At 38.8% G+C, this 57,671-nt stretch carries 50 protein-coding genes and 1 riboswitch (1 of these 51 running past the window's edge); of the genes, 32 read left to right on the top strand and 18 right to left on the bottom strand.

Annotation, left to right across the window (positions count from 1 at the left end; all coding sequences use genetic code 11):
• The first annotated feature begins 113 nt into the window (after window positions 1-113).
• The 3 genes from QUE09_RS16910 to QUE09_RS16900 all read left to right on the top strand — a co-directional run bounded on the left by QUE09_RS16910 (window position 114) and on the right by QUE09_RS16900 (window position 2,701).
• Window positions 114-365 (top strand): DUF4212 domain-containing protein, encoded by a 252-nt coding sequence (locus QUE09_RS16910; RefSeq protein WP_074499571.1) that lies wholly within the window; start codon window positions 114-116, stop codon window positions 363-365.
• Window positions 365-2,101: a sodium:solute symporter family protein gene (locus QUE09_RS16905; protein ID WP_286234049.1), complete on the top strand. Its 1,737-nt coding sequence runs from the start codon at window positions 365-367 to the stop codon at window positions 2,099-2,101. Before QUE09_RS16910 ends, QUE09_RS16905 begins: the two co-directional genes overlap by 1 nt.
• A gap of 159 nt (window positions 2,102-2,260) precedes the next feature.
• Complete coding sequence (locus tag QUE09_RS16900) at window positions 2,261-2,701, top strand: hypothetical protein (protein ID WP_286234048.1); 441 nt, start codon at window positions 2,261-2,263, stop codon at window positions 2,699-2,701.
• Window positions 2,702-2,769: 68 nt separating this feature from the next.
• Here QUE09_RS16900 and QUE09_RS16895 read toward each other — a convergent pair whose 3' ends face one another.
• Complete coding sequence (locus QUE09_RS16895) at window positions 2,770-3,489, bottom strand: PEP-CTERM sorting domain-containing protein (protein ID WP_286234047.1); 720 nt, start codon at window positions 3,487-3,489, stop codon at window positions 2,770-2,772.
• A 207-nt stretch (window positions 3,490-3,696) separates the two neighbouring features.
• On the opposite strand from QUE09_RS16895, the gene prsT reads away from it, so the two are divergent.
• Window positions 3,697-6,495 (top strand): XrtA/PEP-CTERM system TPR-repeat protein PrsT, encoded by a 2,799-nt coding sequence (gene prsT, locus QUE09_RS16890; protein WP_286234046.1) that lies wholly within the window; start codon window positions 3,697-3,699, stop codon window positions 6,493-6,495.
• Window positions 6,496-6,523: 28 nt separating this feature from the next.
• On the opposite strand, the gene soxR is transcribed toward prsT, so the two are convergent.
• Window positions 6,524-6,973, bottom strand: coding sequence for a redox-sensitive transcriptional activator SoxR (gene soxR / locus QUE09_RS16885; protein WP_286234045.1), 450 nt, complete (start codon window positions 6,971-6,973; stop codon window positions 6,524-6,526).
• 235 nt (window positions 6,974-7,208) lie between these two features.
• Between soxR and QUE09_RS16880 the strand changes: the two genes are divergently transcribed.
• The 3 genes from QUE09_RS16880 (at window position 7,209) to QUE09_RS16870 (ending at window position 11,788) form a co-directional block, all read left to right on the top strand.
• On the top strand, window positions 7,209-7,664 hold the full coding sequence (locus tag QUE09_RS16880) for a VOC family protein (RefSeq protein WP_286234044.1): 456 nt from the start codon (window positions 7,209-7,211) through the stop codon (window positions 7,662-7,664).
• A gap of 8 nt (window positions 7,665-7,672) precedes the next feature.
• Entirely contained in the window at window positions 7,673-8,203 is a 531-nt protein-coding gene (locus QUE09_RS16875; RefSeq protein WP_286234043.1) for a flavodoxin family protein, read from the top strand.
• Between the two features lie 144 nt (window positions 8,204-8,347).
• Window positions 8,348-11,788 carry a hybrid sensor histidine kinase/response regulator gene (locus QUE09_RS16870; protein ID WP_286234042.1) on the top strand — a complete coding sequence of 1,147 codons (3,441 nt, stop codon included), beginning with the start codon at window positions 8,348-8,350 and terminating at the stop codon, window positions 11,786-11,788.
• 28 nt (window positions 11,789-11,816) lie between these two features.
• Here QUE09_RS16870 and QUE09_RS16865 read toward each other — a convergent pair whose 3' ends face one another.
• The 4 genes from QUE09_RS16865 to coaBC all read right to left on the bottom strand — a co-directional run bounded on the left by QUE09_RS16865 (window position 11,817) and on the right by coaBC (window position 15,990).
• Window positions 11,817-12,476 (bottom strand): response regulator transcription factor, encoded by a 660-nt coding sequence (locus QUE09_RS16865; protein ID WP_286234041.1) that lies wholly within the window; start codon window positions 12,474-12,476, stop codon window positions 11,817-11,819.
• Between the two features lie 89 nt (window positions 12,477-12,565).
• A complete protein-coding gene (locus tag QUE09_RS16860) occupies window positions 12,566-14,032 on the bottom strand; it encodes an aminoacyl-histidine dipeptidase (RefSeq protein WP_286234040.1) in 1,467 nt (488 codons plus the stop codon).
• A gap of 101 nt (window positions 14,033-14,133) precedes the next feature.
• A complete protein-coding gene (gene slmA, locus QUE09_RS16855) occupies window positions 14,134-14,718 on the bottom strand; it encodes a nucleoid occlusion factor SlmA (protein WP_286234039.1) in 585 nt (194 codons plus the stop codon).
• A gap of 63 nt (window positions 14,719-14,781) precedes the next feature.
• Entirely contained in the window at window positions 14,782-15,990 is a 1,209-nt protein-coding gene (gene coaBC, locus QUE09_RS16850) for a bifunctional phosphopantothenoylcysteine decarboxylase/phosphopantothenate--cysteine ligase CoaBC (protein WP_286234038.1), read from the bottom strand.
• Between the two features lie 89 nt (window positions 15,991-16,079).
• Between coaBC and radC the strand changes: the two genes are divergently transcribed.
• From radC to rpmG, 6 genes are all read left to right on the top strand, one after another.
• Window positions 16,080-16,751 (top strand): RadC family protein, encoded by a 672-nt coding sequence (radC, locus tag QUE09_RS16845; RefSeq protein WP_286234037.1) that lies wholly within the window; start codon window positions 16,080-16,082, stop codon window positions 16,749-16,751.
• 95 nt (window positions 16,752-16,846) lie between these two features.
• Window positions 16,847-17,152: a PilZ domain-containing protein gene (locus QUE09_RS16840; protein ID WP_286234036.1), complete on the top strand. Its 306-nt coding sequence runs from the start codon at window positions 16,847-16,849 to the stop codon at window positions 17,150-17,152.
• 73 nt (window positions 17,153-17,225) lie between these two features.
• Window positions 17,226-17,894, top strand: a complete 669-nt coding sequence (locus tag QUE09_RS16835) for an AAA family ATPase (protein WP_286234035.1) — start codon at window positions 17,226-17,228, stop codon at window positions 17,892-17,894.
• The gene (locus QUE09_RS16830) at window positions 17,881-18,264 is read left to right on the top strand and encodes a hypothetical protein (protein WP_286234034.1); all 384 of its coding nucleotides are present in this window, start codon (window positions 17,881-17,883) and stop codon (window positions 18,262-18,264) included. Before QUE09_RS16835 ends, QUE09_RS16830 begins: the two co-directional genes overlap by 14 nt.
• 251 nt (window positions 18,265-18,515) lie before the next feature.
• Complete coding sequence (gene rpmB, locus QUE09_RS16825; RefSeq protein WP_286234033.1) at window positions 18,516-18,752, top strand: 50S ribosomal protein L28; 237 nt, start codon at window positions 18,516-18,518, stop codon at window positions 18,750-18,752.
• A gap of 10 nt (window positions 18,753-18,762) precedes the next feature.
• Window positions 18,763-18,918 carry a 50S ribosomal protein L33 gene (gene rpmG / locus QUE09_RS16820; RefSeq protein WP_044834320.1) on the top strand — a complete coding sequence of 52 codons (156 nt, stop codon included), beginning with the start codon at window positions 18,763-18,765 and terminating at the stop codon, window positions 18,916-18,918.
• A gap of 66 nt (window positions 18,919-18,984) precedes the next feature.
• Here rpmG and QUE09_RS16815 read toward each other — a convergent pair whose 3' ends face one another.
• Window positions 18,985-19,368, bottom strand: a complete 384-nt coding sequence (locus QUE09_RS16815; protein ID WP_286234032.1) for a response regulator — start codon at window positions 19,366-19,368, stop codon at window positions 18,985-18,987.
• A 274-nt stretch (window positions 19,369-19,642) separates the two neighbouring features.
• On the opposite strand from QUE09_RS16815, the gene QUE09_RS16810 reads away from it, so the two are divergent.
• Together QUE09_RS16810 and QUE09_RS16805 are read left to right on the top strand one after the other, a co-directional pair.
• A complete protein-coding gene (locus QUE09_RS16810) occupies window positions 19,643-20,815 on the top strand; it encodes a trypsin-like serine protease (RefSeq protein WP_286234031.1) in 1,173 nt (390 codons plus the stop codon).
• 63 nt (window positions 20,816-20,878) lie between these two features.
• Window positions 20,879-21,217, top strand: a complete 339-nt coding sequence (locus QUE09_RS16805; RefSeq protein WP_286234030.1) for a hypothetical protein — start codon at window positions 20,879-20,881, stop codon at window positions 21,215-21,217.
• A gap of 48 nt (window positions 21,218-21,265) precedes the next feature.
• On the opposite strand, the gene QUE09_RS16800 is transcribed toward QUE09_RS16805, so the two are convergent.
• Both QUE09_RS16800 and QUE09_RS16795 read right to left on the bottom strand, forming a co-directional pair.
• On the bottom strand, window positions 21,266-22,213 hold the full coding sequence (locus QUE09_RS16800) for a tetratricopeptide repeat protein (protein ID WP_286234029.1): 948 nt from the start codon (window positions 22,211-22,213) through the stop codon (window positions 21,266-21,268).
• 27 nt (window positions 22,214-22,240) lie between these two features.
• Window positions 22,241-23,914, bottom strand: coding sequence for a M1 family metallopeptidase (locus tag QUE09_RS16795; protein WP_286234028.1), 1,674 nt, complete (start codon window positions 23,912-23,914; stop codon window positions 22,241-22,243).
• A 157-nt stretch (window positions 23,915-24,071) separates the two neighbouring features.
• Window positions 24,072-24,170: riboswitch (TPP riboswitch) on the top strand.
• Between the two features lie 100 nt (window positions 24,171-24,270).
• Here QUE09_RS16795 and thiC point away from each other — a divergent pair.
• Genes thiC through thiE form a run of 5 tightly spaced genes read left to right on the top strand, consistent with a single transcriptional unit; the run spans window position 24,271 to window position 29,870 of the window.
• A complete protein-coding gene (gene thiC, locus QUE09_RS16790) occupies window positions 24,271-26,229 on the top strand; it encodes a phosphomethylpyrimidine synthase ThiC (protein ID WP_286234027.1) in 1,959 nt (652 codons plus the stop codon).
• Window positions 26,216-27,382, top strand: coding sequence for a glycine oxidase ThiO (thiO, locus tag QUE09_RS16785; RefSeq protein ID WP_286234026.1), 1,167 nt, complete (start codon window positions 26,216-26,218; stop codon window positions 27,380-27,382). The genes thiC and thiO overlap by 14 nt, the downstream gene beginning before the upstream one ends.
• Complete coding sequence (gene thiS, locus QUE09_RS16780) at window positions 27,366-27,575, top strand: sulfur carrier protein ThiS (protein WP_286234025.1); 210 nt, start codon at window positions 27,366-27,368, stop codon at window positions 27,573-27,575. Before thiO ends, thiS begins: the two co-directional genes overlap by 17 nt.
• A 2-nt stretch (window positions 27,576-27,577) precedes the next feature.
• A complete protein-coding gene (locus tag QUE09_RS16775) occupies window positions 27,578-28,378 on the top strand; it encodes a thiazole synthase (RefSeq protein ID WP_286234024.1) in 801 nt (266 codons plus the stop codon).
• A complete protein-coding gene (thiE, locus tag QUE09_RS16770; RefSeq protein ID WP_286234023.1) occupies window positions 28,368-29,870 on the top strand; it encodes a thiamine phosphate synthase in 1,503 nt (500 codons plus the stop codon). Before QUE09_RS16775 ends, thiE begins: the two co-directional genes overlap by 11 nt.
• A gap of 11 nt (window positions 29,871-29,881) precedes the next feature.
• Here thiE and QUE09_RS16765 read toward each other — a convergent pair whose 3' ends face one another.
• The 5 genes from QUE09_RS16765 to QUE09_RS16745 form a co-directional block, all read right to left on the bottom strand.
• On the bottom strand, window positions 29,882-31,411 hold the full coding sequence (locus tag QUE09_RS16765; protein ID WP_286234022.1) for a DUF418 domain-containing protein: 1,530 nt from the start codon (window positions 31,409-31,411) through the stop codon (window positions 29,882-29,884).
• Window positions 31,412-31,581: 170 nt separating this feature from the next.
• Window positions 31,582-34,590, bottom strand: coding sequence for a PqiB family protein (locus QUE09_RS16760; protein ID WP_286234021.1), 3,009 nt, complete (start codon window positions 34,588-34,590; stop codon window positions 31,582-31,584).
• A complete protein-coding gene (locus QUE09_RS16755) occupies window positions 34,580-35,212 on the bottom strand; it encodes a paraquat-inducible protein A (RefSeq protein ID WP_286234020.1) in 633 nt (210 codons plus the stop codon). Before QUE09_RS16755 ends, QUE09_RS16760 begins: the two co-directional genes overlap by 11 nt.
• Window positions 35,205-35,822 (bottom strand): paraquat-inducible protein A, encoded by a 618-nt coding sequence (locus tag QUE09_RS16750; RefSeq protein WP_286234019.1) that lies wholly within the window; start codon window positions 35,820-35,822, stop codon window positions 35,205-35,207. The genes QUE09_RS16755 and QUE09_RS16750 overlap by 8 nt, the downstream gene beginning before the upstream one ends.
• 127 nt (window positions 35,823-35,949) lie before the next feature.
• Window positions 35,950-37,179 carry a c-type cytochrome gene (locus tag QUE09_RS16745; RefSeq protein WP_286234018.1) on the bottom strand — a complete coding sequence of 410 codons (1,230 nt, stop codon included), beginning with the start codon at window positions 37,177-37,179 and terminating at the stop codon, window positions 35,950-35,952.
• A 202-nt stretch (window positions 37,180-37,381) separates the two neighbouring features.
• On the opposite strand from QUE09_RS16745, the gene yihA reads away from it, so the two are divergent.
• The gene (gene yihA, locus QUE09_RS16740; RefSeq protein WP_434017574.1) at window positions 37,382-38,017 is read left to right on the top strand and encodes a ribosome biogenesis GTP-binding protein YihA/YsxC; all 636 of its coding nucleotides are present in this window, start codon (window positions 37,382-37,384) and stop codon (window positions 38,015-38,017) included.
• 322 nt (window positions 38,018-38,339) lie between these two features.
• The gene (locus QUE09_RS16735; RefSeq protein ID WP_286234016.1) at window positions 38,340-39,128 is read left to right on the top strand and encodes a hypothetical protein; all 789 of its coding nucleotides are present in this window, start codon (window positions 38,340-38,342) and stop codon (window positions 39,126-39,128) included.
• Between the two features lie 233 nt (window positions 39,129-39,361).
• Here the strand turns inward: QUE09_RS16735 and QUE09_RS16730 are convergent, their stop codons facing one another.
• Complete coding sequence (locus QUE09_RS16730) at window positions 39,362-40,330, bottom strand: S41 family peptidase (protein ID WP_286234015.1); 969 nt, start codon at window positions 40,328-40,330, stop codon at window positions 39,362-39,364.
• 231 nt (window positions 40,331-40,561) lie between these two features.
• Between QUE09_RS16730 and QUE09_RS16725 the strand changes: the two genes are divergently transcribed.
• From QUE09_RS16725 to QUE09_RS16715, 3 genes are all read left to right on the top strand, one after another.
• On the top strand, window positions 40,562-41,527 hold the full coding sequence (locus tag QUE09_RS16725) for a catalase family peroxidase (RefSeq protein ID WP_286234014.1): 966 nt from the start codon (window positions 40,562-40,564) through the stop codon (window positions 41,525-41,527).
• Complete coding sequence (locus tag QUE09_RS16720; RefSeq protein ID WP_286234013.1) at window positions 41,524-42,048, top strand: cytochrome b; 525 nt, start codon at window positions 41,524-41,526, stop codon at window positions 42,046-42,048. Before QUE09_RS16725 ends, QUE09_RS16720 begins: the two co-directional genes overlap by 4 nt.
• Before the next feature lie 171 nt (window positions 42,049-42,219).
• The gene (locus QUE09_RS16715; RefSeq protein ID WP_286234012.1) at window positions 42,220-43,998 is read left to right on the top strand and encodes a DUF885 domain-containing protein; all 1,779 of its coding nucleotides are present in this window, start codon (window positions 42,220-42,222) and stop codon (window positions 43,996-43,998) included.
• Window positions 43,999-44,047: 49 nt separating this feature from the next.
• Here QUE09_RS16715 and QUE09_RS16710 read toward each other — a convergent pair whose 3' ends face one another.
• Complete coding sequence (locus tag QUE09_RS16710; RefSeq protein ID WP_286234011.1) at window positions 44,048-44,587, bottom strand: NADPH-dependent FMN reductase; 540 nt, start codon at window positions 44,585-44,587, stop codon at window positions 44,048-44,050.
• A 146-nt stretch (window positions 44,588-44,733) separates the two neighbouring features.
• On the opposite strand from QUE09_RS16710, the gene QUE09_RS16705 reads away from it, so the two are divergent.
• The gene (locus QUE09_RS16705) at window positions 44,734-45,648 is read left to right on the top strand and encodes a LysR family transcriptional regulator (protein WP_286234010.1); all 915 of its coding nucleotides are present in this window, start codon (window positions 44,734-44,736) and stop codon (window positions 45,646-45,648) included.
• 24 nt (window positions 45,649-45,672) lie between these two features.
• Here the strand turns inward: QUE09_RS16705 and QUE09_RS16700 are convergent, their stop codons facing one another.
• Both QUE09_RS16700 and QUE09_RS16695 read right to left on the bottom strand, forming a co-directional pair.
• Complete coding sequence (locus tag QUE09_RS16700; RefSeq protein ID WP_286234009.1) at window positions 45,673-46,275, bottom strand: DNA-J related domain-containing protein; 603 nt, start codon at window positions 46,273-46,275, stop codon at window positions 45,673-45,675.
• A 358-nt stretch (window positions 46,276-46,633) separates the two neighbouring features.
• Window positions 46,634-48,667: a tetratricopeptide repeat protein gene (locus QUE09_RS16695; RefSeq protein ID WP_286234008.1), complete on the bottom strand. Its 2,034-nt coding sequence runs from the start codon at window positions 48,665-48,667 to the stop codon at window positions 46,634-46,636.
• Window positions 48,668-49,124: 457 nt separating this feature from the next.
• Between QUE09_RS16695 and QUE09_RS16690 the strand changes: the two genes are divergently transcribed.
• The 6 genes from QUE09_RS16690 to QUE09_RS16665 form a co-directional block, all read left to right on the top strand.
• Complete coding sequence (locus QUE09_RS16690; RefSeq protein WP_286234007.1) at window positions 49,125-50,462, top strand: CsgG/HfaB family protein; 1,338 nt, start codon at window positions 49,125-49,127, stop codon at window positions 50,460-50,462.
• Between the two features lie 446 nt (window positions 50,463-50,908).
• A complete protein-coding gene (locus tag QUE09_RS16685; protein WP_286234006.1) occupies window positions 50,909-51,889 on the top strand; it encodes an alpha/beta hydrolase in 981 nt (326 codons plus the stop codon).
• 144 nt (window positions 51,890-52,033) lie between these two features.
• Window positions 52,034-54,778, top strand: coding sequence for a CHASE domain-containing protein (locus QUE09_RS16680; protein WP_286234005.1), 2,745 nt, complete (start codon window positions 52,034-52,036; stop codon window positions 54,776-54,778).
• 62 nt (window positions 54,779-54,840) lie between these two features.
• Window positions 54,841-55,809, top strand: coding sequence for a magnesium transporter CorA family protein (locus QUE09_RS16675; RefSeq protein ID WP_286234004.1), 969 nt, complete (start codon window positions 54,841-54,843; stop codon window positions 55,807-55,809).
• 226 nt (window positions 55,810-56,035) lie between these two features.
• Complete coding sequence (locus QUE09_RS16670; protein WP_286234003.1) at window positions 56,036-57,013, top strand: DUF4382 domain-containing protein; 978 nt, start codon at window positions 56,036-56,038, stop codon at window positions 57,011-57,013.
• Between the two features lie 165 nt (window positions 57,014-57,178).
• On the top strand, window positions 57,179-57,671 hold the beginning of the coding sequence (locus tag QUE09_RS16665) for an SLC13 family permease (RefSeq protein ID WP_286234002.1). 1,337 nt of this gene lie beyond the right edge of the window; 493 of the gene's 1,830 nt are visible here — the first part of the coding sequence; the start codon lies at window positions 57,179-57,181; its stop codon lies off the right edge, out of view.

Raw genomic sequence — 57,671 nt, 5'->3', positions numbered from 1 at the left:
AGAGGGCGAATTCATCATAAAGCTAACTACAAACACAACAGGTGTCAAAAGCGCGTAAAAACAACAAAAAGCGCAATAATATGGGCTTTAAAGCTCAATGCTAGGAGAAAACAATGGAAGACAAAAATTCATATTGGGCAGAAAATCTGCGCCTGATTTTTATCTGTCTTGCTATCTGGTTCGTGGTGTCATTCGGTTTCGGGTTAATATTGGTTGAACCGTTAAACACTATTCGTCTAGGTGGATACAAGCTAGGTTTCTGGTTTGCACAGCAAGGCTCAATCTATACCTTCGTTGGTCTTATTTTCTGGTACGGTAAGAAAATGAACGACCTAGATAAAAAATATAATGTGGAGGATGCGTAATGGATGAGTTGAGACTCTATACGTGGATCGCTGTTGGCGGTACCTTTGGTTTATATTTTTTAATTGCCTGGTGGGCCCGAGCTGGTTCTACGAGTGAATTCTACGCTGCTGGCGGTGGCATTACGCCATTACAAAATGGTATGGCAATTGGTGCAGATTGGATGAGTGCTGCATCATTCATCTCCATGGCAGGTTTAATTGCCTTTTTAGGCTACGGTGGTTCAGTTTTCCTTATGGGCTGGACAGGCGGTTACGTATTACTAGCGATGTGTTTAGCACCGTATATGCGTAAACATGGTAAGTTTACTGTTCCTGAGTTTATCGGCGATAGATTCTACTCACGTACAGCACGTATTGTGGCGGTTGTTTGTTTAATTATCGCATCTTTAACATACATCATCGGTCAAATGAAAGGTGTTGGTGTTGCATTTTCTCGCTTCTTAGAAGTTGAATATGATACAGGCTTGTATATTGGTATGTTCGTGGTATTTGTTTACACGACATTAGGTGGCATGAAAGGTATAACGTATACACAGATTGCACAATACGTGGTATTAATTACTGCTTATACAATTCCAGCTATCTTCATTTCATTGCAGTTAACAGGCAACCCAATTCCTCAACTTGGTTTAGGTTCGACACTGTCTGATGGCAGTGGGGTTTACTTGTTAGACAAACTCGATATGGTGGTGTCTGATCTCGGCTTTAAAGAATATACAACTTCATCTTTAGGTGATGTTGAAATGATCGCTTATACGTTGTCGTTAATGATCGGTACAGCAGGTTTACCACATGTAATTATGCGTTTCTTTACCGTACCATCGGTAAAAGCTGCACGTCAGTCAGCAGGTTATGCACTTGTATTTATTGCATTATTGTACACTGTAGCACCAGCAGTAGGAGCAATGGCTCGTTTCAACTTAATGAACACCATTGAACCCGCAGCGGGTCAAAACCTTGAGTACGCTGAGCGTCCACAATGGTTTAAAGACTGGGAACAAACGGGTCTATTGAAGTTTGAAGACAAAAACGGTGACGGTAAAGTTCAGTACACTGCAGATACTGCTACAAATGAAATGGTAAAAGTTGACCGTGACATTATGGTATTGGCTAATCCTGCTATCGCAAACTTACCTAACTGGGTTATTGCATTAGTTGCCGCGGGTGGTTTAGCAGCTGCGCTTTCAACGGCTGCTGGGTTACTACTGGCAATATCTTCAGCAATATCCCATGACTTAATGAAAGGGGTCTTGGTGCCTGACATGTCCGAGAAAAGTGAGCTGTTAGCAAGCCGCATTGTCATGACCTTGTCGATAATATTGTCTGGTTATCTTGGGTTGAATCCGCCTGGATTTGCCGCGGGTACGGTGGCGTTAGCCTTTGGTTTGGCTGCCTCAAGTATATTCCCAGCATTAATGATGGGGATATTCTCTAAGAAGATGAATAGCAAGGCCGCTATTTCAGGTATGTGTGCCGGTATTGGTGTAACAATGCTGTATGTGTTCCAACACAAAGGTATTATGTTTATTCCTGGTACTAGCTTCCTTGGCGGCATGGAGCCAAACTGGTTCTTCGGAATTTCACCTAATGCCTTTGGTTCTGTGGGTGCATTAGTGAACTTTGCCGTTGCATTTACCATACTGAAAGCGACAGGTCCTGCACCACAAGAAATTCAAGACTTGGTGACAAATTTCCGTACACCACACGGTGGTGTTTCGGCTGCACATGATCACTAATTGAATGCTCGCGCATTAATTCAAAAGGCCTCTAATCGTATATTATGTTTATATGATAAGGGGCCTTTGTTTTTCTGTAACCTTGGTATAGTATTTCGTTTAGCTAATAGAGTAACTGTTTGTTAAATAAAGTATTATCATAATTATAAGGATGATTTAATGAGTCGGCATACTAAGCTAGCAATGTTTCTAGCACCGTTTCTTATATTAGGGGGGTATGTACTCTCCGATTTCTACTTAGAAAGCCAAGCCAGTAAGCTGCGTTTATATGAATTGCAGCCATTTGGCCATTGCGACGTAATTAATCAAAAATGTGTACTTAAATCAAAGGACTTTAAGATTAATGTCACACATGAAAACGGTATAACAACCGTTAACTCAACATTTCCTCTTGATACTGCTACTTTTTTTATCGTAGATAACGCGAAAAATCCTAGGGCTTATCAGCTAGGCATGAAAGATACGCCTTATTACTGGAAGCGAGAAACGGCATTGGGGGAATTAATTCCTAATAAAGGCGATAAAACTAAGTTACGTTTTATTGGTGAAATAAAAGGTGGCAAGTATATCGCTGAATTTTATACACAAACGGTTAAATAATTAAATGTACACGCATAAAAAAACGCCGTGAAAATCACGGCGTTTTTTTAGAAGTAAGCGCTTAAAAACTATTTAGTTTTTCTACGACCTAACAGTAGACCTGCAATACCAAGCCCAAATAAGGTTAGCATGCCAGGCTCTGATACTTGAACCACAGCAGGTGCTGGTTCTTCTTTACCAAAGAATGTAAGGTGAGATAAGCCTTTTTCATTTGGTGTTAGGTATGTACCTTCATTAACCGCAACTGCTGAACTAATACATGCTAAGCTCAAGTTGCTGTCGCTAACAGAGTTATTCGTTCCATCAAATGCACTACAAGTACCGTTATTAATAGCACTGTCGTTAACAGTCCAAAACAAGTTATAGCCCTTGCCAGTTTTTGCAATCCAATAATAGATGTCAACGTTGCTATTGTTGAATGTCCAGTTACCACTGGCACTATTTGATAAGTTAGTGCCATTACCGTTGAATTCCCAATCAACCTTAGCCATTTGATTGTTGAACTTAGCGCCTTCTTCATAGTCGCCTGAGTCAACATCAAACTTGCTCAAAACCCATGCAATATCATATTGCACTTCATTTTCGTCTTCTGAATAAATTTTACAATCGCTAAAGCCGCTACCACCGGTTTTATTGATACCAATACCAGAGTCATTATCAAAAAAGTCTTTACAATCATTCTTTTCATTAATGAATGTAGATACGGTTGTTAGTCCTGCAACCGCACTAGTAGAGACAGATAATAAGGTTACAAACATCGAAACACTTATTGTTTTTAAAAAATTCATGGCCATTCCCATTGGTGAATTAGCATTACTGCATTACTTAATAATACTATCAAAGCAATTATTATGCCCACATGTAAAAAAGTATTATAAACAACGGTTTATTTTATGTGTCCGCGCGTTTTTGCACAAAGATGTAAAAATTACTGACAATCGCACGTCGAATTAATATATTCTAACTACTTGATGATTAAAAGTGAAAAGGAATATATGCGCTCTCGTTATCTTGGTTTTGTGTCAGTTATCTTAATGTGTTTATGTAGCACAGGCTTTGCTAATTCGTTGGAAAACTATGAAGCAGCAGAACGTGCGTTTCAAGCTCATGAATATGGTAAAGCAGAGACGTATCTAAAAAATTTACTCAGTCAAAATAATAAAAACACGACGGCACAGTTATTATTGATAAAAGTATATTTAGCTCAGGGAAAAGGTCATTTAGCTGAATCTGAGTTACAGAACGCCGGCAATATAGGTATAGATACTGCTGAGTCAAAATTGCTATACGCACAAGCCTACACACAGCAGGGTTTGTATAACAAAAGTCTTGATGCCTTAAAAATCGCTGAAAACAATCCTGCTATTATCGACCAAGTATATGTAGCAAGAGGTTTGGCGCAAATTGGCCTAGGACATTTTAATGTCGCCAAGCGTACCTTTGAGCAAGCATTGCGTGTTAACAGCGGTAATTTGAACGCTAAGCTTGGTTTAGCGCAAGTGCATATTATTGATAAAAAGGAAGCATTAGCTCATCAAATCTTAGATGAAGTATTAGATAGCTATCTGCCACCATTGAAAGCGCTTTCAATGAAGGCGAACTTGTTATATCAGCAAGCTGAGCTAATACCTGCACTTGCTTTAGTGAATCAAGTACTGAGTGAGTCCAACAATGATTTTAGTAGTCTATTGTTAAGAGCGAGTATCTATATAGAACAGCAGCGGTTTTCTTTAGCTGATGAAGATTTAGAAATTGTCTTGAATCAACTGCCGAATGAGCCCCGTGCAACTTTTCTTAAGGCCGTTGTTGCCTCTTCACAAAACCGTGATGAGGTTTCTGAGCGTGTCGTTAATAACGTTTTTGAAATTATTGGTAACATAGCGCCAGAAGTGATTGAGCGTTACCCCAGTTATCTCTATTTAGCAAGCTATGCAGCCTTTATGCAAGGTGAACTAGAACATGCAAAAACTTACTTAAATCGCTATTTAGCAATTGATGCCACTAGTTATCGTGCGTTGAGGCTGTCTGCTTCAATTGATTATGCATTAGGCAATTATATGATTGCTCTTGCTACCTTAAAAAAGGCTAACTTGGCTTATCCGAATGATGCGGCAATTAATTCGCTATTAGGTACCATCTACCTTGCATTGGATAATGATGACAAAGCGTTATTCTATTTTGAACATGCTAAATCATTAGCCAGCGATTTTATATTGTTTGATTTGCAGTTAGCACAGGCACTTATTGCAAATGATAAAGCAAATCAAGCGGCGGAGTTACTTGTTAATATTGCTAAAAAAAATCGGGACGAACCAAAAAATTTACAACTTATAGAACCGCTGTTGTTTAAAGCCTATGTTATGCAAAGAAAGTTCGAGCAAGCATTTGATGTGTCAAAGCGAATCGTTGCTCATGATCCTACGGTGGAAAACTTATACCAACAAGGGTTGATTTTATTAGAGCTAGGTAAAATTGATGCGGCTATTGAAAATATTGACAACGCGCTATCCGTCGATCCGAGGTTTATTCCCGCTGTCATTGCCAAAGCAAATATACTGGCTCAACAGCATGATGTCGAGCAAGCTATTCGTTATACTGAAGCCGTTTACAAAGACAAAAATGATGCGCAACTGGCATTTTCAATTGCGCAGTTTTACCAACAAAATGATCAATTGCCAAAGAGCGCTGAAAAGCTTGCGCAGGCGTATGAATTGGCGCCTGAAAATTTTGAGATCACAAAAGCTTATATAACGCTTTTATATCGAACAGAACGTCAAAAAAAGGCGTTAGATATTGCAGAAGGCTATCTTAAAAAGTATGCCGATAACTTGCCTATGTATTATTTATTAGCAGATCTATATTTGGCGCAGAATAGTATAGATAAGGCGCATCAAGTACTTAAAGATGCTTTTCGTTTAAACCTTAAAGATATTGAAAAGTCAGCACTTTATCGTAAAGTAGCAGCAATTTATGGTAAAACCCTTAATGCACAAGGGGCACTTGACGCGTTACAAAAAGCTTTAGCTTGGCATCCGGCGTCACCATCATTGCTTGCGCTCGCAAAATATTACCAAGAAGTGGGTCGTATTGATGAATCGATAAAAGTAATTGAAAATTACCAAGACTCAATAGTGAGTGATGAAATAACATTGCTGTACGCGCAGAATTTATTGGCTGTTGGCAAATATAAAGCGGCAGCTAAGCATTTTCGTGACATTGATGATATATACCCAGCAGCTCAAGTCGGCTTGGTGCAGACAATGGTTGCCACAGAAAAAAGCGACCAAGCAATTAAATACTTAACAGAGCGTATCGAGCAGCACCCTAAACACCCCTTATTAATGTTAACAAAAGCTGAATTACTCGCTAATGCTAACGATTGGCAAGCAGCATTTGATATTTATCAGACGATTCTCTCGTTTTATAAAGATGCAACTGTATATAACAATGCCGCGTATTCGGCACTTCAATTGGGTAATTTAGCCGAGGCGAAACAGTTGGCGGAAAAGTCGTTAACGTTACAACCAAAGCAGCCAAATACATTAGATACATTAGGATTGATTTTATCTCAGATGCAACGTTATCAAGATGCATTGCCTTATTATCGACAAGCACTCGTTGTGAATAAGAATCGTCCGGATATCAAGTTTCATTTAGCAAAAACCTTGGAAGCACTTGATAGGGATCGTGAAGCGATGTCTTTATTAGCTGATATTGTTAACAGTAACGTTTATTTTGCCGAGAAAGAGGCAGCAAAGGGGTTACTTGATAAACTAATCGTTGAGCAGAACTAGAAATATGGTGTAGACCCACCAACGAAACCTAGGGCTTATTTACTTTATCCAAAATAACTGGACCACTAGCATGATCACCTAAGGTATCTTCCGGGTTATATAGCGGGCAGCTTGTCATCGATAAGCACCCGCAACCAATACATCCACTCAAGTAATCTCTTAACCTTTCCATATAAGCAATTCTTTGATTTAACGATTGTTGCCATTGGCTAGCTAATCGTTGCCAATCTTTAGTCGTAGGTGTACGACTATCAGGTAACGTGGCAAATGCTTGCCTTATTTCTTCTAAGTTTATGCCCATTTTTTGCGCCGCCTTTATGACCGAAATACGTCGCAGTACCTCAGGTTTGTAGCGACGTTGATTGCCAAGATTACGCCAACTGGTGATTAGCCCTTTTGACTCGTAAAAATGTAATGTCGATACTTTTACGCCTGCTCGTTTTGCGATCTGTCCAACGGACAATTTTGCTTCTTGCATTTTCCTGCTCTTCACACTTTTTTATTACTATAAGAAAAAAAACACTTTACCTCAACAAAGGTTGAGGTTTTATGCTTATGTTTAACAATAAAAAACAGGAGCTTAAAAAATGAAATCTCAATTAATCACTCATAATGAAAAACATTTATTCGAAGGCATGACGGTCTTTTATCGACGGTATTTCGCCCTTTTTAATCAAACAATGACACATAAATAACACATTCATGGAGGCAAAATGTTATATCTTGAACATATAAATTTGGTTGTTAAAAATATTCCTGAGACGTTAGCTTTTTATCAAGCGGCGTTTCCACATTGGCGTGTAAGGGGTGGTTCAAAACAATCTTGGCACGGTAAACAAAGAAACTGGGTTCATTTTGGTGATGATTATCAATACTTAACATTTAATGATAGAGGAACAGGTGAAAACCGAGATCTTAAAAGTACTACTCTAGGTTTGGCTCACTTTGCGTTTGCGACGGCCAATTTAGATGCCCTTATAGAGCGTCTAAATAATGTTGGTTTTAAGCGTGCAAGTGGTGGAGAAATATTGCCTCACAGAAAAAATGCCTACTTTATTGATCCAAATGGTTATGAAGTCGAATTTGTGCAATATACCAGCGATGTACCGTCACTTCGTAATGAATACATCTATCCACAAGAAAGCGTCTCGGCAATTAAAGGAGTATAGGTTGAGGTATGAAAACCATGATTATAACGGCAACATCTAACCCAATAGGTAATACTGTAAAGTGTGCACAGGCATTGGCAAAGTCGCTAAATGCGACAGTTTTATCGCTAGATAACTATCAGATTTCATTTTACGACTATCAACATAAAAATAAAGATGATGATTTTTTAGCGATTGCTGAACGCATGAGTCAGTGCGATTTAATTGTTTATGCGAGCCCCGTTTATTGGTATGCCATGTCTGCGCAAATGAAAGTATTTTTTGACCGACTGTCAGATCTTATGACCGTGAGAAAGCCCTTAGGTAGAAAGTTAAAAAACATACGTAATGCAGTTATCTCGACAGGGGCACAAGCGTGTGTTCCTGATTGTTTTGTCGAACCCTTTAAATTGACAGCAGAATACTTTGAAATGGAATTTTTAGGTAATTTTTATTTGTCTATGCGGCAGGATACTGTAAGAGCTGAAGGTGATCGGTTAGCACATTTTATCGCTCGCGTTAGCACGACACTACAACAAAGAAGTGTAGTTTGTGCGTAAAAAGGCATGGCCAAAAATGAAAGAAGTTACTGGCTATAAACTGAAAAATAATCAGTAACTGTTCTTTATTAGACAAAAATCTAATTGATTTTAGGTGTATTATTTGGAAACTTAGTATATTGATAATTCATCTTGAGCGAGAATATGTTTCCAAATTGGCAGTTAACCCTGATCAGTATTAGTTATATCGGGTTGTTGTTTATTATTGCCTATTTAGGTGATAAATATCGTCACCGTCTTGCAAAAAAAGGTCAAAAGTATATTTATGCCTTGTCACTGGGCGTTTATTGTACCTCTTGGAGCTTTTTAGGCACCACTGGCCAAGCATCTACTAATTTTCTCTCACATATTCCCATTTATCTCGGGCCTATCATTATCTTTCTATTCTTTTGGCCATTTATTCAACGTATTATTCGAATCAGCTTAAAATTAAATTTAACGTCAATAGCTGATTTACTAGCATCGAGGTTTGGCAAATCTCACAACTTAGCCATTATTGTTACGTTAGTCGCTTTAATAGGCACAATGCCTTATATCGCATTACAATTAAAAGCGATTGTTTATTCTTTTCAACAGTTACAAGCAACCAATGTGGTAAGTACGTGGGGGTTTGGCTTAATCGTAAGCCTTGTTCTGGCTGGTTTTACCGTTATGTTTGGCATACGCAATATTGATGTTACAGAGCGTCATCCCGGCGTGGTCCTCGCTATTGCTTTCGAAAGCTTAGTGAAATTGGTTGCCTTTTTAGCCGTGGGTCTATTTGTTAGCTTTGTTTTATTTGATTCTCCGGGAGAAATTTGGCGACAATCAGGCGCTAATGTACAGTTATATCAAAACTTTAATACACCTAACCTTCTGTCTATGTCAGCAATGCTGATTATTGTGATGGCGGCGTTTTTGTCTTTACCACGACAATTTCAAGTCATGGTTGTTGAGCTAAAAGATGAAAAAGACACGTGGCTTAGCCGTCGAGTCTTCCCTATCTATTTATTAGTATTTGCGCTTTTTGCAGCGCCTTTAGGTTTAGCGGGTGATTTACTTTTAGGTGACTCTGTACCCGCAGATACCTATGTGCTTTTCTTACCCTGGATTGAGAAACAAACTTGGCTAACGTTAGTGGCATTTTTAGGTGCGATTTCAGCGGCGAGTTCCATGGTAATTATTTCTTCTATTGCACTCAGTACTATGCTTAGTAATGAAATTGTCTTTCCGATGCTCTTTAAATCAAGTAAAACAAGACATACCGATTACGATAATTTTCGCCACCGTTTATTGAAAATACGCAAAGTGTTGGTACTCATGGTGATAATGCTCGGCTATGGCGTATTCTTGCTAGCATCACCTGATACCCTTAGCTCGCTAGGTGAAATTGCTTTTGGTGCTTTTGCGCAATTAACACCAGCGTTAATTGCCGCATTTTATTGGCGACGAGCAAGTTTAACAGGGGTTTATGGTGGCATTTTAGTCGGTTTCTTACTTTGGTTATTGTTAAACTTTTTACCGCAATTTGGTTTTTATCAACAACCGTTTAGCGATGGTTGGTTACCGCCTGCTAGTACTGCCAACTTACTCAGCTTAGGTGTTAACGTATTTGTGATGTGGGCGTTATCCAAAATTAGCAGACAAAGCGTTCAGGAACGAGTACAAGCCTCGGTATTTCTTGAGTGGCAGTCACCGGGCACACAAGCAACGGCACGTAAAAGCCGTAAAATTGATAGCCATGAACTAGAGTTATTAGTTTCTCGTTTTGTTGGCATACAAAAAGCGGTTGATAGTTTTGCCCAGTTTCATCAACAGTACGATAAGCGTTCATTAGGTCTTGCAAGCTACAATCAATTGTTGTTGCAACATACTGAAAGTACGCTTGCGAGTGTCATGGGGTCGTCATCGGCACAACTCGTTATATCTTCAGCCTTAGATGGGCGAGATATCGCTTTAGATGAACTGGCGGTGTTAGTTGAGGACGCTTCAAATCAAAAGCAACAGCAAATCCAAAATTTGCTCCAAAGTGCTATTGAAAATGCCAGTGAAGGTATTTCTATTGTTGACAGTAAACTGAAACTCGTTGCATGGAATAAAAAATATCTTGATATTTTTAAGTATCCCAAGGATCTGATTTATGCTGGGGTAAAAATAGAAAAGCTGATTCGATACAACATTGCTCGCGGCTTAATTGGCGCAGGAGATGTTGAAGAACAAGTGCGTAAGCGTATTGAATATTTGCGTTCAGGTAGCCCGCATAGTTCAGAACGAGAGCATGACAACGGACAAGTTATTAGAATCGAAGGAAACCCTTTGCCTGATGGTGGTTTTGTTATGATGTTTTCTGACATCACCGCGTATCGGCATGCCGAGCAAATGTTAAAAGCGGAAAATTTTGATTTAGAGGAAATTGTACAAGAGAGAACACAAAAACTTGAACAAGCGAATGAAGCTTTAGAGGCAGCACGTGAAAAAGCGGAACAGGCACATATTAAAAAAAGTCTTTATTTAAAGGCGTGTAGCCACGACTTAATGCAACCGCTAGAAGCGGCACGGTTGTTTACATCGGCGTTGGCAAGTCAGGATAATTTAAATGACATACAGCGAAGACAAGTTACAAATATCGATCACTCTCTGAAAGTAGCTAACGATTTACTGTCTGACTTGAGTGAAATTGCACGTATTGAAAGTGGAAACATTAAAGCGCACATTGAAGCGTTTCCGCTGCAAACGCTATTTAGTGATTTGAGCCAAGAATTTTCCGCGTCAGCACAAGATTTATCTGTGCAATTTAAGGTTTCTTCGACGTCACTATGGGTAAAGTCGGATAAGCATATGTTACGACGTATTCTTCAAAATTTAGTTGGTAATGCTTTTCGGTATGCAAGTCCTGGTAAAGTGTTACTAGGAGCAAGATGTCGAGACGATCAAGTTGTTATTCAAGTGGTTGATAATGGCCCAGGGATACCAGAAGATAAACAACACTTGGTTTTTGAACAGTTTACTCAGTTAAATACGCCCCAGGCGTCTGGCAGCAGAGGATTGGGTTTAGGGCTAAACATTACACAAAGTTTGGCCAATATTTTAGGACACCAGCTTGGGTTAACATCCAAATTATCTGAAGGTTGTAGCTTTTCAGTGGCGTTAGAGAAAGCAGATAAGAACTTTCAGCCCGTGATTGAAAAACCGCAAATGAGTGTTGGCTTTAGTGATATTACCGTTATGTGCATTGATAATGATCCTGATGTGTTAAGTGGTATGGTGGAGTTATTAACAGCATGGCAATGTAACGTTCTTGCGGCTGAAACATTTGAACAGGCGAAAGCATTATTTTCAGAACATTGTAATGAAGTAGAAATACTTTTGGTGGATTACCAATTAGACAACGATCAAAATGGTCTTGAGTTAATTCATGTTATGCGAGAGCAATCAACGCATTATATACCCGCGATATTGATTACGGCCACTACAGACGAAGACATCGAAGAAAAAACGCAAGCGGCTGATGTAGGGTATATGCGAAAACTTGTTAAACCCGCGGCATTAAGAGCAATGATGAGTGCGATGTTATCGAAACGATTACAGGACAAATATCTCACTTAAGCTAAGGTGAATGAGCCATCGACAGTCATTAATCTTCAGTGAAATTTTGTTCAGTAAGCTCTAATTGGCTAATAGCAATCACCGCTTGGGTGCGGTTTCGAACATTTAGTTTTCTAAATATTGCAGTTGCATGCGCTTTAATTGTTGCTTCAGAAACATTTAAATCATAAGCAATTTGTTTATTTAACATGCCTTGAGCAAACATCATCAAAATTCGATATTGCTGCTGCGTTAAACTGGCGACACATTTGGCGATATCTGTATTTTGCTCGGTGTTATCGCACGGCACAAAAGATTCTGGTAACCATATATCTCCCATTAACACCTTTTGGATGGCGGCAAAAATAGTATTAACAGGAGTCGATTTGGGCACAAAGCCAGCGGCACCATATTTCATTGCTTTACCAATGGTATCTTGATCTTCATGAGCAGAGACAACCACTACCGGTATTTGCGGGTAATGGTTTCTGACATGAATTAAAGTGTTAAACCCATGTGCGCCAGGTATATTTAAATCAAGTAGTAGCATATCTGCTTCTTGATTTGCTTGAAGTTGCTGCTCTAACTCTTCTATTGTTTGAGCTTCTACCCACTGTGTTTGCGTCAGCTGTACTTTTAATGTGTCTAATAAAGCCTGTCGAAATAATGGGTGATCATCAGCTATTATAATTTGTTGTGGCTGGATCATATTATGTATTCCAAAATTATTCCCCAAAAGAAGTATAAAGGTATCTTATAAAAAAGCTTATTAGACACAAGTCTAACCGATTTTTATCACTAAACAGCTTTTTTTTCAGGTATTTTTTTCAGCACTTCAACTAATAATTGCCAATACTTTTCTACTGAAGCAATGTGCACTTTTTCGTCAGGAGAATGAGGAAATTTAATCGTTGGCCCAATTGAAACCATATCCCAGTCAGGGTAAGCAGATTTAAATAAACCACACTCTAATCCTGCGTGAATGACCATAACCTCAGGTAATGCACCAAATAGCTCAAGATAGGTATCTCGTACAGTTGCCATAATAGGTGACTCAGTATTAGGTTTCCAACCAGGATAAGCGCCATCAAATGAGATGGTGGCGCCCGCGAGTTGAAAAACTGAACGTACCATTGATTCTACGTCTGCTCTGCCATCATCGTGCAGGCTTCGAATAAGGGTCATACACTCAAAGCGTTGGCCTTTTGTTCTCATTACCCCGAAATTAAGTGATGATTCAACAATACCTTCGATATCATCACTCATTCTGATCACACCATTGGGGCATCCATTAATGGCATTTAGTATCTGTGACTGGCATTGTTTCGTCCAACATTGGTCAAACTCTTCTGGTGAGATCAGCAACATGTCGATATCAGTTTCGATGGCTTTTAAATTAAAACGAATTGCTGATAAATAATCTGCTAAGCCTTGTTTCAACGCTTCGATATACTGATTTTCTATGACAAAACTCGCCTCAGCTTCTCGTGGAATAGCGTTACGCAGACTACCGCCATTAAGCTCGGTTAACTGTATGTTGTAACGTTCTGCGGCAATTAGTAAAAATCTTACTAATAATTTGCACGCATTGGCACGCCCTGTATGTATATCAACGCCAGAATGACCACCTTTAAGGCCTGATATTGATAAGTTAAATGCCGTTGTATTATTTTTAACTGGCTCAAAATCTAACGAAAATTTAGCGGTGCCATCAATACCACCAGCACAGCCCATATATACTTCACCCTCTTGTTCAGAGTCAGTATTAATCAAGATATCGCCCTGTAACCAATTAGCTTTTAAGCCAAAAGCGCCAGTCATGCCTGCTTCTTCATCAATGGTGATTAAAACTTCTAATGGGCCGTGTGCAAGGTCATCACTGGCTAAAACAGCAAGTGCCGAAACTAAACCAATGCCATTATCAGCACCTAGTGTGGTGCCATTAGCCGTAACCCAGTCTCCATCAACGTATGCTTCAATTGGATCGTTTAGAAAGTCATGCTCTTTGTCGTTATTTTTCTGGGGGACCATATCCATATGGGCTTGCAGAATAACGCCTTTTTTGTTTTCCATGCCTAGCGTAGCGGGTTTGCTAATTAATAAGTTACCGACCTCGTCTTCACTGACGGTTAACTGTTTACTTAATGCCCATTGTTGTATCCACTGTGATACTTTTTGCTCATGTTTCGATGGACGAGGTATTCGGCATAGTTGCTCGAATAACTGCCACAGAGTTGTAGGGGCGAGCGCTGCTAATTGACTCACGATTTATATTCCTATTTGATGATGCGTTAGAAAAATTTTTATAAGTATATATACAAAGAAGCACCGACAAGTCAGTGCTTTTTATTCTTTATGGTGCAATATTATTTGCTTGCCATTAAAAAGAGCCATTGATCATTAAAGCTCTCACTGGGTTTTTTATCAAAGCCGGTGCGTACGTATTGGCAAATTTTACCTTCAGCGAAAGCGACCAGTATATTGGCTAAGGCGAGTTCTGGAATCTCAAAGCCTTTACCTTCTCGGAGTTTTCGTTCTCGTAGTACTTGTTTGAATTGAGATTCTAACTTTTCAAAGAACTGATTAACTCTCGCTCTTAATCGCTCATTTTCACCCATTAACGCATCACCCGATAAGATGCGACACATACCTGGATTACGCTCTGCAAAAATGAGTAATACGTGTAAAATATGATGACATCTTACTAGTGCTTCTTTGTGGTCAGTTAAAATTAAGTTTACACGAGAAAAAATAGACTCTTCGATAAATTCAATTAGACCTTCAAACATTCTAGCTTTTGATGGAAAATGTCGATAAAGCGCCGCTTCTGATACACCCACTTGCTCTGCAAGTTTTGCGGTAGTAATACGTTGCCCTGGACTTGTTTGCAACATTAACGCTAAGCATTCTAATATTTGCTGTTTACGATTAGGTTTGGCGGAACCCGACATATTGATTCTTCTCTGATTTTTATGGTTAACGAATATGTTTATCTCAAGATTGTACCGATAAACTCAAATATTTTCATCTAGTTGGCGCTTAATGATAGCGACTAATTTATCTGCAACGGATTGCTTGTTGGCAAGCGGAATATCAATTGTTTCATGATGAGTAAACACCGTGAGCGCATTGTCATTACTATTAAACCCCTGCCCTTGCTGGCTGACATCATTTGCCGCGATAAGATCTAAATTTTTTCGTGTAAGTTTATCTTTGGCATATTGTGCTACATCTTGCGTTTCGGCAGCGAAACCAACAACAAAGGGCTTTTGTGCCATGTTAGCAATACTGGCCACTATATCGGGGTTTTTCACCAGCTGTAATGTCAAATTATCATTTTGCTCGGTTTTTTTTAGTTTCTGTTGAGCAATCTCAGCGACGCGATAATCGGCTACGGCAGCACAAGATACAAAAACTGTTGCCGCATCGCTATGTTTAACCGCTTGTTGATACATGTCTTGAGCGCTTTCAACATAGCGTATATTGCAACCAGCGATCGGCGGCAGGTTTACTGGGCCTGAAATAAGCGTTACTTGAGCGCCAGCATTGATTGCTGATTGAGCTATAGCATAGCCCATTTTGCCGGAGCTATGGTTTGAAATGTAACGGACAGGATCGATTGCTTCTCTTGTTGGCCCAGCAGTAATGACCCAATGCTGTCCTGAAAGTGTTGCAGGAGAAAAATGTTGGCATACCTGCATAACAATGTCATCTACTTCAATCATGCGGCCAAGACCAATATCACCACAGGCTTGCTCACCGCTGCCAGGTCCCCATATTAATGTGTCACGTGTTAATAATGTTTTTACATTATCTTGTGTTGCTTTAGCATGCCACATTTGTTGGTTCATTGCTGGCGCAAGTGCAACAGGCGCATCTGTCGCTAATATCAAGGTGCCGAGTAAATCATCGGCAATACCATGGGCTATTCGAGCGATAGTATTTGCACTTGTAGGAGCGATCAATAATAAGTCGGCCCACTTTGCGAGTTCGATGTGACCCATGGCAAGTTCTGCATCAGTGTCTAATAAACTATCTGATACTGAATTACCTGAAACGGCTTGTAGCGTAAGTGGTGTTATGAATGCCTTAGCGCTTTCTGTCATTACAACGCGCACATTTGCACCGCGCTCTTTAAGCCGTCTTACAAGTTCAGGTGTTTTGTAGGCTGCAATGCCTCCTGTGATACCAAGAACAATATTTTTATCTACAAGTTGTTGCATATCTACTAAGTCAGACTATTTTTGATCGGTAGCGTATTAGAATATCACTAAACCACACTATTGAAAATTGCTAAGCAAAGGATGCTGCTATGTTGAAGGATTGGCCAATAATGGAACAGCCAAGGGAAAAACTATTGTCTTTGGGTTCACAGTCGTTATCTGATGCAGAACTACTGGCTATTTTTATTCGTACCGGTGTGCAAGGAATAAATGTTGTTGACCTGTCACGTCAACTTTTAAAGACCTTCGGTAGCCTTTCTGGCATTTTTAACGCGTCTCAAGAAGAACTTTGCCAAATAAAAGGATTAGGGAATGCAAAATACGTTCAATTACAAGCGTGCTTAGAAATGGTGAAACGTTGTTTAGCGGAAGAGCTTGTGCGAGGAGAAACATTAACAAGTTCACAGGCGAGTAAAAACTTTTTAATTGCTCAGTTACGCCACGAGTTTAGAGAAGTATTTGCTGTTTTATTGCTGGACAGCCAACATCAGGTTATTCACTTTGAAAAGTTGTTCTACGGTACATTGAATGCAGCAGCTGTTTATCCAAGGATTGTCGTTGAAGTGGCTATTCGTCAACATGCGAGTGCCGTTATTTTAGCCCATAACCATCCATCAGGCGTTGCTGAAGCAAGTTTAGCTGACAAGCAGATTACGCAAACATTATCTGACGCCTTACTTTTGGTCGATATCAACGTGCTTGATCATATGATTATCGCTGGGCATCAATGCTACTCGTTTGCTGAACATGGGCTACTTTAATCGGGTAATTGATTAAAAAGTGGCTGATTTTCTTGCATAGCTGCGAAATGAGCGGTAATTTTAAAGTATCTGATGTAAAAAGGTAGGGCATGCATATGACAGAACAAGATGATGCACGTATTGAGCGACGAAGGTCGTTTAGATTGGATATGGAAAAAGAACTCGTCAATATTCAATGGCAAGATGATACGGGACAAGAATTTAACAAAACTATTGCATGCCTTGACTTTTCGAAAGGTGGATTAAAACTCGATTGCGATCAAGCAATTCCGTTGAATGTAAAAGCAACCGTTATCTTTAAAGCGGCCGCCCCGCAGAGTCAGTCTTTGACTGGTCAAGTTGTCAGATGTCTAAAACAAGATACTGGTTGGTATGAAATAGCACTAAGACTTGATAACTAAACGCTTGGGATTAAGTTTTGGTCTATACTTAATAGTCTTCGCATAAATAGTAGTATTAGAGGGAATCAGCAATATGATGATTTTAGTTGGTGGTGAAAAAGGTGGCAGTGGCAAAAGTTGTTTAGCCCAAAACCTCGCAGTTTATTTTGCCAAGATTAAAAAGGGTATAGTGTTAATGGTTGACTGTGACCCACAACGCACTACTTCTGATTGGATTCAGGCTCGAAATACGGACCCTTCATTACCCGCTATAAATTGTATTCAATTGTACGGTAAGATCCGAAATGACTTATTGAGTTTGAATCAACATTACGATTACGTGATTGTTGATTGTGGTGGGCAAGACAACCTTGCACTTCGTGCGGCTATGTCAGTTGCTGATCATGTTATTATTCCATTAAGACCAAAACGACGCGATCTTAAAACAGTACCACATATGGAAGATATGTTGAGTACTTGTAAAATGGTCAACCCTAAAATGTTAGCATCGTTTGTGGTTACACAGTGTCCAGCATTGCCTACGCAAGCAAACCGTATTCTTGAAGCAAAAGATGTTTGTAGTTCATACGGTATAAATGTGTTAAATTCAGTGACCTATAATCGCAATATATACGATGATAGTGAAGAAAGTGGCTCATCAGTACTTGAAATTGATAGTGAAGGTAAAGCTGCTGCCGAAATAATTGCAATTGCTGAAGAATTAATCGCTATGAAACCGGATAACTCGCATGAGTTTAACTGATTTAAAAAAAACCAAGGACGGCGATAGTAATAAAAAGAAGAAGAACTTTACCGTTGATGACTTTATTGCGGATGCTGAAAATTACGCGAAAGGTCGTCCAACGTTAGTAAGTGAAGGTATTAATCGCCCTGCAAATTTAGAAGAGGCGTTGGCTGCCGCTACGCAGTTAGATAAAGTTGAAAAGAAACAAAGAAAGCCTTTTAGGCATGCTACTTTTACCTTGAGTGAAGATGCGATAAATCAATTGCAGGCTTTATCTAAAGATACTAATCTGGCCAAATCGCACATCATACGTATTTTAATTAATGAGCTATGTAGTGACGAGCAACAAAAAAAATTAACGAAGCTTTTAGCCTCTAATGTAGACTAAATTAGTTTGTTTGCTCGCCATAAAGTATATATTTTATGCGAATAGTGTTAGGTAAATGATGTTTATTCTTAACTTTTTTCTTCTTAACTTGCTGATATAAAAGGTTTAAATATTATTTATCACCAATAAGTCGATAAGTGCTAGATTTAAGCAAACACTTTCACTATAATATGCCACCTTTTTCAGGATCCCAAGGCGACGGCCATGGGGAATTGTAGCTCGAGCTGAAATTAATTTTTGGAGTGACTCACATGTCTAGAGTTTGCCAAGTAACCGGCAAGAAACCAGTTGTAGGGAACAATCGTTCTCACGCAAGAAACGCCACTCGTCGTCGTTTCTTACCTAACCTTCAAACCCATCGCTTTTGGGTTGAAAGTGAAAATCGTTTCGTTAAATTACGTTTAACTCCGAAAGGAATGCGTATTATCGATAAGAAAGGCATTGATGCAGTGTTAACTGATATTCGTGCCCGTGGCGAAAAAGTCTAAGGAATAAATCATGCGTGATAAAATTAGATTAGTTTCAAGTGCTGGCACAGGTCATTTTTATACTACTGACAAGAATAAAAAGACTATGCCTGAGAAAATGGAAATCAAAAAATTTGATCCAAAAGCTCGCAAGCACGTAATGTACAAAGAAGCTAAAATTAAGTAATTTTAGTTATCTAATTTAAAAAACCCGGCCTAGCCGGGTTTTTTTTGTTTTAAATAAAGTGCCGTATCAATGCCAAGGCATATGATAGTCAATATTTGTTCTTAATTGTTTTGGGTCGATGGGTTTAGTCATGTAAGCACTCGCACCAACATTTAATGCTCGACGCATATCTTTTTCATCGTTTGAACCGGATATGATTAATACGGGTATATCTCGTCTACTTTCTGATTGTTTTATCCGTTTACAACATTCAAAGCCATCCATATTGGGCATACTGATGTCCATTAGAATCATGCTTGGTTTTATTTCAGTTAAAAGTTCAAGGGCTTGAATACCGTCTTTTGCGATATGTATTTTATGTCCTAAATCTTTAATTTGATTACATATGACACGAATGTTGGTAGAGCTATCATCGACGATAAGAATACTTGATGTTAGTTGGTCATCCATAACACAGTTACTCGAATTGTTTACTTAATATTAATAAGCTTAGAACAAAGTTGCTGAACTGACCAACAAAGACGGCAATGATTGTGAATATAGGAGAGGAGTAATAAAGTGGCATTTGTTAATCATGTGTAAATGTGTCAAGATTTTTTACAGTATAAAATTAATAAATAGTTAAGAATTTGTAAAATAAAAGAAAATTTAGGTGGCTTATTTTTTGCTTTAGTGTTTATTGTAATAAATATGTTAAAAATATATAACAACAAAGAGAATAAACATGTCACATTTTAAATCTAAGACACGTCAACTTGTCGGCGCAATTTCAGTAGCGTCACTTACGTTTATGGGTCAAGCAAATGCAGATCTAATCGGTTTAGATATCGATAATTCTAACGCTCAAGCGTACATTGCAGCAGGCAATGGTGATAATTCAAACACGCGCGAAGATAACCTAGCGAGTATCACTGATCCGAATAATGCTTCTTCACCTTTTAATGGTGTCGTTAGTATTTTTATTGAATCGAGTCGTGGTGGCTTTATTTGTACAGGTGCAGCATTAAATAAACGCCATATATTAAGTGCCGCCCATTGTGTTGATGAGAATGATCAAGGTCAAGTGATCAATTTGGCTAACCCAGACAACCGTGTACGTGTTGTCTTTAATAGTGATGGCACTGCTAATGATATAATCACAGCACAAAATGTTGATATGCACCCAGACTATAACGGCTTTAATATCTGTTCAGATGGTACTTCTGGATGTTTAAATGATGACGTTGCTATTATTGAGTTAGATCGTGATATTCCTGAAGGTACACAAACCTACGATCTATTCTCTGGCCAAGTTTTTGATACCTTAAACCTGTCTTCACAAGGTGGTGGTGACGGTTCACTCTTTACCATGGTAGGTTATGGTACTCGTGGTGATGGTTATTCTGGCTACTACGATGATGCATTAGGTTCACCTGATTTCTTTTCTAAACTTGTTGGTCAAAATATTGTTGATGCGATCAGTTTTGATGATGACGGCTCTGGATTAGCTGAAGTATGGCATGCAGATTTTGACGGAACTTATACCGATAATGATGATAACTTTGGCGGTGGTGCAGGCGCAGAATATGACTTAGACTTTTTCTGTGCAGTATATGACATCTGTAGCTCTTGGTTACCAGAGGGTATCGAAGCAAATATTGGTGGTGGTGACTCTGGCGGTCCATCATTTGTATTTAATGCGTTAACTGGTCAACTTGAAATCGCAGGTATTAATACCTTTGGTGCGCCTACATCACCTATTGCACCAGGTGCATATGGCGATCGTTTTGGAGGCATTTTGATGAATCCTTATGCTGACTGGATTAATTATCAAGTGTCACAAGTACCAACACCAAATTCAATATTATTATTTGGTTTAGCGTTGGCAGGTTTAGCTACTGCGCGTCGTAAAGCATAGTTGAAAAGTAAACTGAAGATGAAAAGGCTAGCACTGTGCTAGCCTTTTTTAATGGAGGGTACTGTGTTTAACAAAGTAAGTTTATTTATAATAATGTTATTAGCAAGTACGAATATTTTTGCGCAAAATGCGGGAAGCATGGACTTACCTAAACAACCTAAAACCTATCGCCATCAATCATCAAGTGAGATAGCATTAAACGTCTTTGTTGATGCTCAGGGACAAGCATTGGAAGTGAAATTAGCTAACCCTAAGCAGTATAATACTTTCTCTGAATTTGCATTACTACGTGCTAAAAAGCTAACCTATCCAATAAAGCTAGTGAAAGGTAAACCCGTTAAATATTGGCTAAAAGATTACAAAATTTCGTACTCGGTTGAATCGAAGTCGTCGACAAAATAAAGCACCTTACAGTAGGTAGTTATTTAGATATTGAAATGATCGTATTGCCTAGCAGGCTGTAAGGTCGTTAATGAGCTTGTCATAGTTGGCTTGACTTGTAATCGGTAACCGCGCTTTATCAATAGATGAGATTAATTGGTATGCTTGGCAATATTTTTGTTGTTGAAAATATACCTGACCAAGACGAAATTTAGTGAGTAGTGCCTTATTGTTATCTTGCGCTTGTTCAGAAAAGGTTAGCGCGTTTTTGAAATAAAAAGCTGCTTTATCTAATTGTTTTAATTGCTCATGGACATCAGCAAGATTGAATCTAACCACCGCTTGTTGTTGCTTATTGCCAAGTATGTCACTCCAATAAAGGGTCGTCTTCCATTGCGCTTCTGCTTCATTTAGTTTATTTAGTTTATTTGCGGTATGCCCTAAATTACCATGTAATTCCATTTGAAAAAGCGCGTTTTTACTGTCTTTATATTTTTTGGCTAAGTCAGATAAAAGTAGATAAGCCTGATTTTTGTCGCCATATTGCATTTGTAAATTAGCTAATTCTACTAAGCGCATAGGCGAATAAAAAACCTCATTCATCTGCTTAAGTAATGTCATGGCTTTATCGACGTATGTTCGTATTTTTTCTTGTTCTTCAAAAGCACGAAGTGATTTCGCATGATAAATATAAACAGTAATTTTAAAGGGTATGGGCAGGCTTTGTTGGTCTATCCATTTCGATGTTTCTTCCCTTAATTCCTTATTACGTTGTAAATTGAAAAGTGCAACAAAGCGATATTGCAATAAGTCGTATTTAACTAAATTACTTTGACTATATTTTGATAATTCGAGTTCAACATGCGATAAGCAATCGACAGGAGAAGTCAGACAAATATTCTCGATAGAGTTTTTTTTAACAGTGTCTGAAGTTGTATATGGTAAAGGATGAGCAACGACTGCTTTGAATATGCAAAGAGTTAGCCCTGCCCAAAGCAAAACTAACGTTTTTAACAATCGTTGCCCCATTTTTCATACAGCCGTTTAACTACCTAGTATACTCATAGTATTGATGTAAAAGTTTTTATCAACAACAAAAGTTGGATTTTTACTACTTATTTGTACATTTGTCCATGTCGTTGTTGGCGTAAGCCATTGTACTTTTTCGTTTATTTTTACTTTTACTGGCATATTAAAACCAGCTTTAACATTGCTCCAGCGAACGCGTAATTGGTCATCTTTTAAGAAATATTCTAAGGTAGGTACTCTATTGTCACGCAAATATTGATCAAATACGTTGGCGAGTGATTTACCTGTTTTATTTTCGATGTATTGTTCAATTTGCTGCGTTGTCACCGTTTTATGATAAAAAGTTTTACCTAGTCCACGCAGTGTTTCTCGCCATAATTCATCATTATCTACTAGTTGACGTATTGTGTGCAGCATGTTGCCACCCTTATCATACATATCGCTCGAACCTTCACTATGGACGTTATATTCGCCAATGATCGGTTTTTGGTTTTGTATGTTTATACGCTGACCAAGCGTATACTTGAAGGCTGATTCTTTACCATAGTGATATTCCAAAAATAAGCTTTCTGAATAATTAGTAAAACTCTCATGGATCCACATATCAGCAATATCTTTGCTGGTGATACTATTGGCAAACCATTCATGGCCAGTTTCGTGAACAATGATAAAATCAAAGCGTAAACCTTCACCTGTTAAGCTGCGATCACGACCTAAATAGCCATTTTGATAACCGTTGCCATAGGTCACTGAACTTTGATGTTCCATGCCTAAATATGGCGCTTCTACAAGCTTGTAACTATCTTCATAAAAAGGGTATGGGCCAAACCAATGTTCTAATGCTTCGATAGTACGTTTAGCATCTTTAAATTGTTTCTTCGCTTTATCTAGATTTTCACGTAGTACCCAATAATCCATATCAAGCTGGCCTTTTTCACCTTGATATTTTTCGCCAAAATGCACATAGTCGCCAATATTAATATTCACGCCATAGTTGTTAATTGGGTTAACGACTTGCCAGTGATATGTTTTGGTTTGTTTTTCTTTGTTGTGATCTATCGCTAACAGGCGACCATTTGAAACATCGACTAAATGCTCTGGCACTTCAACACTCATTTTAATACCACGATCAGGTTCATCGTAACCATGGTCTTTATTTGGCCACCAAATACTTGCGCCAATACCTTGATTGCTTGAGGCGATAAAATCCACGCCATTGCTGTCTTTTGACCACGTAATTCCACCATCCCAAGGAGCTCGTACTGCAGTTTTTGGCTGGCCAGAAAAGTGCAGTACAATTGCTTGTTCACTGCCTATCGGTTGCTCACTAATTGTCTCGATAAAATAGCTAAAACCATCTTTTTCTATTGTTAATGAGTCACCATTTTGTGTGGCTTTAGTAAGCTGCATTGGTGGCTGTAGTTCAATTTGTAAACGTTGTTTTTTATCCAAGACGCGGTAGCTCATGGTGTTAGTGCCGGTAATCGTGCGCACTTTTGGGTCTACTTCGATTGATAAATGATAATGACTTAAATCCCACCATTGTCTCTCTGGGGTGATAGAGCCGCGTAACACGTCTTGACGGGTTGTTTCACCATTAGTGCCAAGTAAATTGTCAGCCAATACTAAGGGAGCGTTAAGTGTTAATACTGCACTTAACATTAAGGTGTTCAAGGAGATTTTTTTCATACTCATATCTTCGTTGCTTGTCTGTGTATACTGTATAAACTTTTAAGAATGCTTCTATCTTAGCTTGAATTAGACTTGCAGGCTATAACAACATTCTCTAGAATTGTGGTGGTAAAAATCAAATGATATTTGTATTAAGCGTAACAAATACATTGGATGAATCTTGTCGGAGTGCCATTGGGCTGAGATCGCGAAAGCGGGATCCGTAGAACCTGATCTGATTAATATCAGCGAAGGGAACAAGCGAAATATTTCTAGTTTATATTCACTTGGTCTACCCAAACTCCGCCTTAATAAACAACATATTGTCCTGATAGTCACGACAATCTGTAATAGCAATTACAAGGTGAGAGCACATGAGTTCATTATCGAGACGCGAGCGTCGTCAACAAGCAGAAGCATTTTTACAAAACGTTTCTGCACAAAGCTATCCCAATTCAAAAAAAATCTATGTAAAAGGAAAACGCCATAACATAAACGTAGCTATGCGAGAAATCGCGGTGAGTGATACGTTTGTTGGAGGAACTGAAGAAAATCCTATTTTTGAACCAAATGAGCCTATTCGTGTTTACGATACGTCTGGCGTTTATACCGATCCGGAGATATCAGTGGATGTACATATTGGTTTACCTAAACTACGCGCTGATTGGATTAATCAACGTGAAGACAGCGAATGTTTGCAAGGAGCGTCATCTGGCTATAGTCAACAGCGCCTTGCAGATGAAGGTTTAGATCATATACGTTTTGATAATTTACCCAAAGTACGTAAAGCAAAGCCAGGTAAAAATGTCACGCAAATGCATTATGCACGTCAAGGCATTATCACCCCAGAAATGGAATATATTGCCATTCGAGAAAACACCAAGCGTGCTGAAATGAAAGATGAAATATTAAAACATCAACACGCAGGACAATCTTTTGGAGCACAAATTCCAGAGCAAATTACCCCTGAATTTGTCAGAAAAGAAGTGGCAGAAGGGCGAGCGATTATTCCTGCCAACATAAATCATCCAGAATCTGAACCGATGATTATTGGTCGTAACTTTTTGATTAAAGTAAATGCCAATATCGGTAACTCAGCAGTAAGTTCATCGATTGAAGAAGAAGTAGAGAAACTTGTTTGGTCAACTAAGTGGGGGGCTGATACGGTGATGGACTTATCAACAGGCCGCTATATTCATGAAACCCGCGAGTGGATCATTCGTAATTCACCAGTACCTATCGGCACGGTGCCTATCTATCAAGCGCTTGAAAAAGTAAATGGTGTTGCTGAAGATCTTACTTGGGAAGTATTTCGAGATACCTTGATTGAACAAGCAGAGCAAGGCGTTGACTACTTTACCATTCATGCTGGCGTTTTATTGCGCTATGTACCAATGACAGCGAAACGCGTAACCGGTATTGTTTCGCGTGGTGGCTCGATCATGGCGAAATGGTGTTTGTCGCATCATAAAGAGAACTTTTTGTACACGCATTTCGAAGATATTTGTCAAATTTGTAAGCAATATGATGTTGCTTTTTCACTTGGTGATGGGTTGCGTCCAGGGTCTATCGCTGATGCAAATGATGAAGTGCAATTCAGCGAATTAAGAACCTTAGGGGAATTAACAAAAATAGCCTGGCAACATGATGTACAAGTGATGATAGAAGGTCCTGGTCATGTGCCACTTCATATGATTAAAGACAATATGGAAGAGCAACTCAAGCACTGCCAAGAAGCTCCTTTTTATACGTTAGGTCCTCTAACAACAGATATTGCGCCTGGCTATGATCATATTACCTCAGGTATCGGCGCTGCTAATATTGGTTGGTACGGTTGTGCGATGCTTTGTTATGTTACCCCGAAAGAGCATTTGGGGTTGCCTAACAAAGAAGATGTAAAAGAAGGGCTAATAACTTACAAAATTGCTGCTCATGCTGGCGACTTGGCGAAAGGTCATCCAGGTGCGCAAATTCGTGACAATGCACTATCTAAAGCGCGTTTCGAATTTCGTTGGCATGATCAGTTTAACTTAGGGCTCGATCCGCAGCGTGCACGTGAATATCATGATGAAACATTGCCGCAAGAATCCGGCAAAATTGCACATTTTTGCTCTATGTGTGGTCCAAAATTCTGTTCGATGAAAATTACCCAAGATGTGCGTGATTACGCGGCTAAACTTGAAGCTGATAACAACGAGCATATTGAAATAAAGTTAATGGACGAGACTGTATCTGCGGATATTTCTGCCTTAGAGCATGCTCAAAAAGGCATGGCAGAGAAATCACAAGAATTTAAAGACGCAGGTAGCGAAATTTATCATGTCGCCAAGTAACAATTGTCAACCAAAAGTTGATCATGTTGCAATTGTAGGTGCGGGCTTGATGGGGCGGCTTACCGCGGTTTCATTAGCACGTGCCGGCTACCAGATTACTTTGATAGATAAAGACGATAAAAAGGGCCATCAAAGCGCAGCATATGCTGCCGCTGGGCTACTAACGCCACTTGGTGAGGCCATACATAGCGAGGCAAGCATTGTTAACATGGGTTTTGCTTCCTTGGGGTTGTGGCCAGACATTTTATCTTCATTATCAAGTTATACTTTCTTTCAACAGCAAGGATCAATAGCGGTTGCACATGAGCAAGATCAAGGCGACTTACAGCGATTTAGTCGTTATATAACGCACCATTATCAACAGCATTGTTTACAAAAACTCGATCGTCAACAATTATTGGCATTGGAACCTGAGATTAGTCGCCACTTTAATCATGGTTTGTATTTGCCTGAAGAGGGACAAATAGGTAGCCGAAAATTACTCATTGCTTTGGCGGCTGAAATTAGTCAATTGAGTGTTGAATGGTTAGCCTCTTCGCATGTATCTGCAATAATGCAACGAGATAATGGTGCACGCCTAACCATCAATAGCTTAACGCGAGATTTTGATTTGGTTATTGATTGTCGTGGTGCAGGTGCTAGAAAAAATCAGGCACAACACGCAATGCCATTGACTGACTTAAGAGCGGTAAGAGGTGAAATATTTCAGTTATTTGCACCAGAGGTAACGATTAATCGCCCCATACGGTTAATGCATCCAAGATATCAGTTATATATCGCTCCAAAACCTAATGGACATTATGTTGTCGGTGCTACCGAAATTGAAAGTGATGACCAATCACCAATGACAGTGCGGTCAGCAATGGAGCTACTCAGCGCCGCTTATAGTGTTCACTCAGGTTTTGCTGAAGCAAACATTCGTCAACATGTCAGCCAGCTTCGCCCTGCATTTAGTGACAACCTGCCACGTATAAACATTGATAATCGTGTTATCCACGTTAATGGCTTATATCGACATGGCTTTCTTATTGCGCCCGTTGTTTTAGCGCAATTGACGCATGCAGTAGAAGCTGTCATTGGAAATAAGGTTAACACTAAATCTCCTTACCAACATTTACTTCCGGTTCAACTACATCATGAATATATACATTAATGGCCAAGCCGTTACCTTAACAAATCAGAGCACGATTACAGATGCACTTCAGTATTACTTATCTGAAACACAAAAAAAGCACAGTTTTGCTGTGGCATTGAACTGTGATTTTGTCGCCAAATCGGACTATGCACAAACGTATCTTACTCATAATGATGCGTTAGATGTGTTGTTTCCTATTCAAGGGGGGTAAATATGTCTTTATCCATTTATGGACAACAGCTTAACAGTCGTTTATTGATCGGAAGTGCGTTATACCCATCACCTGAAATAATGAAAAAGGCGATTATTGCCAGTGAAGCTCAAGTCGTTACATTATCCTTGAAAAGGCAGAATCCACAGGCGCTTCATGGTGAAAAAATATGGCAATATATACAAGAAATTGTGCAGGAAAATCAAGGTCATTTGTTACCAAATACCGCAGGCTGTAAGTCGGCGAAAGAGGCTGTTACTTTGGCAAAAATGAGCAGGGAAATCTTTGCCACCAATTGGATTAAACTTGAAGTGATAGGAGATGATTATAATTTGCAACCAGATGCCATTGAACTGCTAGTGGCGGCAGAACAACTGATTGCTGATGGTTTTCACGTTTTACCCTATTGCACCGATGATTTAGTGTTATGCCAACGTTTATACGATTTAGGATGCCAAGTTATTATGCCTTGGGCATCGCCAATCGGTACGGGAAAAGGGCTAATGAACCCTTACAACCTTGAAACAATTCGATACAGGCTGCCTAATGCAACTTTAATTCTAGATGCTGGCATAGGCAAACCTTCCGATGCTTGTTTGGCCTTAGAAATGGGTTATGACGGTGTACTATTAAATTCGGCTGTCGCTTTAGCTGACAACCCAGAATGTATGGCGAAAGCTTTTGCATTGGCGTTACAGGCAGGAGAGCAAGCGTATGTCGCGGGTATTATGGCAGAAAGACAAACGGCTCATCCAAGTACACCTACGTTAGATACACCTTTTTGGCATCATCATGGCAAATAATATGATAAAACCGATAATTTGGACGATAGCGGGGGCTGATTGTTCTGGTGGTGCCGGTATCGCAGCAGATATTAAAACAGGCCATAGTTTACATGTTGAAGTATGTCACCTTATTACGGCGAATACTGTGCAAAACGCGGCCAAACTATTGTCTATAAATCCTGTTGATATTGCACTACTTGCTCAACAAGTTGAAGTGCTTAAAAACGACAAACCTCCACGTGTGCTCAAAATTGGATTGTTAGTATCAATTGAACAACTTAATTGGCTTAAAAAACTTATTGGTGAATTAAAGTTAGAAAATCCGTCACTGATCGTCGTGTTAGATCCCGTTGGTACTGCCAGTGTTGGTGGGAAGTTATCAGCGCTTGAACCAAAAGACTATCATGCACTTTTGCCTTTTATTGATGTCATCACACCCAATATTGACGAAGCAAAAGCTTTAGTTGATGCACCATTCGCTGAAGTAAAAACACTAGCAAGTACACTTGCTGAGCGAGGCCAAAATACTGTCGTTGTTAAAGGTGGCCACAGTGATAATGAAACGGTTGTTGATGTTGCTTTCGATCAACGGGAAAATCGGTGGTATCAGCTTGAGTCGCCTAGAATTAACACCCGTTATACTCATGGTGGTGGTTGCAGTTTTGCCATGGCGCTTGCGTCATATATTGCCCATGGTTATTTGTTGCGCGATGCCTTTACATTAACAAAAGCATTTATTAATAAAGGTATGCATGTTAATCGAGGTAAACTTGATTACTATGGTGCATTTGAGCAGCCATTGGGCGAACTTAATGCAGAATACTTTCCTCAAATAGAATCTTTAATCAACGATAGATACACAGAGTTATCGGCATTTCCTTCAATCGGCAGTCAACAAGGTGATCAAGCATTAGGGCTATATCCTGTGGTAGATTCGCTGGCGTGGTTGGAAAAACTCTTGCCACTAGGGTTAGAGATTATTCAATTACGTATTAAAGAAAAATCATCAGATGTTTTGAATGCAATAATCGCAGAAGCGGTTAATTTGAGTGCGCGTTATCATACGCGACTTTTTATCAATGATCATTGGCAACTTGCGATTAAGCATGGTGCATATGGGGTTCATTTAGGGCAAGAAGATTTACTAGAAGCTGACCTAGCGGCTATTCATAACGCGGGTATTCGTTTAGGGATCAGTACGCATGGTTGTTATGAATTTTTGTTGGCTCAACAGCTCCGTCCTTCTTACTTGGCTATTGGCGCAATATTTCCAACGAAAACCAAAGATATGACCGGACAAATCCAAGGTCTAGATAACTTAAGACAAATACTTGCTATTGCAAAGCATGTGCCTGTGGTCGCCATTGGCGGTATTACTCTTGATAACGCGCGAGCAGTATTGGAAACGGGTGTAGATTCAATCGCTGTGGTAACAGCGATCACTGAATCAGCGTGTTATTCACAAGCGGTAACTAAATTTCAACAATTGTTGCCACCTAGTACCGCTTAATGTTTTAGTCGTTATTTTACCATTGGTTGGCGTTTCATATAGGTCATGGAGCGCCATAACCATTCTAGCGGACCATACGTAAAATACTTCAACCATAAGGCACTGATAATCGCTTGTAAGGCAATAGTGATAATGACCAAGAGCATTTGTTGTGAACGTTCTATTTGGCCAAACAACCCTGCCCCATAACCATAAAAAAGCGTAGTAAAGATAACGGAATGCATAATGTAGTTAGTCAATGCCATTTTTCCTAAGGGGGCTAACCAAGAAAATACTTTTTCGAACCAAGCCTTTTGATGAATCTTAACCAGTAAGCCTAGATAACCAGCACAGAGTACGTATTGACCAAGAAAGAATAAATTCCCACCGACAGCTTGAATTTCTCGCGCGGCTTTAGTTGCAGGATGCAGACTAATGAAAACACCTGAAATGTTTAATGCGAGACCAAAGAATAAACCACCATAACATAGTGTGTTAAAAAAACGTTGATGCTTTTCATGCTGCTGTATGCGTTTGCTCGCAACAAGCCAATAACCCACCATAAAAATGGGTAGACAAACAAACAGAGCAAAAAATGGTGTGTTACCTAGCGCTCGTAAGGCTTTATCCCAACGGTGCTGTGTTGCTTGCCAGTAATTACCTTCAGTGAAAATGCGCGTTTCTTCCATTGAGCGGTAATGGCTTTTTTGTTTACGCTCAAATTTCTGGTCTATATTCTCTGCGATGCGCTCTGCGCTTGATTGCTCTTTACTGGGATTAGCTGCGGCTTGCACTGATGCTTGTGTATTTGTTTCTTGTAGTGATTCGACGCTAGTTTCAGTGGCGTCGCTTTCTATCTCGTCATCGCCTTCAGATTGTTTATTTAATGCTTCATATGCGTCTTTTGATAACAAAAAACTTCCTGTGGACTTTTCTTGTTCAATACGTTGGTTTACTTGGTATTCAATTTCGGTATTTTCTTGCCATATGTCAGTAATTTTTTGGTGGTCATGCGATACACCATAGCCAATACCGCCTACTATTCCGACAACGAAGGGGAGCAACATGAGGCTAAAACCCGTTTTGGCAAAAGCGGTTGGCGTGTTGAATTTTGATAGTTTTTGCCAACGTAATAGATACACAAAACCAAGTAATAACATCCCTGCTACGGCATAATCATGAAGAATATCGCCACCCCATAGAAATATAAGGTGCGCCATACCTATAATAAAGAGTACAGACATGCGACGTGTGAACCAAGCACCAAAAGGGCGCCCGGCTTCTTGTGCTCTAATAAGCATTACCGCGAATCCCATACCAAATAGTAACGAAAACAGTTTATAGAATTTGCCTTCTACAAACACTTTTACTAGCCAACTTGCGCCATAATCTAAGCCAGTTTGGTTATAGTCGAATTGTAATAAGTCAGTATCTGGACGATTAAACCATTCAATATTCATAAATAATATGCCGATCAAGGCAAAGCCTCTAATAACGTCTAACATATGAATACGTTGGGGGTTTTTAATGGGTGTTAAGCCTGCTTGCGTTGTGTTCATCATTTTTATTTTTATCATTGAAGAGGTAATTAAAGTTTAGCAAAAAACACGCCGTTAACTATGTTGTTGAATTCTATTGTTATTTTTTTGTGTTGCCCAGGGTGTGTTGTCAAAATAGCGAAATAATACTGCAATACACCCAGTATTGAGTCATCTCGCTAAATAGACATTCGTTAATGGCTTATCAGTTCTATTTTGGGTGACCAAGAACGCCATTCTTTTTTCATTGATTGATGCAGTTTAAACGTTGGCGGTAGTACTTGGTTACTTTTTGTCGACGGTTTTGGAGTTGCAAAAGCAATACCACCAGACATAATCGTTTCTAACGATTCAGACTCAATAGTAACGCCAGCAAACAAACCTGCTTCCATATTAAAGCCACTGGTATTCCAAAATTGTGTTTCGCTCGTCACTAACGTGCGGTATCGCTTTTCGATGTTTACATATATATTTACTTTATCAGCACTTTCGGCCAAATCTATACCAATTACGCTGCCTACTGGCACTTGTTTATAAAGTACAGGGTTTCCTACGCGAACAGATCCCAAAGAATTTGCAACCAAGGTAATATTTAATCCAAAAGGCAAAGCAGTTATCGCAGGTGGTGAATTAGTGGCAATAAAATCTGCTTTAGGGGGACCGTTGCCGGGCGATACGGCGATGAACCCTCCTTGCAAAGCGGCACCAATATGTTTATTGCCAACTAAACCGAGTTTTGCTTCTTCGTAATAAAACCTTGAGCCTTCAACCGCAAACTTTTTACCATAGTCATTTAGGTATCCATAGGCTATTGCACCTTGTGTTTGGCTTGCGAAGTCAACATATGAAATAGTGCCTATTTTTTGTTGATGAAATTTAATACTTAGTCCAGGTTTTAAGCCTGTAATGCGAGCAAATTTTATCTTGATTGCTTTACCTGCCATTTTTGCTTCATCGAAATCGCTAAAGAGTGTAAAGCGCTCACCCTCTTGGGTTATTGGTTGTGCATCTGATTTAGGATTATAAAAACTTAACCCTCCACGCAAAATAGTTTCTGCGGATTCTGCATTCAAGGCGAAGCCCGTTAAGCTAGTTGTTATTGTTAGGCCGCTAGCGCTATAAAATCGAGTGTGGTGATTAATAAGGTGCTGATACTGTTCATAGATTGAAATAGAAATGCGTGTTTCATCGCCTGCTTCACTTAGCGCTAAGCTGTCAATTCTTCCTACTTCAATACCTTTATAGTCAATAGGGTTGCCAGGTACGAGTCGAGTACCTGTAGACGAAATAAGTGTTAACTGCAGCCCTCTTGCACTGGTATCTAAAGCCGGAGGGTTTAAATGTAGGACAAATTTGTTAGTAACCTCGCCTTTCCCTTCTGCAACCGCAATATAATTGCCGCCAAATAGCGCATCAGTATCTGTGATACCTGAGAGTGACAACTTTGGATCGACAAGCCAAAATTTGGTTGAGCTTTTCAGGAGGTAATCAAACTCTGGTAATAAACCAATGGCGAGCTGATGGTATTCTTGACCATGTGCTATTGAATGTACTGAGCCAATAACGTGACCACGATAAATTACACGGGTACCCATTTTTACTCCCTTTATATCATTAACGGAAAGGGTGATAGGGAGTGACTGTTTAGCTATTTTTCGATTAGCAAGTAGAGGGAATACATCACCATTTTTTACTGGTTGAGTAGAGCCTTTTGTTAGGGTGCCAAAAGATATCCCTCCTGCTAATATAGACTGTAGTGAATTAGCTTTAAGTGCTAGACCTTGTATACCTGCTGTTACTTTGATGCCACTGGTATTCCAAAAGCGTGTGTTGCTTGTGACATACTGTTTGTATTTTTCTTTAATATGAATATGAACGAGCACTTCTTCGGAGGTTTTATTTTCAATGGCTTGAATAGAACCTACAACTTGTTTCTTGAAGTAAATATTTGTGCCCACTTTGAGTGAGCTCATTTTGTTGGTTGTTAACATTAAATGTAAGCCAGGTTCATCGTATGTGTAGGCAGGTCGATGGGCATAGACATTAAATGTTGTTTGAGGTTCGCCTTTAAGTGAGGGCCTTAAGCTTAAATGAGGCCCTTTTAATAGCGTGTGTAAATTGGTCACGCCGCCAAGATCAAATTCAGGTGTTACTGTATAAAATTGAGAGTCACTGGTAAGGTAAGGCACAACTCGAGGGCTGACTTTAGCAAGCGCGGTAATTTTTCGAGTTTTCGGGTCTATTTTACTAAAGGCATCAATAACCCCTAGCGTTAACCCTTGATATTCTATTAATGCGCCGCGATCGATACCGGTATCCCAATCTAACATTAATGTTATTTCATGCCCCATTTCAGCCGTTTGAAAGTCTGGATGTAGTACAAATTCATCGCCTGACTTGGCAGGCGGCAAGGGGGTAGAAAATTTAGGATCGTCAAAGGCAATGCCCCCCGAAATAATTGTGCCAATTGATTCTGTTTTGACTTTAATGCCTGAGGTTAAAGAGCCAGTAAATTCAAAGCCACTTGCATTCCAAAAAATTGAATTTTCTTTTACGAGATAAGCATGTTCTGGCTTAATAAATACTGAAATATCTACTGTGCCATCATCAATGTTGTATTGGACGCCTGATACATTACCAACAGGTATTTGTTTAAAAGTAACAGGTGAGTTTTTATTAATAGAGCCAAGAGATTGCGTTTTTAGGGTTAGATGCAGACCTGGGGTCGATTTCTCAAGTTCAGGGGCTTCATTTAACGCGACAAAAAAGCGTGAAGGATTACCTCTGTGTTCTAGATCTGGTTGCACTCTAATATAACTACCAGAGAGTAAAGTATCTAAACCTGTTACTCCTTGAAAAGACACATCTGCTGTGACATACCAAAATTTAGTATTATTCGTCAGTAACTCTTCACTGCTCGAAACCATTTCAATTTTTACTAATAAGCTTTGTAGATCATCAGTCACTTCTACTTGTCGAACAACCCCAATGGGTAGACCTTTATATCTAACCTCGGTTTTACCAACGACAATGCCGCTAGCATTGTTAAATTGTACAGTGATATACACGCCACGTTCGTAGACTGCTTTGATCAGCAACCATGCTCCAAATAATAAGGCGATAACGGGTACAAGCCAAACAGCTGAAACCCCTTCTTTAGGAGAAATTATCGCATCAAGTGGGCGATGTTCTTTATTGCTCATAAACTTGCTCTTTAGTTAGGGGCTTATTATCCCACAATAATCTGGGGTCAAAACTATTTGCCGCCATCAGGGTCGCTATTACCATTAATGCGAAATAACTTGCACCGATCGCCACTTCAATATTACTGAGAAAACCTAAATTAACGACCGATGCCATAACGACAACAACAAAAACGTCAAGCATTGACCAGGGACCTATTTTTTCAACGATATGAAATAAATGGCTTTGCCTTTTAAGGTTTATATTAGTTTTATGTTTCACGTTATAGATTAAGATAAACAAGCCAATAATTTTTCCCAACGGAATGATAAAACTAGCGATAAAAATAATGATAGCAATTGGATAATGACCGACCTGAACAAACGCAGAAATACCTTGCAAGATAGTGGAAGACTCCGTTTTACCTAAAGTATTTAACACCATCATTGGATATAAATTAGCAGGTACGAAAAGGACTAAAGCGGTAATTGTCCATGCCATTGTTTTTTGTATGCTATTGGGTTTACGTGCGTGAAACCAGTAGTGACATCTTGAACATTGTTGTCGTTCATTGTGCATTTTATTAACTTTTTGACATCTTGGGCAGCTACCGAAGCCTAATGATAACGCTGTTTTATTCATGGGAACGCTCCAATTCGGTCCATAAATAACGATAATCAATGCAAACAGATAGCATTGTGGAACACATTAACAGCATGACTAAACTTGCAATTCCGGCGCCAATGGCAACATCAGCAATGTCGACCAATTTGTATAATGACACGATAACACCGAGAAAAAACACATGAATCATTGCCCAGTTGTCGAGCAGGTGATAGGAGCGAAAAAAGACCATGAGAAAAGGCTTATTAATGTTGCGTTGTAAGCAATATGTTAGATAAAAAGCTGTAAATAGTCGGACAGCGGGCACAACGATAGTGAAAATGAGTACGCAAAATGCAATCAGGTAGAACCCGTTGTTCGTTAATAGCGTGATGCATTCTAGTAAAGATGTTTGATGGTACTTTCCTGCGGCATAAATACCCATTAGTGGCAATTGCGTTGCTGGTAACAACAAGAGTAACCCTGCAAGTGAAATAGCTTGGGTTCTTTCAAGGGAGTGCTTTTTAGGCACGTAAAGCACTGATTGGCAACAAGGACAAATTGCCTTTTCCCCAGAAGAAATCTGCGGAATATTTACCAGGGTGTCGCATAATTGGCAAGCAATTAATGTGTCAGTGTTTACCTGCATTCTCGCGTTTATAACCCATTGTAAAATTAGAATTAATTTTTAGTTTATGTGATCCTCGTATAATCGCAACAAATTTTGTTCACAAAAAAAGCAGCACGAATGCTGCTTTTTCTTTACTAATGCTTTACTACTTTAATGTAGATGCATAGTCTGCAAGTGCTTTAATTTCTTCATCTGTTAACTTAGCAGCAATGTCTTGCATCATGCCATTAAGGTCGTTTGCACGAGTACCAGAGCGGAAAGCGTTAAGTTGTGATGCTAAATAACTCGGATGTTGTCCACCAATAGCAGGGAAGCGTGCACTGTCCATGCCTTTACCGTCGACACTGTGACATGCAATACATGTCGTAATACCACGTGCAGCATCACCGCCAGTGTATAGCTCTTTACCAAGTACGTTAGCTTTAGCAGCAACAGGCTTTAATGTTTGAGAAGCAAAGTACGCCGCGAGGTTTTGCATATCGTCTTCACTCAATGCTCCGACCATACCAGCCATAATTGCGTTATCACGCTCGCCTGACTTAAATTCTACTAACTGCTTATACAAGTATGCTTCGCCCTGTCCAGCAATTGACGGATACATTGCATTTGTTGAATTTCCGTCGGCATTATGACATGCAACACATGTTGCTGATTTAGCTTTACCGAGTGCAACATCACCAACAAAGTTTTTAACTGCAACTTTACCTGTAGATGCTTTGACGTCACCAACTGATTTAGGATCTTCAAAGTATGCACCTAGGTTAGCAATATCTTCTGTTGATAAATTTGCAGAAACTTGATTCATCGACGCGTTGTGGCGTGACTTTTCTTTAAAGTTTTTTAACTGCTTTTCAATGTATTCAGGATGCTGATTTGATAGGTTTGGATTGATTAATACCTTACTATCGCCATCTTTACCGTGACAAGTGATACATGCCGTTATACCACGATCTGCATCACCATGTTCATATAATGCTTTACCTGCAGCGGCGTCAGGAATATATTTTGGCGCTGGTGCGGCAGTAGCTGTTTGTGCTGCTGAATCACCATCACTAGGTGCAGAACCGTCAATACTAAACGAAGAGAAGTAAGCTGCTACATCAGCCATATCTTGTTCTGAAAGATTTGCTGCCATTGGCGACATTAATGCATCTTTACGATCGCCAGCTTTAAATGCTTTTAATTGTTTCACGATATAGTCAGCGTGTTGACCCGCTAGGTTTGGGTAAGTATCAGCTGTACCCATACCGTTACTACCATGACAAGCTGCACAAACAGCTGCTTTTGTTTTTCCGGCTTGGGCGTCACCCGCAAAGGCATTGGCTTGAGACATCATGCCCAACCCGATGACCATTGAAAATAAAACGTTTTTCATGGATTGCTCTCTGTTTTAAATTGCACTTGATTCATAGCCAATCAAGCATCGTTCAAAGTTTTTTAATTATCGCGGCATTTTACACGAATACAAAGGCTTTTTAAGCCTGTCTAAGAAAAAAACGGTAAAAAAAGTAAGGTTTTCACTAATTTTTTTCAAAAACAGATATAATAGCCCACTAAATTAAGAATTAAAGATGGAAATGGTTTTGTCTACTTTTGCAGTCAATTTAAATAAAGCATCCTTTGTGATCAGTGCTCCAGATATTCGAAAATTACCAGAAGACACGGGTGTTGAAGTTGCGTTTGCCGGACGTTCAAATGCTGGTAAATCAAGTGCTTTAAATGCATTAACAAGGCAAAAAAGCCTGGCGAGAACCAGTAAAACGCCTGGTCGTACGCAATTGATCAATGTCTTTGAAATAGCAGAGCAGCATCGCTTAGTTGATTTACCCGGTTATGGTTTCGCAAAAGTGCCACTTGAGATGAAACTCAAATGGCAGAAAGCGCTAGGTGAGTATCTAGAAAAACGTCAAAGTTTGAAAGGGCTTGTGGTGTTAATGGATATTCGTCACCCTTTAAAAGACTTAGATCGCGATTTGATCGAGTGGGCGGTAGATAGTGAACTCCCTGTACTTGCATTACTTACTAAGGCAGATAAGTTGTCCCAAGGAAAAGCGAGTGCTGAAGTGTTAAGTGTTAAAAAATCACTTAGCTCATTAGGGGGCGATATTAAAGTACAAGCGTTTTCGTCATTAAAGAAAAAAGGCGTAGATCAAGCCACACAAGTTATTAATGATTGGTTTATGCAAGACGTAACCGAGCCCGAACAAGAATAATGCTCCCAACAAGGGCTATATGTCCTTTCTCAAAACCTTTATAAAATCACAAGCAAAAAAAAACCGAAGATGAAGCATCTTCGGTTGGTTAGCTTTGGGGAAAGCTAGAATATAAAATTATTACAACAGGTGTTCACTAGGAACAAGATTGATTATAGAGTAACCACTCTATAAAAGTAAAGTCTTTACTCTAAAAAAATATTTTTTATTGATCAGGTATCCTTAAGTGTATGTCTAACCAATAAATTAAAATGGAACTTTTTCTTATGTTGCATTACTAAGCATTTGTAAGGAAAATAAACAAAAACAATGGACGTTTAATATGAGAAAATTAAATTATTTAATCCCCGTTATATCCCTAATAGTAACGACATCTGCAATCGCTAATCAATTCCAACATGAAATTGAAATAGGTTCATTATCAAGTTCTGATGATTTTGGTGATGGTATGTTTAATATTGGATACCAATTTTATTTTACACCTATAGACGACAGTAAAATCATACCTAAACGTCTTATTGGAAAATACGCCAATTCAAATTTTTTATATACCAATTACACTTCCCACAATAGTTGGTCTTCCTATTCGTTAGGAGGAAGATACTATGTTGCCAAAGAATGGTTTGTTCAGGGCGGTTATACAACTAACGACTCAGAAAATGATTCAGATGGGTTCGAATTTCTGTCGGGCTACCATTTGACTGAATTATCATTACTTTCGATTAAGTATAAAGAAAACGAAAGCGAAAATAGTTTTTTTGACCATACTGTAACGGATTGGGAGATTAGTTATTCGCACTTCATACCATTACAATCAACAGCAGGTATTGATTTTTCAGCAAGCTACAATAAATCATCATATGTATCAAAGTGGAGCGAAGGAAAAAGAGAAAATGATGATGATTTAATCAGGGTGAACCTTGACTGGTTTATTAACAAATCATGGAGCCTTGGGGCTTCACATATACATGCTGATTCATCATATAGCACCATCAATACGCAGTATTGGCACCAATTTAGTGATGGACTATCTATCAACTTAGGAGCTGAAACTTCAATCAATGATTCAGACGGTACATTAATTTATATAAATGGTACATATAGGTTTTGATCTATAAAAAGGCTCTGCTGAATTAGAATCAAGTTATTATTCGAGTAGACAGATAAATATGAGGTACTATTTTTAATATGTATGTACTAAAAATTATTTTTTATGTTTCGATCAAGTATCCGTGTGTGTATATACATAATGTGGGTGTAATGAAAATGCTGGATTAATAGCCTCTACGGTTAAGTTTTTAATGTTGCTAGCTTGTGTTGTTACGTTTACTGTGTGTTGTATAGCTATTTATTGTCTATTGTGTTTAGCATTCTTAGCGCTATTTCATATGCCTTATCAAAAGCTTTGTCGGCTTTTGTAAAGTGATCAGGTACAACACCATTTTCATCCCATACTTGTTGTGTAACAGGGTGTTTTATCACAGCGTAAGGGAGCTTCAATGTTAGGTGCTTATTTAAGTTAATCTGTTTGGTGAAATGCCCTACGCCCATGGTTTCTTCACCCACGATCATTGCTTTATTGAAATGTTTAAGAGTGTAGCTAATAAACTCCCATTCTCCAGCAACAAATGAGGAGTTGAGAATGTACAATGGCAGCGCCTGTTTTGCGCTTTGCTCTTGCATTAGTGAAACTAAAGGAGAGGTGCTGCCACTATATTCTACTTGGCCAATAATGGTGTTGTTAGGTACAAAGTAGCTCACGATTAATTGTGCAATTTGCATATGAGTTTCATCAGCTAACCTTAAATCGATGATCATGGCATCAGCACCTGATAATGACTCAAATGCCTTTTCAATTGCCTGATATACACCATTAAAGTTAATATTGCCTGCGAGCTTTAAATAGCCAATATTATGCTCAAGTATTTCTGCCTCTATACTGTCGTTGTGCTGGTAAGTGTTTTCTTTTTTGCTGCTTGTAATGCTTGTTAATGTTATTGGGTATTCTCGTACAATATCGATACTTGTATCTTTTGTCGCTTTAATGATTATTGATCTGAGTACACGTCTAAAGTCGTCAACAGTTTGGTTTGGGCGAAATCCGTTATTATTTAATTTAGCTGAAAGTAATGCTCTTAGTTGTGTTGCTCTTTCGGGGTATAGGTAGGTATGCTCTAGCGCATTAATGGTGTTGCTAACCGTCTGTTTTATCTCTTCATGCGTCATAACATCTTCCCTGGGAGAAAGTTGCTTTTGCGCAGAATACACATTTAGGCTAGTCATTAATGCCAATAAAATAAAAAGTGTTTTCATAATATGCCTTGTGCATACATTATCAAGTCTCATTTTTATATGGCGCCATGTGTTACAAAATTCAATAAATACCCTGAAACCACTGATCTATAGCTTGCGATTTAACGTATCAATTAAGATATTCACTATTTGTAATATAAATCCCATTAAGGCTGAAAGAATAATATCGCTTAGTAGGTCTATTCATTGAAGTGAATGTTCTTCAATCATTATTTTTTATCTGGAGTTTATGTGAAGTTTCAATTAACCATTTTAATGTCTTCCTTATTGTTTTTTAACTTGCCCGTCGACGCACAAGTGAGTGCACAAAAATTTGTCGACTTACAGCAAGGAAAATCTGATTTCCCTGGTTTTCGGCGCGCCCATGCAAAAGGTGTTTGTGTTTACGGCGAATTTCAATCAAACGGTAATTTAAGTTCGTTTTCGACAGCGTCATTATTCCAAAAAGGAAATACAGCTTTTATCGGCCGGTATTCATTAGCAGGTAATAATCCAACCGCACCAGATTTAAAAGCGCCAGTGCGAAGTTTGGCGTTGAGCTTTAATCTTGCACCTAACCAACAGTGGCGTGTCGCCATGAATACGCCACCAGTGATGGCGGTTAAAAATCCTAATGATTTTTATCAGCAAATTGTAGCGATAAAACAGGGGGGCGCTGCCATCAAACAGTTCTTTGAAAATCACCCTGAAAGTGCAGATTTCTTGCGTTGGAAGGCAAATTATCTGCCAACAAGTAGTTTTGCATTAGAAAGGTATCACAGTATTAATGCCTTTTATCTGCTTTCAGCTTCCGGACAAAAACAAGCCGTTCGGTGGTCTATGGAACCACTGGTAGAGGATATCAATTCACTAAATACTGACAGCAATGATGCCCTCATTGAAGAATTAGCATTACGACTTGAACAAGGTGTAGTCAGTTATGATTGGGTATTTTCATTTGCAACTGCACAAGATGATGAACACAACCCCGCAAAAATGTGGCCGAATGAGCGTGAAAAAGTTGTTGCTGGAAAAATTGTTATCCACGAAGTAAATCGTGATCAGAATGCTGATTGCCAAGGTATCAACTTTGATCCGCTCACCTTACCATCTGGGATCTTACCGACGAATGATCCGATATTAAAAGCACGTTCTGCAGCTTACGCTGAATCTTATCGTAGAAGAGCCAAAGAGCAATTTTGGGGAGTATTCAAGTGAGTAATATCGTACGTTATAACCAAACATTAAGGCTATTGCATTGGTCGATGGCATTTCTTCTTTTATCAATGATCATGGCGGGCTTAACTTTAGTGCAGTCTTTAGCTACATGGCAATTTACACTGCTGAACCTGCACAAATCGTTTGGTCTTATTGCATTATTGTTGGCAAGTTTTAGATTATATTACAAGCTAAAGTACCAGCCTGATATTCCACACGAGAAATTACCTCATTTGCAGGCTAGGGTGATTAGTTGGGTTCACGGTTTATTGTATTTTTGTATGTTTGCTATGCCAATCACAGGTCTATTATCTCAGTACTATGTGAGCAGACCTATCTCTTTCTTTGGTTTATTTTTTATACCGGCTTCGACTGATGCAAATATTGTTAGCTATGCTATTTTTAGAGAGCTACACAGCCTTATAATGTATGGTTTAGTACTGTTATTAATGCTTCATATAGCTGGCGTTGCATATCATTATTTTGTTAAAAAAGATGACGTACTAAAGCGCATGCTATAACCAATAAAGGCCACTAATCCCTTTTTCTTTAAATAAATAATATTTTCAACAGGGGTTAGTTGTCTTAAAAGCGAAACCTTCTATCGTACTTTGCTATTTTTCTTTTGTTTTTCACGTTATGTTTCTGCGCTAATAAATATTTTATCATTCCGTCTTAACACAGGTACCCTTATGAACTTCTGCTCACTTCAATACACGGTAGTGTTTATCAGCTTGCTTCTTGTCAGTGCATGTCAACAAACGCCGATAAAACCTAGTGCTGATGAGCAATTTGAACTCACGGTTCAGCAATTGTTAGATCACCGAGCAGGTAAGGGAAAATATCAAACGAGATTAGCGGATGAGAAACAATCTTATTGGCCAGATTTGTCACCTGAATTTTTAGCAAAACAGTACCAAGAACGTAAAAGTATTGCCGCTGCATTTGAACAAATAGTGCAAAGTGAGCTGTCAGCTGAAAATAAAATTAACTATGCGATTATCAAAGCGCAACTTGATAACAAAATTGCTCACTATCACTTTAAATCGCATTATATTCCGTTTAAGTCTGAGTCAGGTTTTCATTCAAGTATCAATTTTACCGTTGATGCAACGGTATTTAATAAGAAAAAAGACATTGAGCAATACATAAATAAGCTTGCAGCAATGCCAAAATATTTTGAGCAAAATATTGATTGGATGCGAAAAGGTTTGGCTGAAGGGATCACGCAGCCTCAAGCCGTTTTAGTTGATTATGAGCATTCTATTTCAGCCTTTATCCCTGAAAAAGTTGAACAATCAGTGTTTTTAAAGCCCTTTGCTACGAGTTCAAAGTTGATTGACGCTGAATTTGTTCAAGCACAGCGTAAGCGTTTAGTTGACTTATTAACAACACAAATTATTCCTGCTTATAAAAACTATTATCAGTTTTTTACGCAAGAGTATTTTCCAAACGCCAGAACCAATATTGCTGTATCTTCAATGCCTAATGGTCTTGCCTTTTACAATAATCGAGTAAAACACTACACAACAACTGACATGAGTGCAGAAGATATTCATCAACTTGGTTTGCGTGAAGTCGCGCGTATTCGTTCGGAAATGGATGAAGTCATTACCAAAACTGGTTTCGAAGGAACGTTTGCCGAATTTACTCACTTTTTAAGAACAGATCCGCAGTTTTACGCAAAAACGCCTTTAGAATTAATTAAAGAAGCATCGTATCTTGCGAAGCAAATTGATGGCAAATTACCATCATTGTTTAAACATTTACCGCGTACACCTTATGGTGTGGTGCCAGTTCCTGACAGTATTGCACCTAAATATACAACAGGTCGTTATATCAGCCCGCCAAATGATCGTCATTCAGGTTCATATTGGGTTAATACTTACGCATTAGATAAACGTCCATTGTATGTATTACCCGCGTTAACCTTACATGAAGGTGTGCCCGGGCATCATTTACAAATTTCTTTAAATAGTGAGTTAGATAATTTGCCTTCGTATCGACAACACGCATATATTTCAGCCTTCGGTGAGGGATGGGGATTATATGCTGAATGGCTAGGTATTGAAGCTGGCATTTATACTGATCATTACAGCAACTTTGGCCGACTGACCTATGAAATGTGGCGAGCAGCGCGATTAGTGGTTGATACCGGTATGCATGTAAAAGGTTGGTCAAGAACAAAGGCGATGGACTTTATGAGAGATAATACTGCGTTATCGCTACATAATGTTAAAACTGAAATAGATCGTTATATTTCATGGCCGGGTCAAGCTTTATCATACAAAATAGGTGAAATCATGATTCGCGATTTACGCAAACGTGCTGAAGCTGAATTGGGTTTGGATTTTGATGTACGTGAATTTCATTATCAAATTTTAAAAAATGGTTCATTACCGTTATTTGTACTTGAAGCGGAAATTGAGGCGTATATTACTGAAAAGCTGAAAGAAAAAAGTAATAAATAGAATAGTGCGCTTAACGACATAATGAACGTAAGCGCACATTATTATTGCATTATATTGTTGCTTCGAAAGTATTAATAACATCGCTGATGGCGCGATCTGTTTCTTGATCAAATTGTCCATCAGTGTACTTGTCAAAGAATCCGCCTAAGCTATAAGTCCCCTTTACTTCACCACCCCACCATGGCATTAACTCAGCCATCGTTTTAATGTTTGTTGCGCCACCAGTAGGGCCAGGCGAAGTACTCATGAGTAGAACTGGCTTTACGGTGTCACCAAAAAAGGGATTTCCTGGTGTGGTGAGTCGTGATAACCAATCAATAACATTCTTTAAAAATGCAGGCATTGAACCATTATGCTCAGGTGATGCAATGATTAATGCATCATAGCCTGACATGAGCTCACGTAACTTAGTGGCAGACTCTGGGAAGCCTTGTGCTTGTACGTCTAACCCATACATTGGTAACGGATAGTCATTAAGATCTAATACAGTAACTTCATGTTTTGATACTTTACTAGCGGCAACGTTAATCAATGACTGATTAATCGATTGGCTATGGTTACTACCTGAAAATGCAAGTATCTTTTTCATCTAATTTCTCCTAACGAACGTTCAACCGTCTGGGCTGCTTGTAACGAATAATTAACTTATTGTTACTATACGCTTAAGCAAATAGTAGATAAATGGCATTATAGTGATAATATAGTTTACTAAAAGTAAACAATCAGTGTGTGCAGATGGACAAGTTAAAGGCGTTAACTATTTTTAGGCGGGTTGTTGAGTTAGGCAGTTTTAAAGCTGCAGCGGACGATTTATCTTTGTCTAAAGCCGCCATTAGTAAAAGTATTAATCAATTGGAAGAGCAGTTAAAGGCACCTTTAATTCACCGTACAACACGAAAGATGCATGTTACTGCTAAAGGTCATCAATATTATCACCATGTACGTAATATTCTTGATGAATTGAACACGGCTGATCTTTCTATTATTGAATCTTCAACACATTTACGTGGTCTGATAAAGGTCAGTGTCCCTATGTCGGCTGGGCTACTTTTAATAAATCCTGCCGTGTGCGAATTTATGAAGCAACACCCCGATATTACCATTGAGCTTATCATGAGTGATCAATATTTAGATCTCGTAGAGCATGGTGTTGATGTTGCTATTCGAGGCGGGGGGCAGTTACAAAGTTCGAGCTTAAAATCGCGTAAAATTTTTGGCTTAGACCTTGTCCTTTGTGCTTCGGCTGAATATGTAGCCACTCATGGTCAACCAGATGAACCAGAAGCCTTACATGCGCATAATTGTTTGATTTACAGTTTGTCGTCTTCGCCTAGGCAGTGGTTTTTTCGCCAAGGGAATGAAGTTCGGACGGTTGAATCACCGCCGAGTTCATATGTGGTTAATAATGGCTTAGCTCTAAAGCAAGCGGCAAGAGCAGGTCTAGGTGTTTTGTTAACACCAGAGCTATTTGTTGCAAAAGAGCTGCAATCTGGTGAATTAGTTAAGTTAATGCCAGATTGGCAAGCCGAAAAACACGCCTTATATGCCGTTTATCCTTATCATAAAGAACAATCTAAAAATGTACGCACCTTTATTGATTTTATTGTCGAATATGTCACAACAAGTTGTGACAATGCACAGAGTCAGTAACGCTAATTTATTCACGTTCGCTGTTCAAAAGAGCTTATCTAATACCGCCTTGGCTTGACGGATCTTCGTAAAAGCACTAGCACAGCCACCTTTATCAGGGTGATGTGTTTGAGCGAGTTGAAGGTATCGTGTTTTTATGGTTTGTTTATCGGCATCCAATGGGAGGTTTAAGGTTTCAAGCGCTTTGTTTTTGTCTTCTTGTGCCAGATATTTTTGCCAAAAGTGCTTAAGCATGTCATTGATTTCGCTTTCTTGTGTTTCAAAATAGTGTTGTGAATTTAAGTAGTAGCTAGCGAGTGGATCGACGGCTTCAAGTGTATATTTGGGAGCATGAGCTAACGTTTTTGATTTATCTATCGCCACTCTCTCTATACGCACAGAATCAATAAAAAGTTGGTATTTTTGTGCGTCTTGATAATGTGCTTTTAAATGATAAAGCGCGTGCATGCAAAGAAAATGCGCACTAAATAAATCCTGGTGGTCGGCTAATGAAAAGCTGTTAAAAGGGGAGATTTCTTGATGACTTAAATGTTTAATAATTTCATATTCATTGGTCAGCGGACAGTGATTGAAATAGCATTCAAGTTCTTGAAGAATTGGTGCTAAGTAAGGATTTAATGTCTGCATCTCATCTACCCGTTATTCATGGAGAGTCCATACTACATTAACGAGAGTTGTGTTAAAAATTCAATGAAACAATAAGTGTTGCTATGCATATGCTATCTATTGTTCGGCTAATGAGTTTAATTATATTTGCTAGGTAGAGGAAGATAGCAATGACTACTTAAAGTTAAGAGCTGAAATTGCGGATGTTCTTGCCATTGCTAATAGTCAGTTAAATTTAGTGCATTTACTTACCGTGTCAGGACACTTTGGTGGAGTAATTGCAACGACTAGCTTGGTTAAAATAAACGAAAGGCATTGAACATATTACTAGAGTGTAATAGGTGCTACCCAACTAAATAAGTTCGCTCATGGTTTTCGTTTAAGGGCTCGATTTAGCTGACATCATGGATGAACTATATATTGTTATTTCAGGAAGCTGCTTGTAAATTGGACATTTATCGATTGCTTGATTTAAGAAGGTATTATGTTCTGAGCTATTGTCAGAAAAATATTGATAGAGTAAACCTAATCTAACCATCGCGGGTAAGTCTAATCGATTATTCTTAGACAGTTGTTCAATTCGTTCAAGTTTAATTGAATGGTCGATTTGAGTTATTTCGGTTAACAACTCAATTCGGGTGGTATAATAAAAGCGGTATACTTGGTCACTTTCTGATTGATTACCTCTCGCGTAATCTCTATCTAATATGGCAATGGCCTGTTGATAAGCATTTACCGCACGTTTTGGTTGTACTGCTGTAGAATACATATCCGCAAGTGCTCCCCACATTTGGTGAATACCTGCATCACCTGCAAGCAGTATTGATTTTTCTCGAAGTTTAATTGCTTCTTTATTCTCACCTGAAAAATAGTACAACATACTTAGCTGCTCGACAGGTAAATACGAATTTGGATTTGTTTCAATAATGGTGTGGTAATATCTTTTGGCTTTTTCAACGTGTCCCATGCAATAATGCAATGTACCCAAATTGGTCAATACAATCTCGTTACTATTTAGCACATCAGCTTTTTCAGTTGCATTAATAGCCTGTTGCCGATTCCCATCTGACCATTCAATTACTCCTAAAAAAAAGTGATATTTCCAATTATTTGGATCCTTAGCAATAGCATTGTTGATACTTTGTTTGGCTTTATCTAACGAAGGGTTCTTAGGGCTGTTCTTGTGAAAGCTTTCTAATTGAGCATAAGACAATTGGTAAAAAATAGCCGCATTTTTAGGTGAGAACGTACTTAATAGCTCAATTGCTTTATCTGTTTTTCCAGTTCTACGCAACATTAAGCCATTAGACGCAATAACAAAAGGGTGATTTGGCGCTAATTGTTTGGCTTTTTTGCAATGTGTTAAAGCTTGTTCAAGTAAATACCGCTCATCAGACGACCAACTCTCATAAACATACGCTTGGCACAACCCGGCATGTGCCTGAGCAAATTTAGGCGCTATTTTAATAGTGTTTAGAAAACGACTTTGTGCAGTTTTTATATATTCCAAGTTATAAGATTTTTCCAATAAATCCAAACCTTCTACATAAAACTTAGCAGCAGTAGAATTGATAAATCGTTGATTTGAATCTTTGCTCTTGTCTGACAAAAAAAATTGCCTAATCGTTGTTGATAGTTTTGTCGCTATAGTTTCTGGGTCTGTATCAAGCTCTTCAGTTGCATAAAAGTTTTGAGCGACCATTAATCGTTGTTTGTTGTTGGCCAAGAAAGCTTCTTGTAATACGTATCTTCCATAAGTTCGAGTATTTAACACGACAATAAAGTCAACTTGCTTTCGCTCTATTTCATGTGTTGACACTATGGCGTCTGGTGAATGTGTCACAGTATTAGGCACAATATTAAAGTCATTTTGTAAAGTTTCGCGAACAATCTGTAAGGACTTTTTTTGATCATGAGTGCCGTATAGGGCTATAGAAGGAGTCGTGCCATGAGAAATTACCTGATCGTAGTGATTTTTTAGCGGGTTACTGAAGCTTTTTGGACTCAAGTCGACGGGGGCTACGGCAGCTTTAGGGTAAATTACCCAAGCAAAAGTAAATAAAGTTAACAATGCTAAGCCAGTTAGGCCGACATACTTAAATGCTAGGTTTTGCTTTATTTTATTATCACCATCGTCAGTTTCAGGTTCGAGAGCCTCTGAGTCGCTAGTAAGATATAAAGTGTAGGCGTCAACATTAAGTGCAGCGGCAATGCGCTCGATAGAAACTGGCGACACAGCGATTTGCCGAAACACGCGATTTACCATGTCTTTTGGTGCGCTATCTAAGTTTTCTAAAGAGGCGATATGTTCAGCTAGTGCCGCTTGGGTTTTAAATCCTGCCGCGAATAAAGCTTGTTCCAGTTTTTTTCTGTCAGCTATCACACCACGTTTACGTTGAGTCCTATTCACCATTTATCGATTATCCTGATCTGAAACGTTTGATTTAACCTCTGTTAAAAAAACTTGTTGAAATTCTACTAAGCATCCAATTGGTGTAACTGGTTAATTTGTATTCAACGAATTTAGCTTAATTTACCTTAAATGGCGTTAACTGTCGATAAGGTGCGTTAACTCACGATGCATAGTATTGAACCTGCTGCTAGGTTAAGCAATATATTGATAACACCCATGAATAGCGCTGTTTGACTCATGGCACAGCAAACATTTTACTTAGGTTTTTTGTTGATTAATCATGCCAAATTTCTTATGCAAAATATGCATAAGTTAAGCGGTTAAATAGTCTGCAACCGGTGAGTTATATGCTGCAAATAGTAGGAGAGTAATGCCATTTAATAATCTGAAATAAGGCAACTCAACTGAATTACAAGATTACATAATCAAAGACCAATTAAAGGAATGGAGAAGCGTCATGTTGCTTAATCAAACACTCAATAAATTTCAAAACACTAAGTGGTGCAAAGTCGCACTATTTAGTGCTGCATTAACTGGGCTACCAGCTTGTATGTCTACTGGTCCAACCATGGGGGGCTCGAGTGGTAATGTTGTTACTGGGGGCGCAGGCGGGAGCAATACAGCCAACGCAAATGCAGGCCTAGAAAAATGTACATCACCTCTTGGTACTTTATCTGTATTTGAAGATACGTCACTGACCTGGTGGCGCGATTACCGAAAAAGGTACCCTTCGCTTGGTAGTACTATCCCGGTTATTCGGTTGATGTTACAACAATCTAATTGTTTTGTTGTTGTTGAACGTGGGCAAGCAATGAATGCAATGAACCGAGAACGACAATTAATGCAGTCTGGTCAGCTCCGTCAGGGCAGTAACTTGGGTGGGGCACAGATGGTGGCTGCTGATTACACGATCAGTCCAGAAATTCAGTTTTCAGCGAAAGGAACACAAGGGCTCAAAGCGGTTGGTGCTTCATTATTGGGTTCATTTGGCTCAATTATTGGTGGTGGCTTAAGTAAAAATGAAGCATCTACAACACTATTGTTAATAGATAATCGATCTGGCGTGCAAGTGTCTGCCGCAATTGGTAATGCAGGCAATTACGATTTTAGTTTATTTGGCGGGTTATTTTCTGGTGGTTTTGCAGGAGCTAGTGGTTTTAGTAATTCACCAGAAGGCAAAATTATTACTGCTGCTTTTGCTGATTCATACAACCAAATGGTTAAAGCATTACGCCAATACAAAGCACAACAAGTTGAAGGCGGGCTGGGAAAAGGAGGGCGCTTAACTGTTGGTGGGATTAACGATCAAACGCCAACTGCCACTAACACTGCACAAATTGTCGATCCGCCAAAAGCTGAACCAGTTGTTATGCATACAACTCGTGTTGAAACTAACAGTGTGGTAAGAAATCGAAGTTATGAATTTGAAGTCGATGAATATGACGAAGATGCAATGAATGATTATTATCGTTCACTCAAAAGTGTCAACGAAATGGCAAGCGGTTTAGCAACCATATCAATGTCTAACTCAAATCAACAGTATAAAGATATGGCTGCTACTGGCATGCAGATGTTTTTTGATAAACTAGCTACCAGTAAAATTGAATTAGAGTCTTGGCCTTTAAGTGCAAAGCAACAAGCGTGGCAAGTTCTCGGAAAAAAAATAGAAAAATACAATAAAATGTTTGATAGGCATCGTAAATCATTACTGTCAAATAAGTCTTTGGACAGCCGTGTTGCAGATATTTTAAACTCTATTGAATTGATCACCAAAGAAACACTTTTTGGTGCCTAACAATTTATATTTTTCTTTAAACATTAAACCTAAGTATCGGGTGATATTGCCAGATACTTAGGTTTACTTTCTTAGTTATTCTAATTCTTTACCCAATCATTTAATGATTTTAAATATATTTTTTGTTTGCTAAGAAACAATACAAAGCTGTGAGGGCATAAACTAAGCCTGCAATTTAAAAGCAGGTTCACCTGAATGACCATTTAATGCACTCAATGCCTTTACTAAAGCTGTTTTATCGCTATTAGATTAATAAAAACATGATAAGTGACGTTTACCAGTATACCGTGATTTACACGAGGTCATTACAGTGTTGATTGTCTTAGCGAATCGTCGAAAGTAGACTACACTTAATACTTGTTGAGGTGATAAGTTATAAAGGATGTTACTGTCGCTGAAAATATACCAAACAATACCTTAGTTTCGCACTACAAAAGGACTTGTGCATGTTATTTGCCACGAATAGATCACCTCGAGAATCAGTAAAAAGTCGTAAAGGTCGTAAAATATCATTTCCGCCGCAAAAAACACGGGCTAGTTTAGATATGTATTTTTGTCAGCGAGTTGGAGAAAATGATTATCGTGAAATTGGTAGCCCAGCGTTTTTTGAGCAATTAAAACAATTACCTGGAAAGGCTCAAGTTCTCCTCTATATCCATGGCTTTAATAACATGCCTGAAACGGACATTTTTCCTAGGGCTATGCAACTTCAAGCATTGATAAATCAGAATAATGGCGATGATTTTGCACTAGTTGTGCCGTTGATTTGGCCTTGTGATGATGACGCATTTTATGCCCTTATTGACGATTATTGGGATGACCAAAAAGCGGCTGACGCAAGTGGATTAGCTTTCGCTCGTATGCTGGCTAAGTTTGATGTTTGGCGAGCAAAAGAGGCTTGTAAGGTGGACCCATGCACGAGAAGGTTGAATATTATTGCCCATTCAATGGGCAATAGAGTGTTACGGAATGCAATAGCGACTTGGGGTAAGTTTGATCATGGAGGACAAGTACCCAAATTGTTTCGTAATATTTTTATGGTCGCTGCAGATGTGGTTAATCATAGTTTGGAGCCCGGATATAGTGGTGCACTTATTCCTCAAGCAGCAAGAAATGTTGTGGTTTATCATGCGAATGACGACCTTGCGATGCCAGCGAGTAAATTGAGCAATTTACGTAACCGCACTGTATCAGCGCGCTTAGGTATGACCGGCGTTGAAGATTTATCGCGCGTGGCTAAAAATGTTTATGAGGTGGACTGTGACAACTTTAATAATCGCTTTGATTGGCCGCAAGGCCATGCTTATTTCCTCAATAACGACATTCACTTAAGCCCTGCGTTGTTACACATGTTATCTGCTATGGAAGATGGAAGAGTAAAGCCAAACGATAGAAGCTATATATTACGTTACTTAGAAAATAGCTAATGCGGTGTTTTTAAAATTTCTCTCAATTTTTTTGTGTGCACAAGTTATAAGTTAATGGTGTAATGTAAATATTTATACAAAGAACATAGTAAATACGCTATACATAGTAGTAACTTGTTCTGAGAATACGAGTGTGAAGAATAAATGGACACTAACCTGAATTCAACGTCTGCAAAATTGTTGTATATTGCACTTGCTCTGGGTGCCTATTTGTCGGGTTACTTACTCTCTACACTCTCATTTCATACCCAAATTATGCCCGTATGGCTGCCAGCCGGTATTGCGCTTGTTGGTAGTTTTATTTGGGGCTGGCGGTTTTTGCCGGCAATATTTATTGCGTCTAGTGCATTCAATTTTACGGTGAGTGCAGATCTCTCGTTGTACGACTTATTTTCTATCAACGGCGCTAGCATCTTTTTCATAGCAGTAGGCTCCACACTGCAAGCTGCAGTAGGAAGTGCACTTATGAGACGATGGCTAGGCAGCCCAATTGCGCAACCATCGACAAGAAAAATTATCTATTTTGTCGTGCTAGTGGGCTTTGTTGTAAACCTTATTGCAGCCAATATAGGTATTTCTGCACTAACGTACTTTAATGCTAATTTTAGTATCGATAATTATTGGTTAAATATGACCTATTGGTGGCTGGGAGATTCGATAGGGGTACTATTAGCAACACCATTTTTATTGAGTGTTATTCAATACTCTTCACAACAAGAGTTTCGAAAAAATATTAGAATTATCACTATTGCAGCGACAGGTTTCTTGTTTATATGCGTGCTAGTGCTCACAAGCTTCTTTATAGAATTTTCCAATGAAAATAGTGAAAAAATCATATCTAGAGAAACAAAAGTTGTTGAAAGTAGTTTATACCGAGAGCTTAATAAAAGTTTATTGCAGTTACAAACATTGGCAAACTTCATTCAAAGCCACCCAGTATTAACACACAGCGAATTCCAAAGTTTTACCGCAGAGGAGTTAAGTAAAAACTCAGCCATTCATGCTATGTCATGGAATCCGCTAATTAATCCACAGCGAAAGCAGCAAGAAGAAGCTGCGTTGAAAGACATTTATGATGACACGATTAAAATAAAGGGCGAACCTATTGATGCTGGCGACCCCATTGTTTATGTAAAATATATTGCACCTATGCAAGGTAACGAGAAAGCGCTTGGTTATAATGTTTATTCAAATAATGCGCGCAAACAAACTATCTTAAAGGCGACAACTAGTTATTATTCTCAAGCAACGCCAATAATTACGTTAGTGCAATCGAAGAAAAGCCAACCTGCATTTTTATTGTTTATTCCTGTGTTTCAAGCGGATACTGATGACAACGCTAAAATTAGAAAACGCGTTAGAGGTTTTGCAACTGGCGTTTTTTTAGTCAATGAAATAATGGATAAAACGTTCGATTTTCATAACAATAAACTCTTTAAATATGAACTCTACGAGCGAGGCGCAACTCATTGGTTTGCGGGCAATACTGAAGAAAAGAATATCCGTTTAAGTGATCGGGAAGATGTTAAAACCATGCAGTTTTTTCACTCTGGGCAAACGTGGTTTTTAAATTTGGCGCTTAATCAGTCATATTTAAAAGTTAAACAAAGCCGCTCACATTTTGTCTTGTTTATTTTTCAGTTTGGTTTGGTTGTTTGTATAGTTGCGATGGTGTTATTGATGAACAATCGACACTTAGTACTTAATAATTTAGTTGAGAAAAAAACGCTATCCTTGCATCAGGCGGTACAGGTTTCTAAAGAGGCAAATCAAGCCAAAAGTCGCTTTCTTGCGAATATGAGTCATGAAATACGTACGCCGCTTAACTCTGTCGTTGGTTTTTCTCAAATGGCGCAACACACGGATGAACCACAAGAGATAAAGGAATATTTAAGCAAGATTGAAGTGTCTTCCGATATTTTGCTTAATTTGGTTAACGATATTTTGGACTTTTCCAAAATAGAGGTCGGTAAACTTGAGTTATCTATGCATCATTTTGATATGCACGCGAGTTTACAACGCATTGCCACTATTTATGAAACAATGTCTGCAAATAAAGGGTTGAAATGGCAGCTAATTGATGAAATCCCTGCCAATGTTTATTTTATTGGTGATCAAGCTCGCATTGAACAAGTGTTAGTTAATTTATGCAGTAATGCAGTGAAATTTACAGCTACCGGTTCGATAACGTTGCAAGCTAGCGCTAAGTTAGAGGCAAGCGGTTCAGCACAACTACTGATCAAGGTAATAGATACGGGTATCGGTATTAGCAGACAAAATCAACAAAAGCTCTTTACTGTTTTTACTCAAGCTGATGACTCTACTTCTCGTAATTATGGCGGTTCTGGTTTGGGGCTCGCAATTTCAAGAGAGTTAAGTTACCTCATGGGGGGGAATGTCACTGTTTTTAGCGAGGAAGGAAAAGGCTCTGAATTTACCTTTACTGCCACATTGAGCGTTTCGTACGATAAAGTCGCCCAAGTTGAAAAAGCACCTGAGCAAGATTTTTCAATGCTACGCGTATTAGTGGTCGAAGATAACCGTATTAATCAGGCATTAATTAAAACGATTTTGAGAAAGCAGAATATTGAACCAGAAATTGCTAACAATGGCCAAGAAGGTGTTGAGGCTGTTAAAAATCAGCCGTTTGATGTGGTGTTGATGGATTGCCAAATGCCGGTGCTAGATGGTTATGAGGCAACCAAGCAAATTAGAGCGATAGATGCGTATAAAGAGTTACCCATTATTGCTTTGACTGCTGATGTAAACTCTGAAAGTGTTGAATATGCCAAACAGGTAGGGTTTACAGAGCACCTCACTAAACCAATAAATGTTGATAGATTACTGACATGTTTTGCAAAAATTATTGCAGATAAAACTGAACATTGACGGCAATTTAATGGCTAACATAATTCATCGCAAACTTTTGTGGTACTACAGGATTAAAAGTAATGATTAGAACCTTGTTAATTTCCAGCACTTCTACTGAGATTGGTCAGGAAGAGCTCATTGAGCGTTGGCAAAATAATGAAGACAGCACGTTATGGCTTGATTTAGAAGGTTTGGACAAAGAGAAAGAAAAACAGATGTTAATTTCTTTAGGTTGCCACCCGTTAGCCATACAAGATGTACAACGTGAAAGACACCCCCCGAAAATAGAATTATTTGATAACTATATTTGTTTATTATACCGAGGGTTTGTGCGTTATGACGACGTATTAGATTTTGAACATCTACAGTTAGGTATGTTCATTGGTCATCGTATATTAATCACCTGTCATCGTGAGTGTTCTATCGCTATTAATACGCTTTTTCATGAAAAAAGCGCTAAGTTTTTGGCGCGCAGTCCTGTGCATTTAGCGTTACAAATCTTTCATTCCAGTTGCGGCAATTACTTACAACAGTTGTTTAGCTTTGAAGCACAGTTAGAGAAAATTGAAGATCAATTTCAATTAAGTGGAAACGACAAAATGATGCGGGAAATAACGTCTTATCGTTCACAGCTTGTAAAAATAAGGCGTACCTTTAATTATCACGTTTCTATTGGTGAATCATTAAATAACTTCCTTGAAAATGACGAAACGACGTTAATTACACCGGAAGAAATTCATACCTTAACTGATCTTAGAGAGCGATTAGAGCGACTGTTGAGTTTATCGCAAATGTATTACGATATTTGTGGTGATCTGATTGATGGCTACATGTCTGTAACTTCGCATCAATTAAACGCAACAATGCGAGTGTTAACGGTGATCACTGCGCTTTTTGTGCCTTTGACCTTTCTCGCGGGTATCTACGGTATGAATTTTGAGCACATTCCTGAGCTTAAGTGGGCTAATGGTTATTTTATTTTGCTCGGTGTGATGCTTGTTATTTCTGTGGTACTTGTTGTCGTTTTTAAAAGAAAAAAATGGCTATAGCTTTTTAATCTTTTGCTACTTAATTACGAAGCTAGTGAAAAACACAGTGTCAGCCATCGCTAGCATTGCTTTGAAAGTATAATAAAAATAAAAGAATACCTTTATAAATACTAAATTTTTCGTATTTAGCCTAAAACATTACTGAATATGCCGCTATAATGACTTTATGCCAAAACTAAATAGTTCTATTAAGTCGTTTTAACTAAAACTTTTCAAAGAGGTACTTATGATAAGTAAAAAGGCATTATTTTCTTTTGTTTCTGCATGTGTATTTTTAGCTGCATGTGGTGGTTCATCGAGTAGTAGTGATGGTTCTACTAATGTGATTATCGATTCACAGGCTACGACGACGTTTTCATTGGGGGTTAGTGATGCACCTGTTGATGATGCCGTGATTGTTGCAATTGAAATTGGCAGCATTAAATTGATAAATACCGATGAAACAAACGGTAAACAAGAAGTCATGATTGACCAGTTTACTAATGACATGGGGGAAGTCGTTGACTCAATTCAAGTAAACTTGCTCGATCATCAGGGCACTAGTCAACTGAAAATTATTGATGAAACACAAAACGTAACGCTAAATGTCGGTGAATACACGATGGAGCTCAATGTTATTGATGAAGGCTCTTATGTAATGCTTGATAATGATGCAACAGAATATGCAATAAAAGTCCCCAGTTCACGCTTACGATTAGGTGCGTTTATGGTGACGGAAAACGCACAACAACAAGGCGAAGTACCTGCCTACACTATTGAGTTTGATTTAAGACAATCTCTGGTGCAACGTGGAAATGATCCTGCTAAAAATGGCTTTATTATTAAGCCGCATGGTGTGCGTATTGAAGGTGCTACGGGATCAATTAGTGGTTTAATATCAGCCGAAAATACTAATTTAGGTGCTTGTACTGTTTATTTATATGAAGCGGCACCTACTGAATTGGGTGATATGTTTGATATTGAAGATACAACCTTCGCAGGAGAAGTGCCAACAGCTACTGCGCCTATTGCAACGGCCAAAGTAAACGATGATAGTACTTATAGCATAGGTTTTGTCGCTGAAGGTAATTATACTGTCGCGTTATTTTGTGGCGTTGAAATTGACGATAATGTTCAATATGACGGCTTAGTTATTCCTTCACCAGAAGGTAATATGGAAACAGTAGATGTGGTTGTGGGGCAAGAAACTACAGTAAACTTTTAACTAGGTTTAGTGTGAAAAAAGCGAAGCAATTATGCTTCGCTTTTTTACTGAATGTACATTAGTAGCAATAACTCATTAACTTATTTTTGTTACTTTCTCGCCTTTTAGTGAGTCGAATGCTAACGTTGATTAAAAGTGCTCATTAAATTAATCAACGAGTTGAATGTGACCATACCAGACATTCCCAATAACCATGCGTTAGCCATGTTAGTACTAACTGTGATAGCACTCTATTTTTTTAGACGAGAAGATATCCCCTTAGAAACCTCATCTCTTGCGGTACTCGTTATACTTTGTATGATTTTTACCGTGTTTCCATTCGATTTAAATGGTCAGCACTTGGAGCCATCATCATTGTTCTTTGGTTTTGGCCATGAAGCGCTGGTAACAGTGTGTGCATTAATGATTATTGGCCATGCGTTAGTGCGAACAGGGGCCTTAGTGCCGGTTGGCAGAAACTTAGCAAAACTGTGGAAAATTAGCCCTGCAATATCACTCTTGGTAACACTCATCATCGCAGGTGCCCTAAGTGCCTTCGTTAATAATACGCCAATTGTTGTGTTACTTTTACCTATCCTAACGAGTGTGGCACTTAGAACGAAAACAGATACTTCTCCAATGCTATTACCTATGGGCTTAGCCACGCTGGTAGGAGGGA

Origin of the sequence: Thalassotalea sediminis, from assembly GCF_030295915.1 — a bacterium.
GTDB lineage: Bacteria > Pseudomonadota > Gammaproteobacteria > Enterobacterales > Alteromonadaceae > Thalassotalea_C > Thalassotalea_C sediminis.
The sequence above is the reverse complement of the archived record's forward strand: the minus strand, read 5'-3'. Positions and strand labels throughout refer to the sequence as shown.

Excerpts from the sequence above, each read along its gene's own strand:
- QUE09_RS16910 (WP_074499571.1), top strand. The coding sequence starts at position 114 with ATGGAAGACAAAAATTCATATTGGGCAGAAAATCTGCGCCTGATTTTT.
- QUE09_RS16905 (WP_286234049.1), top strand. The coding sequence starts at position 365 with ATGGATGAGTTGAGACTCTATACGTGGATCGCTGTTGGCGGTACCTTT.
- QUE09_RS16900 (WP_286234048.1), top strand. The coding sequence starts at position 2,261 with ATGAGTCGGCATACTAAGCTAGCAATGTTTCTAGCACCGTTTCTTATA.
- QUE09_RS16895 (WP_286234047.1), bottom strand. The coding sequence starts at position 3,489 with ATGAATTTTTTAAAAACAATAAGTGTTTCGATGTTTGTAACCTTATTA.
- prsT (WP_286234046.1), top strand. The coding sequence starts at position 3,697 with ATGCGCTCTCGTTATCTTGGTTTTGTGTCAGTTATCTTAATGTGTTTA.
- soxR (WP_286234045.1), bottom strand. The coding sequence starts at position 6,973 with ATGCAAGAAGCAAAATTGTCCGTTGGACAGATCGCAAAACGAGCAGGC.
- QUE09_RS16880 (WP_286234044.1), top strand. The coding sequence starts at position 7,209 with ATGTTATATCTTGAACATATAAATTTGGTTGTTAAAAATATTCCTGAG.
- QUE09_RS16875 (WP_286234043.1), top strand. The coding sequence starts at position 7,673 with ATGAAAACCATGATTATAACGGCAACATCTAACCCAATAGGTAATACT.
- QUE09_RS16870 (WP_286234042.1), top strand. The coding sequence starts at position 8,348 with ATGTTTCCAAATTGGCAGTTAACCCTGATCAGTATTAGTTATATCGGG.
- QUE09_RS16865 (WP_286234041.1), bottom strand. The coding sequence starts at position 12,476 with ATGATCCAGCCACAACAAATTATAATAGCTGATGATCACCCATTATTT.
- slmA (WP_286234039.1), bottom strand. The coding sequence starts at position 14,718 with ATGTCGGGTTCCGCCAAACCTAATCGTAAACAGCAAATATTAGAATGC.
- coaBC (WP_286234038.1), bottom strand. The coding sequence starts at position 15,990 with ATGCAACAACTTGTAGATAAAAATATTGTTCTTGGTATCACAGGAGGC.
- radC (WP_286234037.1), top strand. The coding sequence starts at position 16,080 with ATGTTGAAGGATTGGCCAATAATGGAACAGCCAAGGGAAAAACTATTG.
- QUE09_RS16840 (WP_286234036.1), top strand. The coding sequence starts at position 16,847 with ATGACAGAACAAGATGATGCACGTATTGAGCGACGAAGGTCGTTTAGA.
- QUE09_RS16835 (WP_286234035.1), top strand. The coding sequence starts at position 17,226 with ATGATGATTTTAGTTGGTGGTGAAAAAGGTGGCAGTGGCAAAAGTTGT.
- QUE09_RS16830 (WP_286234034.1), top strand. The coding sequence starts at position 17,881 with ATGAGTTTAACTGATTTAAAAAAAACCAAGGACGGCGATAGTAATAAA.
- rpmB (WP_286234033.1), top strand. The coding sequence starts at position 18,516 with ATGTCTAGAGTTTGCCAAGTAACCGGCAAGAAACCAGTTGTAGGGAAC.
- rpmG (WP_044834320.1), top strand. The coding sequence starts at position 18,763 with ATGCGTGATAAAATTAGATTAGTTTCAAGTGCTGGCACAGGTCATTTT.
- QUE09_RS16815 (WP_286234032.1), bottom strand. The coding sequence starts at position 19,368 with ATGGATGACCAACTAACATCAAGTATTCTTATCGTCGATGATAGCTCT.
- QUE09_RS16810 (WP_286234031.1), top strand. The coding sequence starts at position 19,643 with ATGTCACATTTTAAATCTAAGACACGTCAACTTGTCGGCGCAATTTCA.
- QUE09_RS16795 (WP_286234028.1), bottom strand. The coding sequence starts at position 23,914 with ATGAAAAAAATCTCCTTGAACACCTTAATGTTAAGTGCAGTATTAACA.
- thiC (WP_286234027.1), top strand. The coding sequence starts at position 24,271 with ATGAGTTCATTATCGAGACGCGAGCGTCGTCAACAAGCAGAAGCATTT.
- thiO (WP_286234026.1), top strand. The coding sequence starts at position 26,216 with ATGTCGCCAAGTAACAATTGTCAACCAAAAGTTGATCATGTTGCAATT.
- thiS (WP_286234025.1), top strand. The coding sequence starts at position 27,366 with ATGAATATATACATTAATGGCCAAGCCGTTACCTTAACAAATCAGAGC.
- QUE09_RS16775 (WP_286234024.1), top strand. The coding sequence starts at position 27,578 with ATGTCTTTATCCATTTATGGACAACAGCTTAACAGTCGTTTATTGATC.
- thiE (WP_286234023.1), top strand. The coding sequence starts at position 28,368 with ATGGCAAATAATATGATAAAACCGATAATTTGGACGATAGCGGGGGCT.
- QUE09_RS16765 (WP_286234022.1), bottom strand. The coding sequence starts at position 31,411 with ATGATGAACACAACGCAAGCAGGCTTAACACCCATTAAAAACCCCCAA.
- QUE09_RS16760 (WP_286234021.1), bottom strand. The coding sequence starts at position 34,590 with ATGAGCAATAAAGAACATCGCCCACTTGATGCGATAATTTCTCCTAAA.
- QUE09_RS16755 (WP_286234020.1), bottom strand. The coding sequence starts at position 35,212 with ATGAATAAAACAGCGTTATCATTAGGCTTCGGTAGCTGCCCAAGATGT.
- QUE09_RS16750 (WP_286234019.1), bottom strand. The coding sequence starts at position 35,822 with ATGCAGGTAAACACTGACACATTAATTGCTTGCCAATTATGCGACACC.
- QUE09_RS16745 (WP_286234018.1), bottom strand. The coding sequence starts at position 37,179 with ATGAAAAACGTTTTATTTTCAATGGTCATCGGGTTGGGCATGATGTCT.
- yihA (WP_434017574.1), top strand. The coding sequence starts at position 37,382 with ATGGTTTTGTCTACTTTTGCAGTCAATTTAAATAAAGCATCCTTTGTG.
- QUE09_RS16735 (WP_286234016.1), top strand. The coding sequence starts at position 38,340 with ATGAGAAAATTAAATTATTTAATCCCCGTTATATCCCTAATAGTAACG.
- QUE09_RS16730 (WP_286234015.1), bottom strand. The coding sequence starts at position 40,330 with ATGAAAACACTTTTTATTTTATTGGCATTAATGACTAGCCTAAATGTG.
- QUE09_RS16715 (WP_286234012.1), top strand. The coding sequence starts at position 42,220 with ATGAACTTCTGCTCACTTCAATACACGGTAGTGTTTATCAGCTTGCTT.
- QUE09_RS16710 (WP_286234011.1), bottom strand. The coding sequence starts at position 44,587 with ATGAAAAAGATACTTGCATTTTCAGGTAGTAACCATAGCCAATCGATT.
- QUE09_RS16705 (WP_286234010.1), top strand. The coding sequence starts at position 44,734 with ATGGACAAGTTAAAGGCGTTAACTATTTTTAGGCGGGTTGTTGAGTTA.
- QUE09_RS16700 (WP_286234009.1), bottom strand. The coding sequence starts at position 46,275 with ATGCAGACATTAAATCCTTACTTAGCACCAATTCTTCAAGAACTTGAA.
- QUE09_RS16695 (WP_286234008.1), bottom strand. The coding sequence starts at position 48,667 with ATGGTGAATAGGACTCAACGTAAACGTGGTGTGATAGCTGACAGAAAA.
- QUE09_RS16690 (WP_286234007.1), top strand. The coding sequence starts at position 49,125 with ATGTTGCTTAATCAAACACTCAATAAATTTCAAAACACTAAGTGGTGC.
- QUE09_RS16685 (WP_286234006.1), top strand. The coding sequence starts at position 50,909 with ATGTTATTTGCCACGAATAGATCACCTCGAGAATCAGTAAAAAGTCGT.
- QUE09_RS16680 (WP_286234005.1), top strand. The coding sequence starts at position 52,034 with ATGGACACTAACCTGAATTCAACGTCTGCAAAATTGTTGTATATTGCA.
- QUE09_RS16675 (WP_286234004.1), top strand. The coding sequence starts at position 54,841 with ATGATTAGAACCTTGTTAATTTCCAGCACTTCTACTGAGATTGGTCAG.
- QUE09_RS16670 (WP_286234003.1), top strand. The coding sequence starts at position 56,036 with ATGATAAGTAAAAAGGCATTATTTTCTTTTGTTTCTGCATGTGTATTT.